Origin of the sequence: Myxococcus sp. AB056 (assembly GCF_006547365.1) — a bacterium.
GTDB lineage: Bacteria > Myxococcota > Myxococcia > Myxococcales > Myxococcaceae > Myxococcus > Myxococcus virescens.
Genome location: NZ_VHLB01000078.1, coordinates 1 through 41,366, shown reverse-complemented (window position 1 = coordinate 41,366; position 41,366 = coordinate 1). Strand labels below are relative to the sequence as shown.

Genomic DNA, 41,366 nt, shown 5'->3' with positions numbered 1-41,366 from the left:
GGTGCCAGCGGCGCGCTCCAGGACGGACAGGAGGACGGGGTCCGCGTCCACCACGCGCAGCGCGAGCGTGGCCGCGTCCAGCGTCAGGGCGTTGCGGCCCGCGTCGAACGCCGGGGTGACGCCAAAATGCTGTTCGAGCGGGCGGAGGTCCGCGGGGGCAGGGTGGGCGAAGGAGACGTGGCGCGGATTCCACGGGTGTTCGGTGAGCTGGCGCCCGACATGGACGAAGAGGGCCAGTCCGAACTCGCTGGCGTGGCGGCCGTAGGCCAGGGGCTCGCCGGGGATGCCGTAGACGAAGGTGCCGCTGCCGTCTGGTGCGTCCTGGAAGGAGGCGCGCCAGGCGGGCTCCAGCAGCGCCATGTACCGGGCCAGCGCGCGGAAGGTGTCACGGACGGTGGGGGAGGCCCGGGCGATGTACTCCACCAGTCCGTAGTTTCCGCGCGGGACTCGCTGCGCCACGTGCAGGCCGAGGAAGGCGTCTCCGGACAGGGCCTCGGCCGCGTCGAGGAAGGCGTGCAGGGTGGCCAGCGGGAGGGTGACTTCGGGCAGCGCGCTCGCGTTGGCGGGCAGCCCGAAGCGCTCCACCAGCGAGGACGGGTCGCGCCCCGTCGCGCGCAGGTAGGCGAGCATCGGTCCCACGAGCTGGGAGCGGACGTCGGTTGGTGGCCGGGAAGGGGGCGGCATCTCCACGCGGTCGCGACGCTACCGTGTCTCGGGCGCGGGGCCCACCACCCTGGAGAGGCGCTGGACGGTGCGGGCAGGCCTAGAGTGGGGGCATGGACAATCTGGCTCACTCGCTCGTCGGTGCGTGGATGGCGGAGGCGGGGCTGAAGCGCACCACGCCGCTCGCCACCGCGACGCTCGTCATCGGCGCCAACCTGCCGGATGTCGATGGCTTCGTCACCCTGGCGGGCTCGGATGCGTCGCTCTACTGGCGCCGGGGCTGGACGCACGGCGTGCTCGCCCTGGCCCTGTGGCCCTTCGTGCTCACGGGATTGATGCTGCTGTGGGACCGGTACGTGCGCAGGCGCAGGCAGCCGGACCTGCCGCCGGCTCGCTTCGGACCGTTGCTGATGCTGTCCACGTTGTCGGTGCTGAGCCACCCCGCACTGGACTGGCTCAACACGTATGGCGTCCGGCTGCTGATGCCCTTTGACGGGACGTGGTTCTACGGAGACGCGCTCTTCATCATCGACCCGTGGGTGTGGCTGCTCGCGGGCGCCGCCGTCATCATGGCGGATGCGCGCACGCGCAGGTCCGCAGCGGGGTGGGTGGTGCTCGGTGTTGCCTCCACCGCGCTCATCATGGTTCCCGCGTTCGTCCCATGGCCCGCGAAGGTGATGTGGGCCGTGGGCGTGGCCGCCATCCTCTGGTTGCGGCTGCGTGGGACCCACGTCCTCTCCGCGCAGCGTGTGGCCCGGGTCTGCGGCGTGGGCTTGTTGGTCTACCTGAGCGCCATCTTCGTGGGCTCGCAGGTGGCGGCACCGGGTGCGCTGGAATGGCTTCGCTCGCAGAACCTCCCCGTGGAGCGCGCCATCGCGGGACCGCTGCCGGCCAACCCCTTCGTGCGGGACATCATCGCCATGGGGCCAGACCGCTACCACTTCGTCCGAGCCGACTTCCTGGCAGGCGACGCGGGCCGCTTCCGCATCAGTGACGCCAGCGTGCCGCGTGAAGCCCAGCCCGGGCCTGTCATCCAGGCCGCGTTGTCGGCGCCGCAGATTCGGGGGCTGGCCAACTGGCTGCGCCTGCCCACGTATCAGGTGGATGAGCGCGCCGATGGATGGAGCGTCACCATCCGCGACGTCCGGTACTCCCGGATGCAGAGCGGCGGCTTGGGCACGGCGGTGGTGGTGCTGGATGGTGCGCTGCGCCCCGTCCGGGTCGAACGGCCGTAGGGGCATGTCCTCCGCCGCTCGCGATGCCGGTGTTGGGCCAGGCGCCTGCGAGCGATGCCTGGCACCCCAGGGCCGCCGTCCCCGCACATGTCTCACGGGGACGGCGCCATGCACTTCAGCGCTGCAGGTCGATGCGCACCCATTCGCCCTGGGTGGCGCCGGTCAGCACGGTGAGGCCCAGGTTGCGGTAGGCGGCTTCCACGTCCGCGCGCTGGTGGGAGAGCACACCCGCCAGCACGAGCCGGTCCTTGGTCTTCGCCACAATCAGCGGGGCCAGCTCGATGAGCGTGTTGGCCAGGATGTTGGCGAGCACCAGGTCGAAGGTGCCCTCCACCTGGGTCAGCTCCTTGCCGGAGACCTCGATGTCCGGCGTGCCGTTCTCCGCCTGGTTCTCCTGCGCCAGCTCCACGGAGATGGGGTCGTTGTCGGTGGCCACGGTGCGGCCCGCGCCCAGCTTCTTCGCGGCGATGGCCAGCACGCCCGTGCCGGTGCCCACGTCCAGGACGGTGGCGCCCGGGTGCTCGGCCATGTACGCGTCCACCGCGGCCAGGCACAGGGACGTCGTCGGGTGGTCGCCGGTGCCAAAGGCCATCTTCGGCTCAATCACGAGCTGCACGGTGCCCGCGGGCGCGTTCGCCTTGTCCCACGGAGGACCGACCCACAACCTGCCCACATGCACGGACTTGATGAGCGACTTCCACTCGTTGCTCCAGTCCTGCTGGGGCTGCTCGTCCAAGGTGAGCTTCGCCTCGGGGAAGGACGACGCCACCTCGTCACGGGCGGACTCGGCCGTGTCGCGCTCGTCGAAGTAGCCGATGATGATGGCCTCGCCAGGGTTCGGTCCGCGCACGCCCGGCATGAGGGGCGCTTCGCGGTCCCGCACTTCGAGGCCCAGCGCGCCCGACTCGTGGATGAGGTCCTGTACGGCCTCGGACGCTTCCTCGGGCAACTCCACTGTGAGTGACAGATAGGTCTGGGACATGCGGGCCCTTTAATCCCAGCGTGGCTAGCGTGGAAGCGCCGTGAGACGCCTCATTCGCTGGTGGCCCCTGATCTGCCTGATTGCCTGCTCGGGTCCGGACGCGCCGGATGCCGCAGTCTGTCGGGATGTCGTCGTCCGGCTTTGCCGGTCGGCGGCATCCTGTCCCGGCGTGGCGGTGCAGCTTGACCTGGGCCTGAGCTGCGAGGCCACCCTCCTCCGGCGGACGGGCTGCGAGGACGACGCCTTTACCTTCGCATCCCTCACTCGAGAGCGCGTCCTGGAGTGCCGCGAGCCTCTGCTCAGTTGGGGCACGTCCACGGACCATCCCCCGACCTGTGCGGACGCGACGCGGTTTCTCACCGAGTGCCCGGACGTCGCGGGCTTCTTCCGGGAGGACCAACCATGAAGCGTCTGGGGGCGGCGGTGTTGGTGATGGCGGTAGGGTGCGCGCCGCTGGACGTGGAGCGGAGGACGGAGCGCGGGCCGCTCTTGCGGACCTACTCCCAGGAGAAGGCGCTGAACGAGCGCATCCCCTTCGCCACGACGCAGGTGCAGTGGCCCCAGCTCACGCTGGCGTTCTCCTCGTCGGACATCTGCCGCACCGAGCAGCATGGGGAGTACGCGGAGGACATCATCTCCACGCACAGCAACACGGGCGCGGCGGCGGCGGTGAGCACCGGAGGCATTCTCACGGTGCTGGGAGGGACGCTGCTGGTGGGGCGCACGCTGTTCTCGGACACGCCGAACCGCTCCGCCATCGATGAAAAGGGCCGTTACGGCGCCTCCAGCCGCGACGTCGCCACGGGGTGGGGCTTGGGGCTGCTCATCGCCGGTGTGCCCGCGGTGGTGGCCGGCATCGTTCAGCTCTCCCGCAGCGGCGAGACGCGGGAGACACGCAAGACGGATGAGCTGCTGTCCTTGCGCGAGGTGCCCTGCCAGCCCAAGCCCGTGGACGGCGTGGTGGAGCTGGCGGGAGGACCGGGCCCGCAGCCTCCGCCTCGGCTCACCCTCAACGGGGCGCTGGTGCTGACGGCGGATGAGATTCGGCAGTTGTCCTTCGTCGGACTGGCGCTGGATGGTACGCCCGTCACGCTGGAAGAAGAGGACCTGGACCGGCTGGAGACCTTCCGCACCTGCGCGACGCTGCTGGCCACGCCGGTGGACCCGCAGGCGCTGGCCGGAGAGGCGCGCTCACAGCCGGACCGGCTGCGAATGAAGCGCGAGCTGGCGCGGGGCTGCGCGACGCTTCCGGGCGCTCCGGCACAGCCCCTGCTCGAAGCCATCGAAGGCGCCCTCGGGAGCACCGCCCTCTAGGGGCGGCGTGTCCTCCCGAGGGACACCGCGTCGCTACGGACCGACGACCGCCAGCGCGCTGCGGTCGAAGTTGATGATTTTGCGCGCCACCTCGCGCACGTCGTCCGCCGTCACCTTGGCGACGTGGTCCGCGTAGTGGAGGAAGTTCTCCAGGCCCAGGCCGTAGCAGGTGTCCAGCGCCAGCAGCGCCGCGCGCGAGCCGTTGCGCTGCAAGCCAATCTCGTGCGTGCCAATGAGGTGCTGTTTGGCGCGCGCCAGCTCCTCGGCGGGGATGGGCTCGTCGCGCACGCGCTCCAGCTCCGCGCGGATGCCGGCCAGCGCCGCGTCCACCTTCTCCGGGCTGGTGCCCATGTACGTGGCGAAGTAGCCCGGATCCACGCCTTCGATGGCGAACGAGCTGACGCTGTACGCCATGGAGCGCTTGTCCCGCAGCTCCACGAAGAGCCGTCCGCCCTGGCCGGACAGCACCGTGGAGAGCACCTCCAGCGCGTGCTGCTGCGGGTCGCCCACCCGGATGCCCGGGAAGCCGAGCACCAGGTGCGCCTGGGCCCGAGCCAACACCTTCTTCGCCTCGCGAGGCCCCTCCAGGGGCGCCTCCAGCGCCACCTTCGGCGGCGGGGCCGCCTTGCCGCGCGACGCGCCGAAGTACTCGCGCGCCAGGGCCATCACCTCGTCCACCTTCACGTCGCCCACCACGCTGAGCGTCAGCTGTGACGGGTCCATGTGCGCCGCGTGCCACGCGCGCAGCAGCTCCGGCGTCAGCTTCTCCACGGACGCCTGCTCACCCGTGGTGGGCATCCGGTAGGGGTGCGTGCGGTAGATGGTCTTGCTGAACAGGTCGAAGGCCACGCTGGACGGCTTGTCCTCGCGCGTGAGGATGTCCTGGAGCAGCAGCGTGCGCTCGCGGGCGACCTCGGCCTCCGGGAACGAGGGATTCAGCAGGCAATCCGCGAAGAGGCGGAAGGCCGGCTCGAAGTGGCGCGACAGGAACTCCCCGCGCAGGCCCACCGAGTTGCGCCCACCCTGGCCACCCAGGCTGCCCGCGTACGCGTCGATGAGGTCGGAGACCTCCTCCGCGTCGTGCGTCGGCGTCCCCCGCGTGATGCTGCGGGTGAGCAGCGTGGTGATGCCGTTGTCCTCCGGCGTCTCGTAGCGCAGACCGCCCGCGAAGGCGGCGCGGATGGCGAACAGCGGCACCGCGGGCTCCACGCGCACGACAATCGTCGCGCCCGACGGCAGCTTCTCCGTGATGATGTCGCTGGGGCCAGCGCTCGTGCCCTTCAGGATGCGCACCGGCGAGTCACTCACGGCCACCTTGCGCGGCTTGCGCTCGGGCGGCGCCGCGGCGGGCGCGCGGTCCACGGCATCCAGCACCTCGTGGACCTGCGCCTCCGTCAGCGGCGTGCCCTCCGGCAGCAGGCCGGTGACGACGGCGCGGTCGAAGCGCAGGTAGCGCTCGGCGGCGGCGCGCAGGTGCTCGGGCGTGAGGTTGCGCACGGCCTCGTAGTAGCGGGCCTCCGCCTCCAGGCTGCCCATGCCGGACTGGTAGAAGCCCATCTTCCGGGCCACGCCCTGCACCGTCTCGCGCTGGTACACGGCCTCCGCTTCCACCAGCGCCTTGGCCGTGGCCAGCTCCTCCGCTGTCACCGGCGTGGCGCGCAGCGTGGCCAGCCCCCGCGCCGTCTCCTCCAGCGCCCGGACGGCGTTGGCGGGCTGGAGCGTCAGCGACGCGGAGAAGAGGCCCGGGTCCGTGGGCGTATACGCGAAGGTGTGGATGTCGTTGACCAGGTTGTGGCGGCGCTTCACCTCGCGCACCAGCCGGGACGCGTCTCCCTGGCCGGCAATCATCGCCAGCACGTCCAGCGCGGGCACGTCCTCGTGGTCCGCCTGGGGAATCCCGAAGGCCAGGTGGAGGTAGGCCTCCTTCACCTCGTCCGGGCGCAGCAGGATGCGCCGGCCCGCGGCCACGGGCTCCGGGGCGCGCGCTACCCGGCCCTCATACGGCCGGCCCCAGTCGCCGCCGAAGATGTCGTCCACCCACTCGCGCAGCTCCGCCTCGCGCAAGTCTCCCGCCACCGACAGCACCAGGTTCTTGGGCGTGTAGTGGCGGTGGTAGAACTCCAGCACCTTCTCCCGCGTGAAGCTGCGCACGCTCTCCTCGGTGCCGATGACGGGCAGCCGGTAGGGGTGCACCTGGTAGGCGGTGGAGAAGAGGTCACGCGAGGCGCGGCGGGACGGCGTGTCCTGGCTGCGCTTGATTTCCTCGCACACCACCTCGATTTCGCGCGACAGCTCGCCCGCGTCGAAGGCCGACCGGCGCACCGCATCGCCCAGGATGTCCAGGCCCATCCGGGCGAACTGGCTGGCGATGACGATGTGGTAGACGGTCTGGTCGTAGGAGGTCCAGGCGTTGATTTCGCCGCCATGGGACTCCACGTCCCGGGCGACCTCACCGGGGCCGCGGCGCTCGGTGCCCTTGAAGAGCATGTGCTCGTGCAGGTGGGCCAGCCCTGCCTGGTCCGGCCGCTCGTCGGCACTCCCGGCCTTGACCCAGACCTGGAAGGCCGCGACCTTGGCGGCGTGCTGCTCCTCGAAGACGACGGTAAGCCCGTTGGGTAGCGCGTAGCGGATGGCCATAGAAACTTCCGAAGCTGTCACCGGCCCACTGGGAGGGCAAGGCGAGGTGTGATGTTTTCCCTCACTGGCTAACGCCTGGGAGCCTCGGCGTCGAGGAGACTGTACGGCTGCCGTCCGACCGGATGGATGGACTTCGGACGCGCACATGCCCACGCGTCTCTGGTCGTGAGCCCGTTCGGGGGGTAACCTGCGCCCGCCCATGCCGTCACCTCCGGAAGAGGTGGATCCGCTCGCGGACCTGCGCGAAAGCCTGGACCTGGAAGACACCGGTGCCTCGGTGGCCCCCGCCGCCCCCGCCCCCGTGGCCTCCAGGCCCTTGCCAAAGCCACCGCCCTCGGCTCCACCGCCCGCCGCTCCGCCTCCGTTGCCGCCGCGCCGTCCGGCCGCCCCCCTGGCCGCCGTGCCCAAGGGCACGGGAGCGCCCGCGTCCCCGAAGGCGCCCGCGTCCCCGGCTGCCGCTGCTGCTGCCCCCGCCGTCCGCGCCGCGCGGGCCCCGGGGAATGATCCATTCGGTGAGCCGCCCGAAATCCGGATGCCCATGGGCGGCTCGCCCGAGGACAAGCTGGAGTACTTCCGGGCCGTGGTCCGCCAGAAGACGGAGACCCTGGCGCGGGCCCGGACGCTGTACGCGGAGCGCGACGGCGAGCTCAACGGCGTGAAGCAGTCGCTGACGCTGGCGCGCAAGGAGCTGGCGGAGTCGAAGGCCAGTGTCTCCGCCTTCCAGGAGGAGCTGGCCCGGGCGGAGGCGGAGACCCAGTCGCGGCTCGCCAGCCTCCAGGAAGAGCTCTCCGCGGTGGAGGCGGACCGCAAGGACCTGTCTCGCGCGCTGGCGGAGGTCGAATCCGACGTGCCGCGCCTGACGGCGGAGCTCCAGGAGGAGCGCGAGGCCCGTGGCGCCGTGGCCGAGGAGCTGATTGGCGCGAAGGAAGCGCTGTCGCTGGCCCAGGACCGCGTGGCGGAGCTGGCCGCGGAGAAGTCCGAGGCCCAGGGCGCCCTGGAGGCCGTCCAGGAGCAGTACCAGCAGGCCATCGCCGACGTGGAGCGGCTGACCACCGACCTGGAGGCAGCGTCGGCGGAGAAGGACGCGCTGAGCCTGCGCACCGCGCAGCTGGAGGCCGCGCTGGCGGAGGCCCAGTCCGGGCTGAGCGCGCTGGAGAGCGAGAGCGACTGGTCGAAGAACTCGCTGGAGGAGGCCCAGGGCCGCGCGGGCACGCTGGAGGCCGAGCGCGACGAGGCGCGCAAGCAGCTGGCGGTGGTGGAGGACGGGCTGCGCACCCTGCAGGAGCAGGTGGCGGAGCTGGAGCGTTCGCTGGCGCTGAAGGACGCCGAAATCGTGGGCCTGCGCGCGGCGCTCACCGCGCGCACCACCGAGGCCGCGGAGCTGCCCGCGCTGCGTCAGGCGCTGGAAGCGCGCACGGCGGAGCTGACCCAGCTCAAGGCGAAGCTGGAGGCGGAGGCGGCGAAGGCCGAGGAGCGCTCACTGGCCCTGGAAGAGGGATTGGCACAGGCCAGTGAGCGGGCGCAGCTGGCGGAAGGCGAGGCCGCGGCGCTGAAGGAGGCGCTGGAAGCCGCCGAGGTGGAGCAGGTGTCGTTGCGCGACCGCATGGAAGCGGACGCGGCGGCGCTGGGCGAGGCGGTGCAGCAGGCCGAGACGAAGGTGTCCGAGCTGACGGCGGCGGTGGAGGCCGCGCACGCGGACCATGCGTCGTGGAAGGAGCAGCTCGCCGCGGTGGAGCTGAAGGCGGCCACCAAGGACGCCGAGCGCGTCGGCCTGGCCGCCCGGGTGTCCATGCTGGAGACTGCGTCCGGCCAGCGCGAGGCGGAGCTGGTGCGGCTGCAAGCAGAGGTGGCGAAGGCCCAGGAGGCGCTGGCGCTGGAGCGTGCACGCCGCGAGGCGGCCGAGGCCGAGCGCACCGATGCGGAGGTGAAGGCGGCCCAGGCCGAGGCCCAGGTGGAGTCGCTGACGGTGGGGCAGGGCGGCGCCGAGGCGCAGGTGGCCTCGCTCACCGAGGAATTGGAGGCCGCGCGCGCCGAGGCGGACAAGGTGGAGCGCCTCCAGGGCCGGCTGAAGATGATGGAGGGGGCCTTGGAAGGCGCGAAGGCCCAGGCCGCGTCAGCCGGCAAGTCGGACGCGGCGCGCGCTGCGACCGAGGCGAAGCTGGCGCGCATCGAGGCGTCGCTGAAGGCCGAGGAGCAGAAGCGGGCCGACGTGGAAGCCTCGCTGCGGGCGGAGCAGGACGCCCGGCGGGCGCTCGAGGCGAAGCTGGCCGAGCAGCCGGGGACTCCCTCCCAGAGCGCGGGTGCGCCAGCGGACTGGGAGGCGGAGCGCGAGCAGCTCAAGGCGGACGCGGCCAACCTCAAGCGCAAGCTGGTGGCGGCCGAGACAGCGCTCGAGAACGCGGCGGGCTACAAGGCGAAGATTGCCCGGCTGGAGGCGCAATTGAAGGGCAAGAGGTAGAGGTTTTTCCTTCATGCCTTTCGACGCGCCAGTGGATGCCCTCACGGGAATGCCGGCGGCCCGCTTCGGGCTGTACCTGCATTTCCCGTACTGCCTCGCGAAGTGCCCCTACTGCGACTTCGCGGTGGCGGTGGCGCGGCAGGTGCCGGAGGAGCGCTACGCCCGCGCGGTGCTGGCGGAGCTGGATACCCGGCTGGCCGCCGAGCCCTCGCTCGCGGGGAAGGTGCTCGACTCCATCTTCCTGGGCGGTGGGACGCCGTCCCTGTGGCACCCGCGCTACGTGGCCCAGGTGCTGGACGGCATCGCCGCGAGGCTGCGGGTGGCGCCTGGCGTGGAGGTGTCGCTGGAGGGCAATCCGGAGCGCGCGGACGCGGAGCGCTTCGCGGGCTACCGCGCGGCGGGGGTGAACCGGCTGTCGCTGGGCGTGCAGTCCTTCCAGCCGGAGACGCTCAAGGCGTTGGGGCGCGCGCATGACGCGGCCATGGTGGAAGGGGCCGTGGACGCGGCCCGGAGCGCGGCCTTCCCGGTGGTGGCCATGGACTTCATCTATGGCGTGCACGGGCAGACGGTGGCGCAGGTGGAGGCGGATGCGCGCCGGGCGGTGGCGCTGGCCCCCGAGCATCTGTCCACCTACGCGCTGACGGTGGAGCGCGACGTGCTGGCGGAGGACACGCCCCTGTCGAAGCGGCTCAAGCGCGGCGAGCTGGAGCTGCCGCCCGACGACACCGTGGTCGACATGGCGCGGGTGGTGCGCGAGGTGTACGGGGCGGCGGGGCTGCACCGCTACGAGGTGTCCAACCACGCGCGGCCGGGGTTCAGCTCACGGCACAACGCGCTGTACTGGACGGGCGGGGAGTACCTGGCGCTGGGCGTGGGGGCCACGGGCATGTTGCTGTCGCCCCAGCCGCACCGGTACGTGAACCTGCGCAGCGCGGAGCGCTACCTCGTGGAGGCGGAGGCGGGGCGGCTGCCAGAGGAAGGCCGCGAGCCGCTGGGCCCGGAGGAACTCTTCGCGGAGCGCCTGTCCATGGGACTGCGGCTGGTGTCGGGCGTGGACTGGGAGGCCGTCTGCGAGCGATATGGGCAGCCGGTGGAGCCCCGTCGGGCGGAAGTCGCGCGGCTGGTGGCGCACGGCTTCGCGACGCTGCGGGGCGGGCGGCTGGCATTGACGGAGAAGGGCGCGGACGTCCACAGCGCCGTGTGCGCGCGGCTGCTCTAGGCGGCGTCCACTGGAACGGATTTCGAGAGGCGTATGAGCAAGTGGATACTGTGGCTGTTCCTCACCCTGCTGACGGGCAGCCCGCTGCTGTCGCTGGGCCTCATCATCGTCATCATCTTCGTGGCGGACCGCTTCACGTGGCAGGTGCTGCCCAGCCCGGTGCGGCTGCTCAAGCGCTTCCAGCGCGCGGGGCAACTGGCGGGCACCATCCTCACCAACCCGCATGAGCGGCGCGCGCGGCACGAGCTGGCGGACATCCGCGTGGAGCAGCGCCGCTACGCCGAGGCGGTGGACATCCTCAAGCCCAACCTGGAGGCGGGCGACGAGGACGTGGACACGCTGTACCTGCTGGGCGTGGCCTACCTGGGCGCCGGGGACGCGCAGCGCGGCGAGCTGCTGCTGGACGAGGCGGCGAAGCTGGACCCGGACCACAAGCTGGGCGCCATCGACCTGGAGCGCGGCCGTTTCCGGCTGAAGCGCGGCGACGTGCCGGGCGCGGTGGAGGCGCTGGAGCGCTACTGCAAGGTGCGACACGGCACGGTGGAGGGCCGCTACCTGCTGGCCAAGGCCCTGAGCCGGGCGGGCCGCGGCGACGACGCGAAGCGGATGCGCGACCTGGCCTGGTCCGAATACGTGGTGGCGCCCCGGTTCCAGCGACGCCGGGAGCGCAAGTGGGCCTGGCGCGCGCGGCCCAGCCGGCCGTTGATGTACGCGGCGGCCGTGGCCCTGGTGCTGGGCCTGCTGGCGTCCATGTTGCCCCGGTTCGGAGTGACCCCGGAGCGAGGCTACGGCGGCCGCTACGGCTACGACGTGTATGACGCGCCACCCACTGCGTCGGGGATGGAGGAGTACCAGGGCGAGTAGCGCTAGGCTCTCGCCCATGTTCCCCACGCCGTCGCAGGTCCTCCGCCAGCGGGAGGGAGTGCTGGCCGATACGCCGTTCCCCCTGCTGCTTCACGCGCTGATGGCGGAGGAGCGCACCTGCACGTTGGAATTGAAGGTGCGCCAGCGGGAGAAGCGCATCGTCTTCGAGGACGGCGCGCCGGTGGCGTGCCAGTCCAACCTCCTCCACGAGACGCTGGGCAAGTACCTGGTGGAGAAGGGCAAGCTGTCGGAGACGGACTACCAGAAGGCGCTGGCGGAGAGCATCTCCGCGGAGGTGCCGCTCAGCGGCCTGCTGGTGCAGAAGGGCCTCATCAGTCCCTTCGATTTGTACAAGCAATTGCAGGCGAACCTGGCGCACAAGCTGCTGGACTGCTTCCGCTGGGTGGACGCGAAGTACCGGCTCATCGCCGACGTGGAGCCTCCGGACGCCAGCGTGCGGACGAACACGGGCCAGCTCATCCTCACGGGGGTGGCCAACGTGATGCCTTTCGACGCGGTGGCCACGCACTTCACCTTCACGGACGAGCGCCGCTTCGGGCAGATGCCGGGCGCGGAGGCGGGGCTGAAGCTGTCGTCGAAGGACGCGCGGCTGTTCCAGGCGCTCCGGCTGCGCCCCACCTTCGGGGAGCTGATGGAGCGCACCGGGTTCGACACGGAGGTGGTGCTCCGGCGGTTGTACGCGTTGTGCCTGCTGGAGGTCGCGGGCTTCGTGGAGGACGTGGACGCGAAGGCGGCCCGGCTGAGCGCGGGGAAGGGGACGGCGCCCGCCGCGCCCGAACCGGTGGCGCCTCCGGTGGCGGCGCCCGCTCCGCAGGGGACGCCGTTCTCCGACGAGGACGAGGCGGCGCGCAATGCCCTGGTGGGCGCCTTCATGTCGCACCGGAGCAAGGACCCCTTCGCGCTGTTGGACGTGCCCGAGGACGTGCAGCCGGTGCCGCTGCGCAAGGCCTTCCTGGCCCTGGCGGACCGCTACGCACCCCTGCGCTTCCACACGCCGGAGCTCCGTGAGAAGGCGGAGGTGCTGCTGGCGGCCCATGCGAAGGCGTTTGGCGCGCTGTCGGACGCGGAGCAGAACCTGCTGTGGCGCAAGCGGCGCGCGGCGCATCGGGAGAAGGACCGGGGCACGCGGCCCACCACGGCCGAGCAGTTCCGCATCCGCACGGACTTGCTGGATGCGACGACGCAGTTCGACGAGGCGAAGCGCCGGCTGGCCGCGCGGAACCACGCGGGGGCCTTCGAGTACTTCGAGTACGCCTGCGACATCGACCCGAAGCCGCTGTACCAGGCCTACCGGGCCTACGCGCGCTATCTGATGAAGCCGGAGGCGCACGGACGGCTGGCGCAGCAGGAGTTGCAGGAGGTGCTGCGCCAGGAGCCCACGCTGGAGGAGGGCTGGGCCTTCCTGGGTGAAGTGGCCCAGGGCGAAGGCCAGTGGGGGCAGGCCGAAGACGCGTTCCGCAAGGCGTTCAAGCTGAACCCGAAGAACCGCCGCTACGTCGAACTCATCCAGGAGATTGTCCGGCGGCGCTAGGCAAGCCCCTGTCTGGCTGCCTGCCTGACAGGGTTTGTCTGGTGTTGGGTTTGGAGCCATTTCCAGTCCCTGTGGGTGGCGTCTGTTTGGCGCCCGACAGTGGATGTCATTATTTGCGGGCCGGGAGGGGCCTGGGTTTTCCTTTTTGCGGGGGGCGCTGGGTAGTCTTTGGCGCCATGGGCAGCATTCGTGAGAGGAATCAGTCGGGCCAGGCGGCCGTCGAAGCTGCCATTGTCCTTCCCCTGTTCGTCTTCCTCATCCTGGGCATCCTCCAGCTGGGGCTGATGCACCAGGCGCGGCTGCTGACCAAGTACGCCGCCTACAAGGCTGTGCGGGCTGGGTCGCTGAACAGCGCCAAGGTCGAGGAGATGGAGAAGGCCGCGCTCGCGGTGCTGATGCCGATGCTGAGCGTTCCCGGGCAGAAGGGGGCTTACATCCCCCCGGTGGGAAGCGCGGCGGAGTTCCAGGCCAAGTGGCGTGACGTGTCGGGCAACCAGATTCCCGGTACGTCACTGAAACACGCGCAGGTCACCGTCTGCGGCCCCACGCGGAGCGACGTCGGTGGAGGGGGTCCGGAGCTGGACTTCGATGACCCCCGGAACACCGCGCCCACGGGCTGGAAGGAGAGCCACCGCACCAAGCTGCGCGTCCAGGTGACGTTCAACTACCGGATGATCATCCCCTTCGCGGACTGGGTCATCTACCAATCCACCCGTGGCCGCGAGCTGCGGAAGGAATTGCGAATGTATCGCAAGCCTACCGACCCAAAGAAGCAGGGCGACAAACCGGACCGCACGGAGTCCCTCCTGGAGCAGGCGGCTGCGCAGAAAGTCTACATCACCCCCATTCGCGCCACCTACACCATGCGGATGCAGTCCAACTTCTTCCTCAACCGGGCAGCCCTCCCAGGGAGCAACGAATGCGTCTTCCCATTCTCCTACAAAGGCAAGGCGCCGTGAGCGCCTCGGCCAGGAGACGCGCGCAGCGAGGGCAATCCATTGTCCTGGGAGCGCTGTCCTTCCTGGTGCTCGCGTTGATGGTGACGCTGAGCTTCAACCTCGCACATGCGCTGCGGCAGAAGATGGGTTTGCAGCAGCACAGCGACGCGTTGGCGTACTCCATGGCGGTCCTGGAGGCGCGGTCGCTCAATTACTATGCAGTCAGCAACCGGGCCATCGCGGCTTCCTACGTCGCGATGAACAGCCTCCACGCATACATGGCGGCGGCGAGCGTGACGGGTTCGATGATGCGGGCCTCGGAGGCGAACTTCAAGGAGTTCGCAAGGCGCGAGAAAATCATGTGCAGTTGCAAGGGGTGCTACGAGCACTGCGTGCACTCCATGGAAGCGACGAAGATCGCGACCGAGTTCGCCAACGCGGGCCGTGAGTACGACCAGAAGGTCCGTGCCCTGGAGTCCAGCTTCAACGCCGCGATTCGGGGGCTCGACGTCATGGTGGACAACCTGCATGCCTCTCAGCGTGAGGCGCATTCCCAGACGCTCCAGGCCATCCAGGATGGCCGCAGCCATGGCTTGTCGCTCCTGGCGGACTACACCGCGCCGGAAGTGGGTGCGCTGCCGCAGGCCGTGGGGGGGCTCAACGCGAATGAATTCAACTGCGCGGTGGATGGGATGAACTGCCGGGGGAGCGTGGAGAACGCTTCGCCCGAAGCGCTCGCCAGGGTCATGACGGAAATCTCCAACGCCACCCGTTCTGGCTGGCCGGCGGCACGAAAGACCGGAGCGCGCGGGGTTGCAAAGCCCCCGTACCTGCATGAGGACGTCATCCGGGACCTTCGGGACATCGCACAGAAGAAGCTGTACACGGTGACCTCCCACGAGGGAACGGCGAAGTCGGTTCAGGACAAGGGCCAGGTCAACGACGGCGGGAAGCAAGGCGGTAACCAGGGGACGACGATTGCCGCGCGAGAGGAAGGGGCGATTCGGAACACCTGGGAGCACCAGCTCACGTCGACCACCGACTACGAGGCGGAAGTCTGGAGCGATGCCAACGGGGGTGACCATACCCCGGGTGGCGCGCACTCGGGCTCGCACAACTTCGAGGGTGTCAACGCCAACGCATTGTCGGGCTGCGCCCGGTCGGGCAACTGCTTCATGAAGTTCCGAGCCAACCCCTCCTCTGGCAGGGATTGGGGGCAGCCGCGCGTGTACAGCTACCTGACGCGGCGACTCCGGGTCGGCGACCCGAGCCGGGCGCCCTGGGAGTTGAACGCGTCGGCCCAGATTCAACTGGACCATGGCGCGCAGGGGACCGCGACGCTGACGCTCGCGGCGCAGGAGGGCGTGGCGCTCTCCAAGGCGCTCGTCTACTACCACCGCTTCGGCGCGAATGGCTGGCGTGAGGCGCCCAACCTTTTCAGTCCCTACTGGCGCGCGAAGCTGCACCCCATCTCATCCGACGAGGCCGCGGAGGTCCTGGAAGCGGCAGGTAACACGGACGCGTCCAGGCTGGCGCGGGTCCCGGGGGTGTCCCTGTGAAGCGCGCATCCAGGCGAGGTGCCGCGGCCGTGGAGATGGCGGTGTGCATGCTCGTCATCGTCCCCGTGTTCCTCTACTCGTTGTTCCTCTTCGACCTGCTGCGCCACATGTTGGACTCGCAGGAGACCTCCCTGTCCACGGCCTGGGACTACACCGTCCTGGACTATGAGAAGGAGCCCGAGAGCGTCGCGACGGAGGACGGGGGGACGACGACGGAGGCCTTCTCCGGCTTCGAGATGGCGCAGGCCTATTCGCGGTACATGTACTGCGACCACGAGTCGGGTATCGACAGCTACGGCCCAGGAAAGGGGCCGGAGTGCAGCGCTGATCCCGATTCAGAAGACCACCACACGGACGTAGTCGCCCATGCGTGCTGGCTCAATCCTGGCGCACGGCAGGTGTACTGCACCCTGGATGCACAGGCCGTGGGCGCGTACGGCGTCTCACTCCACCAGTCCTTCATGGACACCTTCGGGCGGGGCGGCCTCATCCGCTGTTCCGCGCGCCTGGGCGTCCAGAACTACCTCCTGCCGGAGTCGTTCCTGCCGGAGTTCTCCGAGGTGAAGCTGGCCAAGGAGAAGCAGGAGCGGGCCAACGGCATCCACAGAAACGCAACGGGCGAAACGCTCCCGGAGGGCCATGCCCGAGGCGACAACGTCTACCTGCTCCCCTGGGAGCAGATTGCCATCCTCACCGACACCTGGGCGCTCACGGAGCACGCGGACGTGCGGCCGGGCACCGCGGGTGGGCGAGGGATGCACGAGCGCGTCACCCAGCTCTACCAGAACGAGGACAACAGCGGCTTCACCGACATGTCGAGCGCGTCCGAGCGGTTGGTGAACCAGGCCATCAGCTCGGGGCTCCTCCATGACAGCCTGAGGCTGGAGTCCCAGAGCTACCGGACGCCTGGGGATGACCCTCGCAATCCCAGCCTCGCCATCAAGCCCGACCAGAGTGGTGACGGCGCCGTGGAGGAAGTCGAGCAGCAGGGAGGCCGCCAGGGCTACTTCAGCAACGAGTGGCAGGACTGGGGGAGCAACAACAACCAGCGCACCTACGAGGCGCGTGGCAACTGGTACCTGGGTTGCGCGAGGTCGGAGTCGTGCTGATGCCTGTTGCCGCCTCGCGCCCCGTCGTCCGGATTCCCGCGCTGCTCTTCTCCGTGGCGGTGGTGGGCGGTCTCATCGGCTTCTCATGGGAGCACGCCGTCTACCGGGGCAGCGACAGTCATCAGGAATGGAGCCCGCCGGAGCTGGGCACCGAGGTGGAGACATCCTCCCGCGGGTGGGTGCGCACGCCCGCGGAGGAGGCCATCCTCCAGCGAGCACTGGTCCACTTCCCGCCGTACCCCAACGCCACCCGTCCCGAACCGCTCGCCGCCGACTACCTGGGGCCCGGGGCGCCCATGGCGGTGGCGTGGTTCTCCACGCAAGACGCGCCCGCGAAGGTCCTGGAGCACTACACACAGGCGCTGCTCGCCAAGGGGCTGCCGGTGCTGCACCAACGCCACGGGGAGAAGGGCGGCTACGTGGGCTACTGGAGCCCCGCCACGGAAGAGGTGCGGCTGGTGTCCACGCTGGCGCAAGGGGGGGAGACGCTGGTGCTCGTCTCCGCCGGCCAGGTGGGCGCCATGCTGGCGCGGGCGGCGGCCGTGCCCGACTGGCTTCCCGTGCCCGGCGAGCTCGCGGAGACGCGCACCGTGAACTTCAACCTGGAGGGCGCCTCGCACCACGTGGTGACGGGCCAGCTCCAGGCGGACTCGCCGGACGCGGCGGCGCAGCGCTACGGTGCCCTCTTCCGTGAGCGCGGCTGGCAGGTGGGAACGCTCGCGCCGGTGGCGCCGAACGGCATCGCCTTCGAAGTGCTCAAGGAGTCCGTGAGCGGCCGCGCGGTGCTGCGTGGCCTCTCGCCGGGCTCGGGAGTCGAGGTCCAGCTCACGCTGCTACGCCGGAGCGTTGCCCCATGAGGAAGTCCCTGCGTCCGTCGCGGTCCGCCCGCGGCCAGTCCATGGTGGAGTACGCCATCGTCACCGCGGCCCTGCTGGGCTTCAGCACGATGGGGTGGCCCTTCCTGGTGCAACTGCTCAACGCGCTGCACCGCTACTTCAACTCCATCTACTACGTCATCCAGGCCCCCATCTGAGGCACGGGGGCCTGGGCGCCGCGGTTACGGCGTCACCGTGGTGACGAACTCCGCCTTGCCGCCGGAGACCTTGAGCACCACAGCCTCCTTCACCGCGTCGCGGTTGGCGTCCAGGGTGATTTTGCCTGTCACGCCCGGGAACTCCTTCGTCGCGGCAATCGCGTCGCGCAGCGAAGGGCCGCTCAGGTCCGGCGCGCGCTTCATGGCGTCGATGGTCACCCGCGCCGCGTCGTACGCCAGCGCGGCCACGCTGTCCGGCACGCTGCCGTAGGTGGCCTTGTAGCGGGCCAGGAACTTCTGGAGCAGCGGGTCCGGGTTGTCCGGAGAGTAGTGGTTGGCGAAGTAGCTGCCCTCCAGTGCGGAGCCGCCCAGCTCGTACAGCTTGTCGGAGTCCCAGCCGTCGCCGCCGAGCAGCGGCACCTTGAGCCCGATTTCACGCGCCTGCCGCGCGATGATGCCGACGTCCGTGTAGTAGCCAGGGACGAAGACGGCGTCCGGCTTCAGCCGCTTGAGGGACGTCAGTTGCGCGCGGAAGTCCGTGTCGCCCTTGGAGTAGCTCTCGTCGCCCGGCACCTCGCCGCCGAACTCCTTGAACCTGGCGGTGAACACGTCCGCCAGGCCCATGGAGAACGCGCTCTTGTTGTCGCGCAGCACCGCCACGCGGGACAGCTTCAGGTTCTCCCGCGCGAACTTCGCCATGGCGAGCCCCTGGAAGGGGTCGATGAAGCAGACGCGGAAGATGTAGTCGCCCTTCTGCGTCACTTCCGGCGCGGTGGACGTGGGCGTCACCATGGGCACCTTGCCCGCCTGCGCCTTCTCCGCCATGGCCATGGACACCGACGAGGCCGCCTCGCCGAGAATCGCCACCACCTTGTCCTGGGTGATGAGCCGCGTCACGGCCTGGGCGCCTTCCTCCGGCCGGCCCTGGCTGTCGTAGACGCGCACCTGGAGCTTCTTGCCCTTCACGCCGCCCGCCTCGTTGGCCTCGTTCAGCGCCAGCTCGATGCCGTTGCGCGCGGACACCCCGAAGGTCGCCTCGCTCCCCGTGAGGCTGCCGACTTCTCCCAGCAGAATCGTGTTCGAGTCCACCGGAGCAGCCGGTGCCCCGGTCGCCTGCCCCTCCGGCGAGGGCGCGGCGGGCGCGTTCTTCTTCTCGCAGGCCACCACGGCCAGGGCCAGGGTCGCGAGCAGTATCAGGGGACGGCGCATCGGCAAGGTTCCTCCGGGGGACGGTGGCGTCACCCTATCCCTCTCCCCCCCGCCCTCCAACCAGCGGCGCTTCAGGGTGGGATTCAAATTGCAATGTGGACTGAAACGGTCCTGATTACATATGAGGTCCCCCGTGGCCCGAGGTTTTTCGGCGCCTGGACCCAGAGAGGAGACACCCGCACCCATGCTCCGGATGAGCAAGATGACCGACTACGGCATCGTGCTGATGACCGAGCTGGCTCGCGCGGAGGGTGACACGCGCACCACCCGTGAGCTGGCGGCGCGCACGCGCGTGCCACTTCCCTCGGCCAGCAAGGTGCTCAAGAGCCTGCTCCAGGCGGCGCTCGTGGTGTCGCACCGTGGCGCCAACGGCGGCTACGGACTGGCACGCCCGGCCCATGAGCTTCCGCTGGCCGAACTGGTCACCGCGCTCGAGGGGCCGGTCGCCCTCACGGAGTGTGGCGTCCACACCTCCGGGGGTGCGCCCTGTGAGCTGGAGTCCGTCTGTCAGGTGCGGGGCCACTGGCGCCTCATCAACGACGCCATCCAGGAGGCCCTGGGGCGGCTGACGCTGGCGGACCTCATCGCCCCCGCGCCCCGCGTGCCAGAGCGCCTCGTGGGCCTGGGGACACCCTCTCGCCCGGCGCCTTCCCCGGCCGCTGGCCACCCCCCTCCCGCTTCCGCGACAGGAGTCCGCTCATGAGCACCGAAACCCTCCAGGAACTGACGCGCCGCCCGTATGCGGCGGGCTTCGTCACCCAGGTGGAATCGGACACGTTTCCCCCCGGGCTGGACGAGGACGTCATCCGCCAGATTTCCGCGAAGAAGGGGGAGCCGGAGTTCCTCCTCGATTGGCGCCTCAAGGCCTTCCGCCACTGGAAGACGATGAAGGAGCCCACGTGGCAGGCCGTCACCTACGCGCCCATCGACTACCAGGCCATCAGCTACTACTCGGCGCCGAAGCAGAAGCCGGTGAAGGCCAGCCTGGACGAGGTGGACCCGGAGATTCTGCGCACCTACGAGAAGCTCGGCATCCCGCTGCATGAGCAGAAGCTGCTCCAGAACGTGGCGGTGGACGCCGTCTTCGACTCGGTGTCGGTGGCCACCACGTTCAAGGACAAGCTGGCCAAGGCGGGCGTCATCTTCTGCTCGTTCTCCGAGGCCGTGCGCGAGCACCCGGAGCTGGTGAAGAAGTACCTGGGCTCGGTGGTGCCGTACTCGGACAACTACTTCGCCGCGCTCAACTCCGCTGTCTTCAGCGACGGTTCGTTCGTCTACATCCCCAAGGGCGTGCGCTGCCCCATGGAGCTGTCCACGTACTTCCGCATCAACGCGGCGGACACGGGCCAGTTCGAGCGCACGCTCATCGTCGCGGAGGAGGGCTCCCACGTGAGCTACCTGGAGGGCTGCACGGCCCCCATGCGCGACACCAACCAGCTCCACGCCGCGGTGGTGGAGCTGGTGGCCTTGGACAACGCCACCATCAAGTACTCCACGGTGCAGAACTGGTACCCGGGCGACGCGGAGGGGCGCGGCGGCATCTACAACTTCGTCACCAAGCGCGGCATCGCGCACCGGGCGGCGAAGATTTCGTGGACGCAGGTGGAGACGGGCTCGGCGATTACGTGGAAGTACCCGAGCGTCATCCTCAAGGGGGATGACTCGGTGGGCGAGTTCTACTCGGTGGCGCTCACCAACCACATGCAGCAGGCGGACACGGGCACGAAGATGGTGCACATCGGGAAGAACACCCGCAGCACCATCGTGTCCAAGGGCATCTCCGCCGGCCGCGGGCAGAACACGTACCGGGGGCTGGTGAAGGTGCTCAAGAGCGCGGAGAACGCGCGCAACTACACGCAGTGCGATTCGCTGCTGCTCGGTGACAAGTGCGGCGCCCACACGGTGCCGTACATCGAGGTGAAGAACGCGTCGGCGCAGGTGGAGCACGAAGCGTCCACGTCGAAGATTGGCGAGGACCAGCTCTTCTACTGCCGGCAGCGGGGCATCTCGCAGGAGGACGCGGTGTCGATGATCGTCAACGGCTTCTGCCGCCAGGTGTTCAAGGAGCTCCCCATGGAGTTCGCGGTGGAAGCACAGAAGCTGCTCGGAGTGAGCCTGGAAGGGAGCGTGGGGTAGGCATGGCGCTTTTGACTGTTCGCAACCTGCACGCCCGCGTGGCGGGCAAGGACATCCTCAAGGGCATCGACCTGGAGGTCGCGCCCGGCGAGGTCCACGCCATCATGGGCCCCAACGGCTCCGGGAAGAGCACGCTGGCCAGCGTGCTGGCGGGCCGTGACGGCTACGAGGTGACGCAGGGCGAGGTGCTGTTCGACGGCAAGCCGCTGCTGGAGCTGTCGCCCGAGGACCGCGCCGCCGCGGGCGTGTTCCTCGCGTTCCAGTACCCAGTGGAGATTCCGGGCGTGGGCAACATCCACTTCCTGCGCACCGCGCTCAACGCGCAGCGCCGCGCGAAGGGGCTGGAGGAGCTGGACGCCATGGACTTCCTCCAACTGGCCAAGGAGAAGTCGAAGCTGGTGCAGCTCGACGCGGCCTTCATGAACCGCTCGGTGAACGAGGGCTTCTCCGGCGGCGAGAAGAAGCGCAACGAGATTTTCCAGATGGCGGTGCTGGAGCCGCGGCTGGCCATCCTCGACGAGACGGACTCCGGCCTGGACATCGACGCGCTGCGCACGGTGGCGGGCGGCGTCAACGCGCTGCGCTCGCCCGAGCGCGGCATGGTGCTGATTACGCACTACCAGCGGCTGCTCGACTACATCGTCCCGGACAAGGTGCACGTCATCGCGGCGGGCCGCATCGTCCGCTCCGGCGGGCGCGAGCTGGCGCTGGAGCTGGAGGAGAAGGGCTACGGCTGGCTGGGGCTGGACGGTGGAAAGAAGACGACGGCGGAGGCACGGCGATGACGGCCGCCCTGGCGCACTACCTGGACGTGGCCACGCGCTTCCAGGCGGCGCCCGAACAGGCGTCCGCGCCACAGTGGCTCAAGCGTCTGCGTGCCGATGCCCTGGTCCACCTCGAGCGGCAGGGCCTGCCCACGACGCGTGACGAGGCGTGGAAGTACTCCCGGCTGGGGGCCATCGCGGAAGGAGCGTTCATTCCGCGGACGGATGGGCCCCGGGACACCGCGCACCTGTCGGCGGTGGTGGAGCGGCTGGGCCTGCCGGGGCCCCGGTTGGTGTTCGTGGACGGGCGGCTGGCGCCGGAGCTGTCGTCCGTGGCGGGCCTGCCGCGCGGACTGACGCTGAAGCCACTGCGGGACGCGGTGCGTGAGGACGGCGAGCTGCTGGAGTCCGTGCTGGGGCAGCGGGCCCTGGCGAACGAGCACGCCTTCACCGCGCTCAACGCGGCGCTGCTGGAAGAGGGCGTGCTGTTGCGGCTGGCACCGGGCGCGCTGAGCGAGGTGCCCGTGCAGGTGGTGTTCCTCACGCGCGGTGACGCGCCGGTGTTGTCCAGCCCGCGCATCCTCGTGGTGGCGGGGGAGAGCAGCGAAGCGACGCTGGTGGAGACGTATGCCAGCGCGGGCCCTGCGGGCTCGGCGGTGACGTTCACCAACGCGGTGACGGAGGTGACGCTGGGCGACAACGCCAGCCTCCACCACTACAAGCTCCAGGTGGAGGCGGACGCGGCGCTGCACGTGGGCGCGCTCCATGCGCGGCAGGGGCGGGACAGCCGCTTCGCCTCGCATGCCTTCGCCTTTGGTGGGGCCATGGCGCGCAACGAAGTCCACGCGGCCTTCGCGGGCGAGGGTGGCGACGCGACGTTGAATGGCCTGTACGTGGGGCAGGGCGCGCAGCACCTGGACAACCGCACGGCGCTGGACCACGCGGTGCCCCGGTGCACCAGCCGCGAGCTGTACAAGGGCGTGCTGGATGGTCACTCACGCGGCACCTTCCACGGGCTCATCCGCGTGCGGCAGGACGCGCAGCGCACGGACTCGCGGCAGCAGAACCGCAACCTGCTGCTGTCGGAGTCGGCGCAGGCGGACGCACGGCCTCAGTTGGAAATCTTCGCGGACGACGTGAAGTGCGCGCACGGCGCGGCGGTGGGGCGGCTGGACGCGCAGGCGCTGTTCTACCTGCGCTCGCGCGGCGTACCTCAGGCAGAGGCGGAGCGGCTGCTCACCTACGCCTTCGCTCGTGAGGTGGTGGAGGCGGTGCCCGCCGGCCCTGTGCGCGCGAACATCGAAGCGCTCCTGGCCTTGAAGCTGCCGGGCGCGGCGCAGCGCGAGGTGACGGCATGAGCGGCTTCGACGTGAATCTGGTCCGCAAGGACTTCCCCATCCTCCACCAGGAGGTGCGGGGCCGGCCGCTGGTGTACCTGGACAGCGCCGCCACGGCGCAGAAGCCGCAGGCCGTCATCGACGCGCTGGTGCGCTTCTACCAGCACGACAACGCCAACGTGCACCGCGGCGTCCACGTGTTGTCCGAGCGCGCCACGGAGGCCTACGAGGGCGCGCGTGAGACGGTGCGCCGCTTCATCAACGCCCGGGACGTGAAGGAAGTCGTCTTCGTGCGTGGCACCACCGAGGCCATCAACCTGGTGGCGCAGACGTACGGGCGCAAGCACATTGGCGCCGGGGACGAGGTGCTCATCACCCAGATGGAGCACCACGCCAACATCGTCCCCTGGCGGATGTTGTGCGAGCAGACGGGCGCCGTGCTCAAGGTCATCCCCGTGGACGACCGGGGCGAGCTGGTGCTGGACGCCGTGGACGCGCTGCTGACGGAGCGCACGCGCATCCTCGCGGTGACGCACGTGTCCAACGCGCTGGGCACCGTGGCGCCGGTGAAGGAGCTCACGCGGCGGGCCCACGCGAAGGGCATCCCCGTGCTGGTGGACGGCGCACAGTCGGTGACGCACTTCCCCGTGGACGTGCAGGACCTGGGCTGCGACTTCTACGCCTTCAGCGGGCACAAGATGTTCGGCCCCACCGGCATCGGCGTGCTGTACGGGCGCAAGGAGCTTCTGGAGGCGATGCCGCCCTACCAGGGCGGCGGCGACATGATCCTCTCCGTGACGATGGAGAAGGTGACGTACAACCGGGTGCCGTACCGCTTCGAGGCGGGCACGCCCAACCTGGAGGGCGCGGTGGGGTTGGCGGCGGCCATCCGCTACCTGGAGGCGCTGGGGATGGAGAACGTCGCCGCGCACGACCGGGGGCTGCTGGCCTACGCCACGCAGGCGCTGGAGTCGGTGCCGGGGCTGCGCATGGTGGGCACGGCGCGCGAGAAGTCCGGCGTGTTGTCCTTCATGCTGGCGGATGTCCACCCGCACGACGTGGGCACCATCCTGGACCGCGAGGGCATCTGCATCCGCACGGGCCACCACTGCGCGCAGCCGGTGATGCAGCACTTCAAGGTGCCGGCCACGTCCCGGGCGTCGCTGGCGCTCTACAACACGCGCGAGGACGTGGACGCGCTCGTCCGTGGCCTGCACAAGGTCCTGGAGGTGTTCCAGTGAGTGCGTCGGATGACTTGAAGGACCTCTATCAAGAGGTCGTGCTGGAGCACTCCAAGCGGCCGCGCAACTACCGCGTGGTGGAGGGCGCCACCGCGGAGGCGGCGGGCCACAACCCGCTGTGCGGCGACCAGTTGGTGGTGACGCTGAAGGTGGAGGGCGGCGTCATCAAGGACGTGGCCTTCCAGGGTCAGGGCTGCGCCATCTCCAAGGCGTCCGCGTCGTTGATGACGGGGGCGGTGAAGGACCGGACGCGCGCGGAGGCGGAGGACCTCTTCGAGCGCGTCCACAAGCTGGTGACGGAAGGTCCGGAGTCGGTGGACGTGGACGCGCTGGGCAAGCTGGCGGTGCTGTCCGGCGTCAGTGAGTTTCCCGCGCGGGTGAAGTGCGCCAGCCTGGCCTGGCACACGCTGCGCGCGGCATTGGAGGGACGCGGCGAGGCCGTGTCCACGGAGTAGGGGTGGAGGGCCACATGCGAGGAATGATGGCGGTGCTGGAGCGCGACGTGTCCGCGACAATCATCCCCAGCGGGGACCGGGTGGTGCTGCCCGAAGGCGCCGAGCTGCAGGTGACGCAGACGCTCGGCGGCAACATCACGGTGCAGGACCCCTACGGTCAGCTCTTCCGCATCGACGAAAAGGACGGCGGCGCGCTGGGCGAGGAGTACGCGCCCAAGGAGCGGCCCGCGGGTGACCCCAGTGAGTTCAACGAGGAGCAGGTCTGGGAGCAGCTGCGCACGGTGTACGACCCGGAGATTCCGGTGAACATCGTCGAGCTGGGCCTGGTGTACGCGTGCAAGGCGGAGCCGCTGCCGGAAGGCGGGCAGCGGGTGGACATCCAGATGACGCTCACCGCGCCCGGCTGTGGCATGGGGCCGGTGCTGGTGGAGGACGTGCGCACCAAGGTGGGCTCGGTGCCTGGGGTGGCGGAGACGCGCGTGGAGCTCGTCTGGGACCCACCCTGGGGGCAGGAGCGGATGTCGGACGTGGCGCGGCTCCAGCTCGGTTGGATGTAGCAGCCGGACGAAGGCCCTCGGCGAGCTGCTTCGCCAAGGGCCGGCAAACGTCTCAGCGCAGGGCGAGCCGCCGCGCGCCCACTCCGAGCGCCGCGGTGGCCAGCGTTCCCGCGAGCAGCTTCGGCCACAGGGACGGCGCTGCCTGGTGCACGGGGACCATCGGCGCGCGAGCGGTGACCTCCGGCATCTTCTCCGCGAAGAGCTCCACCATGCCCTTGATGAACGCGAACATCTGTCGCGGTCCCGGGCTGGAGACCCAGTTGCCATCGCGCATCACCGGCTCGTCCACCCAGCGGCCACCCGCGTTGCGCACGTCGTCGCGGATGCCCGGCCACGCGGCCAGCGCCCGTCCCTCCACGAGTCCCGCCGAAATCAGCACCCAGGGGCCATGGCAGATGACGGCGATGGGCATGTCCAGCGCGTCGGCGTCGCGGACGAAGTCGAGCGCGAGCGCGCTTTGCCGGAGGAGGTCCGGGTTCACGAAACCTCCTGGGAGGAGGACCGCGTCGAAGTCCGCCGCCTTCACCTCACGCAGGGACGCGTCCACGCTCACCTTCTTCCCTGGAATGAGAAGGTTCATCCCGCGGATGCGGCCCTTGTGGGGGGACACAATCGTCACCTCGGCGCCCTGACGCTCCAGCTTCTTCACCGGTGCTGTCAGCTCCACCTGTTCGAAGCCATCCGCCGCGAGCACGGCCACTCGCAACCCTTTCAGCTTCTTCATCGCGCACACCTCGCTGTGTCAGAACGGTTGGTCGTCTCGACACTGTGCATTCCCGCCGGGCCCCGCGTTGTGCCTCCCCGGAGGGCGTGCTACCGACGGAGCGCTCTGGAGGTCCTTCGAATGTCCGCCGCTTCCGTTCTCCTTCGCCGTTCTTTCGTCGTGGGTGCCGTGATGCTGCTTTCTCCCATGGGCTGTGCCACCCAGACTGGGGCTGCTCGCACCGACAGCGAGCAGCCGACCTCGCGCGAGGTGCCCGCGCCCAAGCCGAAGTGGGGGCTGGTCATCCACGGCGGCGCGGGTGTCATCTCCCGGGAGAATCTCTCCCCGGAGCGCGAGGCGGAGGTCCGCGCCGCGCTGACCCAGTCCCTCCAGGCAGGACACACGGTGCTGGCCGGCGGCGGCTCCGCGCTGGACGCCGTGAGCGCCGCGGTCCGCATCCTGGAGGACTCTCCGTATTTCAATGCGGGCAAGGGCGCCGTCTTCACGCACGACGGCGTCAACGAGCTCGATGCCGCCATCATGGATGGCACGACGCGCAAGGCGGGGGCCGTGGCGGGCCTGCGGCACGTGAAGAACCCCATCTCGCTGGCGCGGCTCGTCATGGAGCAGTCGCCGCACGTGATGATGGTGGGGGAGGGCGCGGAGGCCTTCGCGAAGTCGCAGGGCGTGGAGTTGGTGGACCCGAAGTACTTCTACACGGAGGACCGCTGGCAGGGACTCCAGCGCGCGCTGGAGAAGGAGCGCTCGCGGCAGCCGTCCTCCTCGCTCCCGTCGGGGTATGACCCGGTGAGCGGGGACCACAAGTTCGGCACCGTGGGCGCCGTGGCCCTGGACCAGACAGGCGCGCTCGCCGCGGCCACGTCCACCGGGGGCATGACGAACAAGCGCTACGGCCGCGTGGGGGACTCGCCCATCATCGGCGCGGGAACGTACGCGGACGCGCGCTGCGCCGTGTCCGCCACCGGCCATGGCGAGTTCTTCATTCGCTACACCGTGGCGCACGACATCTGCGCCCGCGTGGAGTACCAGAACGTGCCGTTGCCGGAGGCCGCCGACGTCGTCATCAACGACGTGCTGGTGAAGGCCGGCGGCGAGGGCGGCGTCATCGCGATGGACCGCGAGGGCAACGTGGCCATGCCCTTCAACTCCGCCGGCATGTACCGCGGCTACGTGGGCGAGGACGGCAAGCCCTCCGTGGCCATCTTCCGGGATGCGGCGGAGGCCGCTGGCGCGAAGTAGCAGCGCACGGCGGCCCCCATCCGGGACGCGCTCGGGGTGGGGTTGCCTCCCTGAGCGCGCCGTGAGGCGTCAGTCCCGGCCGCCGCGATGTCCCCCATCGCGGCGGTGATGTCCTCCATCTCGGCGGTGATGGCCCCCGCCCCCGCCGGGCGACGCCCGGTGGTAGTTGCCATTGCCCCAGCGATTGCCGTTGTTGCCACGGTAGTGCTGACGCACTGGGCCGGGGCCACGCCGGTAGTGGTTCCCGGGGTGGTAGACGTGGTGGCGCACCGCCGGGTAGCGGCGCCAGGAGTGCGTGAAGTAGTGCGGGTGCCGGCGCGCCACGGTGATGTGCGCGTGGCGGTAGACGGGCACCGTGACACGCACCGAGCCTCGGGTGGCCCAGCCGCCAGCGGAGAAGTACCAGGAGGGCCCGCGGCGCATCCACCGGGACGACACGTAGACGAGCCCAGGACGGGGCGGGGCGGCCCACATGCCGTCCACCCACACGTAGTTGGCGCCGGCCCAGTACCAGTAGCCGGGCGTCCAGACGTAGGAGGGGGCTGGCGGCGGCGGCGCGTGCTCCACGCGGAGCGGCGGAGGCGCCTGCTGCGTGGACAGCTCCTCGCTCGCCACGGCGATGGGAATCTCCACCACCGGGGAGTCATGCCGGGCCCAGCCGCCGGACACCCACCTCCACATCCGGCCGTCCGGCTCCCAGTAGCCGTTGATGAACCGGTAGCCGTCCATGGGCGCCAGCCAGGTGCCGGCGTTGAAGCGCCACTCGTTGCCGTCCCAGTACCAGTGGCCGGAGGCCCAGACGGCGCCCGCGAAGGGCCGGCCGGAGGGATTCTCGGCGGGGAGCTGGGGCGGGGCGTAGGGCGCCATGGGCGCCGTGTCCTCGTCCTCGAACTCCGTGTCGTCGTACGCGTATTCGGAATATCCAGGCTCTGACGCGGGGACCGGCGCGGTCTGCGCGTGAACCATGGGCGCCGCCAGCAAGGTCACCAGACAAGCCCACCATCGAGGAGTCATCGCGTCATCTCCGTGGGTTACCAGACAGATTCTGCCACCGGCCCCCCTGAGAGTTCCTCAGTGCGGGGCCGGTGTAGAAAAAGACGCGGTGCCGTCCGGCTTTATTCATCCCCCGGCTAGGGCTTCACCAGGACCAGCTCCCGCGTCTGGATGAGGTCCACGTCGCCAGTGAACCCGGAGAACAGCTCGTACTGGCCGGGCATGACGCGGTTGCGCGGCACGCGCAGCGACTCGGTGACGCTGAGCGTCGCGCCGTCCTGCTTCTCGGACCGGGTGAAGCGGCCGAAGGCATTGTTCGCCTCCAGCGAGGCCTGGGGGTCGGCGAGCTTCCAGCCCTTGGGCATGGACAGCGTCACCTGCGTGCGGCTGGCCTCGGTGGTGTCGATGTAGAGCGGGGTGCGGCGCGTGCTCAGCTGCACGAACCGCCGGCCCAGCTGCGCGGGGAAGGTGAGGGGCCCCAGCGCCATCCGCTGGCCACCCTCCATCCGCCCGAAGCGCGGCACGGTGAACTCGTAGCGCAGCACGAAGGGCGCGCCCACCTGCTCCTGGTTCTCCAGCTTCACGCTCGACAGCGACGCACCGCCGAAGTACCGCGCCACCGCGCCCTGCAGCGCCTGGTTGCGGCTCTCCGCCGACAGCTGGTTGAAGGCCTCGGCAATCTGCGCCGCCTCGAAGCCGGAGTACGTCTCCTCGCCCTGCCCGCTGAGCGTTCCATCCTCGGCGAGCTTCAGCGCCAGCTTCACTTCCTTGCCGGGGGTCTCCTTCAGGGGCGGCGTCTGCACCTTCTGCAACGGGAGGCCGGGCTCGGGCAGCAGCCACGCCTCCCGCCCGCCCATGGCCAGCTCCGGCAGCTCGCCGAAGGGGCCGTAGCGCACGGACGTGTCCACCCACACCGGCTCGGTGCCGGGCACCTCCACGCGCAGCGCCGCGTACGGCAGCAGCGCGTCCTGGGGGAAGGTGTAGGCCGACGGGTCGGTGTTGAAGGTCCGCACCGCCACCACCCGCGAGGGGATGCCCAGCGCGTTCAGGCCGGCCTTCATCACCGTCAGCCGGCTGCCCCGGTCCTGGGCCACCGTGGACGCCGCCGTCTGGCTCAGGCTCGCGTCCCGGCCGGAGAAGCGCTGCATCACCGCCGCGTGCAACGCCTTCACCGCGTCCAGGCCGGACTTGCCCTCCGCTGCCTTGCGCGCGAAGGCGTCCACTTCCGCCGTGCGCAGCCAGCGCTCCTGGAAGGCATCGCCGTAGAGCTTCACCAGGCTCTCGTTGCCCGTATCGCCCGCGCCCACGATGACGAAGGGCAGGTACTCGTTGGCGGAGGGCGGCGCGTCCGGCTCGGGGATGAACGGCGGCACGCGGCGCGTCTCGAAGTGGAACACCTCCAGGTCGCCGTCCACCTTGGGCTCCGGCACCTTCATCCCGTGCGCGTCCACCTTCATGCCCACGCCCTTGGGCGCCACCACCGTGTACGTCACCCAGGCGTTGGGCTGGTTCGCAATCTGGAAGTAGAAGGCGGACGCCGTGAAGCCCGGCTGCGCGGGGCCGCGCGGAGGCTCCGCGAGCAGGTACTCCACCTCCACGTAGTCACCCACGGCCACGCCGGGCAGGCTCACCGTGTCCTTGCCTTCGATGTTCTCCGGCTCCAGCACCCGGCCGTCCGCCTTCAGCGTGCGCAGCGCCAGCACCTGCGCGCCGCGCGGCACGTTCACCTCGGCGATCTCCTGCACGCCCGACTGCTCCAGCGCCTTCTGCACCGTGTGGATGCGGTTGACGATGCTGCCGTCGGGGTACACGCGCACCGCCGCAGCATCCAGCACGAAGGCCGCCGCGCTGCCGCCGCTGACGGGCTCCGCCTCGTAGGCGCGGATGGCCTCGCGTCCGTCCACGGCGTACGCCTGCAGCAGCTCGCGGCCCGTCTTCGCGCGCTCCTCCGTGCGGCGCAGCGTCAGGTCGTCGCCCGCCATCGCCAGCGCCTTCTCGCGCAGCTTGAGCGCCTCGGCCGGCTGGCCCGCGTACTCGCGCACGTCCGCCATGCGCTTCACCAGCTCTGCGTTGCGAGGCCACACGGCCGCCAGCTTCTGGAGCACCGCGGTGGCGTCGTCGAAGCGGCGCTTGGACACGTAGAGGTTGGCCAGCGTGTTGGCCAGGCTGATGCTGCTGGGGTCGCGGGACTGGAGCTCGCTGTACAGCTTCGTCGCCGTCTCCATGTCGCCGCGCGTGCGCGCGTGTTCGGCCTGGCGCACCGCCGTCCCCGGGCAGCCATTCAGGGACGCCGCCAGGGTGTCGCTCCGCTCCGCCGCGTCACGGCGGCGGGCCAGGCTGTACTGGAGCGTCAGCGCCTCGCACAGGCCGGGCTGGGCCTCCAGCGCCGCGGTGAGTGACTCCTCCGCCAGGGCTTCCACTTCCAGCGCCAGCGCGGCGCGGGCGCGCAGCATGAACACCGGGTGGCCGGCGGGCTGGGCCACCTCGGACGCCGTCTTCAGCATGTCCATGGCGGAGGTGGGCTGGCCCTCATCGAGGAAGAGCTCCGCGCGCAGCAGCAGCGCCGCCACGTTGCCCGGGTCCTTGGCCAGCACGGACTCCAGGTCACGCGTGGCCCGGCCGCGCGCCACCTTGGACGGCACGGTGCGGTCCGCGGAGGCGACTTCCGCGCGCAGCCACAGCAGGGCCGGGGTGTTGGCGTCCACCGAGGCCATCAGCCGCCGCGCGCCGTCCGCGTCCCGCTGCAGGCCGTCCCGCACCGCCAGCACGACGGCCAGCAGCTCACCGGCCTCCTCGTGCAGGGCCGTCTTCAAGCCCTCCGTGGTGGGGAACACGCCGGGCGTCTCGTCGGAGAACTCGACCTTGCTGCCCCAGGTCTGCGGCGCCGCGCCGGTGGCCGCGCTGAAGCGCACGCCGGACGGGCGCCCGTCCACGCGCAGCAGGGCGAAGGTGAGCAGGCCGGAGGTTCCGCCCTTGATTTGACGCACGACGAAGCGGTGCTTGCCCGCGGGCAACTGCACGGTGCGCGCGGTGACGGTGGAGGTGGCGCGCTCCCAGGCCCGGCGCTCCATCAGCGGAGCCCCGTCCATCAGCACCTGATGCGAGGTGCCGCTCACGGTGCGAGCCACATAGAGGCCCGGCTCCGTCACGTCCGCGTCGAAGGCCTGGACGTAGAGGTCGCCCTGGCCGGGCTCGCCCGTCAGGTCCATCCGCCCGTCGGGGGCGCGCACCGTGCGCACCGGCAGCGGACCGAAGGCGCCGGTGAGGGGGCCCGCCAGCGAGCCATTCTGACTCACGGGCGTGCGCTCGTCCCAGGCCAGCACGTGGAAGGGCGAGAAGGGCCCCACCAGCGAGACTTCGCTCACCCCGCCCAGTTGCTGCATCGCCGCGTCGCGGGCCTCCGCGTCGCCGCGCACCACGGCCACCGACATCCGGGCACCGCGCATCAGATAGGCGGCCTCGCCCGTCGCGCCCGCCGCCAGCGCTCGCTCCACGCCGAGGAGGATGTCGTCATCCAGCGCCCGCGACGTGCCCACCGAGTCCAACACGTGGCGCGCCGCGACGGCCGCCAGCGGGTGCGTGGGCGCGCGCGCCACCAGCTCCAGTGACGCCGTCAGGGCGCGGTCGGGACGGCCCGCGCGGCGTGCCATCAGCGACTGACCGGCCAGCGCGTAGACATCGCCCGCGTCGCGGGCAATGGCGTCATCGAAGCGCTGTTGCGCCAGCGAGGCGTCACCCGCGACGAGCAGGGCATGGAAGCCCGCGAACGCGAGCGTGCGGGCCTGTTGGGTGCCCTTCTGCACCTGCTCCGCGGCGGTTTCGAGGACGCGCGGTGTCGCCGTGGAAGTGGAACGGTGGCAGCCCGTGAGGGCCGTGACGAGTGCGAGCGCGGCGAAGCCGAGTCGAATGGTGCGCATAGGAGGAGCCAGGGATAGTGCAATCCCTCGGCCGTGGCCATATTCCCCTGCGCTGCTGTGTCCGGGGCGCGTGCTGCCGGACGCTCTACCGTCGCTTGGGAGGGCTCTTCACGGGGGCCTTGGCGGGCTGCTTCTTCGGCGGAGGCGGCGGAGCAGGCCGCTTGGCGGGCACCGCGGCGACCACGGCCTTCGCCACCGGCACGTCGGGCACGGGCGCCGTCGTCCCCGGAGGCGGCGCGCGCCGCACGGTGTAGAGGAAGCCCTCCGCGCGGCAGGTGCCTTCGATGCAGCCGAAGGCGGGCACGGGCGCGTCTCCGAAGTGCTCCATCCAGCCCGGACCCAGGTTGAGCGGCTCGCCAATGGCCCGCTGGTCCTTGCCCTTGCCGACGTAGCCCTGCATGACGCCGTCCGCGTCCACCCGCAGCTCCAGCGCGGCCTCGCCCTCCGGCGACGCCAGGCCCAGCATGGTGCCGCGGCGCTCGCCCAGGGCCCATTCGAGCCGCAGCGGCGCGCCCGCGCCGTCATGGATGAGCGCCACGTAGCGGCCCGTGCTGCCCTGTAGCAGCAGCGCGGCCGCGGGGGCCTGCAGCGACGGCCCGTAGAGCATGACGTAGGCGCGGCGCTTCCAGGTGTCCGGCGGCGCGTCCGCACGCACGCGGGCGCTGAGCACGGCGATGTCGCCGTCCAGCCCCACCACGTCCACGCGGGCACGGCCCACGCGCGACTGCGAGCGCTCCTCCACGGGGGGGAAGATGATGGCCTTCTCCTCCGCCTCCACCGGCCGTCCGGCGACCAGGAGCGACGGCGCGTCCGGGCCGTGACCCACCGACACCGTGCGCTTCTCGGAGCCTGTCTCCAGCCGGCCGGGCATGGTCCGGGGCGATGGCGGGCCCAGGTCCGCGTTCAGCGCGGCGCCGGGCTGCGGCTGCACGGGCTTCTCCCCGCTGCGCAGCCACTCCCGGCCCAGCACGGCCAGCGCCGCCACCACCACCAGCACGGCCGCGGCCTGCAGGGCCATGCGCACCACCTTGCGCACGCCCTGGCGGACGCGCTGGAGGTGCGTCAGCTTCACCGGCGCCAGGGACGGCAGGCTGCCCGGGACGAGCAGCTCCAGGTCCGCGATGAGCGTGGTGACGGAGGGGTAGCGGTCCTCCGGGTCCGGCTTGAGGCACCGCGTGACGATGGCGTCCAGCCGCGAGTCCAGCCCCGGCTTGCGCCGCGACGGCGGGTCGAACGTGCCCAGCGGCACCTCTCCCGTGAGCCACTCGTAGAGGATGACGCCCAGCGAGAAGATGTCCGCGCGCGCGTCCGCGCTCTTCGCGTCCACGCGCTGCTCGGGCGCCATGTACGACAGCGTGCCCATGGACACATGCGTGGACGTGAGCGCGTAGCGGGAGGAGGGGCTGGCATCCTCCAGGAAGGACGCGAGCCCGAAGTCCGACACCTTGGCGATGCCGCCGGCCTGCTGGTCCAGCAGGATGTTCTCCGGCTTCAGGTCGCGGTGGATGACGCCGCGGCCGTGCGCGTACTCGATGGCGCGGCAAATCTGCAGCATGCGCCGCAGGGCGCCCATGACGTCCAACTGCGGCTCGCGAATCAGCTCCCGCAGCGACGGGCCGTCCACGAACTCCATCACCAGGTAGTAGGTGGTGTCCGTCTTCCCTTTGTCGACGATGGAGACGATGTGGGGATGGCTCAGGGCCGCGAGCGCGGCGGCTTCCTTCTGGAAGCGCGCGATGAAGGACGGGTCCTTCGCCAGCTCGGGATTGAGGAGCTTCACCGCCACCGTGCGGCCTAGCGAGAGTTGGGTGGCCTTGTGGACCTCCCCCATGCCTCCGCTGCCGACAAGCTTGTCGAGGTGGTAGCCGCTGATGATGTCCGGCGAGCGCGGACGGCTGATCGCGGTGGGGTCGATTGAGGACATGGCGGTGAGCGAAGGGGGCGGCCAGGGTAGCAGAAACCCGGCGTTGGAAATGTCCGCTCATGCACGGGTCAGCATTGCCCCCCGGCAAGCCGCCAGGCGCCCCGCCCGCCTGCCGTTCAGGGGCTGGACACTGGGGTGCGGCTGACCGCCTGGCGCAGGCTGTTCCGGACCTGGTCCAGGGAGGAGCGCATCTGCCCATGTCGGACGGACGCCGCCACCGCGCGCGCCAGGGACTTGAGCAGCGTCACTTCCTCCGGCTTCCAGGCGCGGGGACGGCGGCAGTCCTCGAAGGCCACCATGCCCCACCACTGCTGCCGGGAGGGGTTGATGGGGCACAGGAGGATGGACTGCGTTCCCTGGCGCTCCAACAAGTCCTTCATCGTCGGGGGCGCGTCACGGGTGGGGCACGCCACCACCATGCCGGCCTCCAGCATGTCCACCCAGCCCGGCGCGAACTCGCGGAAGGAGAAGGCCCGCATCACCGGGTTGGCCAGCGGCGACGGCGTGGGCGGCTCCGCCCAGGCGTGGCGCATGTCCGTGATGAACCGGCCGTACGTGCCCTGCACGCGGTTCTCCAGGATGTACGCGCGGTCCACGCCCAGCGCGTGGCCCACCATGCTCAGCGCCTCCATGCCGGTGCTCGGGCCCAGGCCCTTCTCCAGCAGCAGCTTCGAGGCTTCCGACACCTTCGAGAAGGCTTCGATCATTGGTGCGCTCGTTTGAGTTCCGCCCCTGTCCGGGACAGTCAGTGATTCTCTGAAGTCATATTAAGCAGGTTTCTTCTGTTTCTGTCAAATCTCACGTTCACTGGACGGATTGACGGGTGCGCGAAAGTCCTGACCCGGATGGGTTTTCTTGGACCTCGATAGGCGTTTCGAGAGGGTATCTCAGAAATCGATGTAAGACGGGTTTTTATGGACCCGCAAAGGCAACGGGGGTACCTCCCTTGGAAGAGGTACCCCCGCCGCACTGGCCATAAAGCCGTAAATCTTGATTAGTTTGCTTCGGAGGCGGAGGTGGCCTTGGCGGCCTTCTTCGCCGGCTTCGTGGCCTTCTTGGTGGGCTTGGCCTCGGGGGCCGCCTCGGCCTTCGCCTCTTCGGCCTGGGGCGCCTCGGCGGCCTCGGGCTTGGCTTCGGCGGCGGCGGCGGGCTTGGCTCCGGCAGCGGGCTCGGCGGGAGCCGGGGTGTTGGCGAACGCGGTGGCGGCGGCGAGGAGGGCGGCGGCGAACACGGTCTTCATGAAAAGCTCCGTTGACGAACGACGACGCGAGATTGCGCCGTCCCAGCGAGCGAGGGCTTGAGCAGGCGGCGTGCCAGGAGCCTTGTCAGAGGGAGAGCAGGTGTCTTGCGGGGATGTCCGTGGGGAGAAACTCCGCAGTTGGAGCTCCGACAATGGGGGCAGGCTCCCCAGGCGGGCAGTTGCTGCTTTGACGATGACGGAGCACTTGAGCAAGCTGCACGCGTCATCTGGTTGCAGGGTGTCGGCCCAGCACCTTCGCCGCGCATGTCGCGTGGTCATGGTGTGGGAGAGATGGTCCATGCGGTTCCTCTGTTTCGCGACAGCGTTGGCCGTCCTGGGTACGGGTTGCGCGACGGGTATTCCGCTCGAGCGGCTGGAGGCCCAGGTACTCGAGGCGGACCGGTGGCGTCGCGAGTACGAGGCGGAGCGGGAGCGGGCCGAGGCGTTCGCGTTGCGCATGGCCCAGCTGGAGTCCGCGCTGGAGCAGGTGCGGCTGGAGCGCGCGGAAGCGGAGCAGGCGCGCGCGGCGCTGCTGGAAGAGTTGGTGCGCACCGAGGCGGACCGGCACGCGCTGGAGGAGCACAACACCCAGCTGCTGGCGCTGGAGCGCGAGGTCAACGAGCTGAAGGAGCTGAAGGAGATGCACGAGGAGCTGTCGGACGTCTGGTACGAGTCCGCGCTGGAGCGTGCACGGCGGCGGTTGAACAATCCGCCCCAGCCGGCTGCCCCCCCGGCGGCCGGAAACGTCGCCCCGACGGTGCCCTGACGTCCCGCCGGACGCGCGGCGCCGGCCCCGTGATAGAGGAACGGCGTGGCGAGCTCCCGCATCCCCATCCGCGGCTACCGGGCCGGCTTCTTCTTCGTGGTCGTCCTGCTGTCCGCCGTCACCGCTTTCACGTTGTGGACGGAGGTCCGCACGGGCAGCCAGGTGGACGGGTTGGTGCAGGAGGCGCTGGAGCGGGCCGGCTCCATTGGCCGCATCCGCGTGGACGCGCTGTCGCTGGAGGCCGCCATCGAGGCGCATGTCCGCGCCACGGGTGACGCCGAGCGCCGCGCCGCGGACGCGGTGATGGAGCAGATTCTCGCGGACATCCGCGCCTCGTCGGAGGCGTACACCCGCAACCTCCCGCAGGGCGAGAAGGCGCTGTGGTACCGCTTCAACGCCGCGTGCCAGGGGCTGGCGGACCAGGTGCGCGCGGCGGCCATCTTCTCGCAGCGCCGCGAGGCGGAGCGGGCCCGGCGCCACCTGGCCGAGCGCATCCGCCCGCTGGCGGCGGAGCTGGACGCGCTGGGCGGCGCGTTGGAGGAGGAGAACGCGGCCGAGGCACGCAGGCTGGTGAACCGGTTGGAGGACCTGCGCGTGCGCAACACCGCCCTGGGCGCGGGTGCCACGCTGCTGGCCATCCTCCTGTCGTCGCTGGTGGGCTGGCGCGTCACCTCGCTGCTCAAGCGCCAGGAGGCCATCATCCAGGGCCAGTTGGAGGAGCTGGGCCGGCACAACCAGGAGCTGGATGCCTTCACGCGGCGCGTGGCGCACGACCTCATCTCTCCGCTGGCGCCGCTCAAGGGCTACCTGACGCTCATCCGCCGCACCGGCGCGGTGAACGACGCGGGCGCGCTGGAGATGCTGGCGCAGTGTGAGTCCAGCGCTGTTCGCATGGGCGAGCTCATCGAGGCGCTGCTGCGCTTCTGCCGCGCCGGTACGCGCGGCGAGAGTACGGTGGGTGAGCTGGACACGGCCGTCACCACCGTGTTGCTGGAGGTGGCGCAGACGGCGGCGGCGCAGGGCGTGGCGCTGGAGCGGGAGCTGGAGCCCGGCGTGGCGGTGGACTGCCCCGGACAGTTGTTGCAGGTGAGCGCGCGCAACCTGCTCACCAACGCGGTGAAGTACTCGGCGGGCCGGCCCGACCCCCGGGTGAAGGTGCGCGTGGCCACCGAGGACGGCATGGCCGTGCTGGAGGTCGTGGACAACGGCATCGGCATGGCGCCGGGCACCCAGGCCTCGCTGTTCCAGCCCTTCTTCCGCGCGCCGGAGGTGCGCGGACTGCCGGGCCACGGACTGGGGCTGGTCACCACCAAGCGCGTGGTGGAGGCGCACGGCGGCACGCTGGTGGTGCGCTCGGAAGAAGGAAAGGGAACGCACGTGGAGGTGCGCTTCCCCCGCGTGGTGCGCCCGGCGGCGGGCACCAGCGGTTCTCAGACAACGACTGCTTCCGCCGGAATGCGCAAGGTCGGTACATGAGCTCAGCCCGCATCCTCGTCGTGGATGATGACCCGCAGGCCCGCGATTTGCTCCAGCGCTTGCTGGGGCCGCTGGGGGCGGTGACGCAGGCTCCGGACCCGCGCCGCGCCACCGAGCGCATCGCGGAGGGCCCCTTTGACCTGGTCCTCACGGACATGGCCATGCCCGAGCCGGGCGACGGGCTGAAGGTGCTCCATGAGGTGAAGGCGCACCTGCCGGACACGCCCGTGGTGGTGGTGACGGCCTTCGGCAACATCGAGGGCGCGCTGGACAGCATCCAGCAGGGCGCCTTCGACTACCTGGCGAAGCCCTTCGACGTGGACGCGATTCTGCGCGTGGCGCGCCGGGCGCTGGAGCAGAAGCGGCTGGTGGAGGAGAACCGCTCGCTGCGCCAGCAGGTGGAGCGCGGTTCGCTGATGCTGGTGGGCCGCAGCCCGGCGCTGCTGGAGGTGTACAAGCACGTGGCGCGCGCGGCGGCCAGCAACGTGCCAGTGCTGATTACGGGCGAGACGGGCACGGGGAAGGAGATGGTGGCGCGCGCGCTGCACAAGCGCTCGCCGCGCATGAATGGGCCCTTCATCCCCGTGGACTGCGGCGCGATTACCGAATCGCTGATGGAGAGCGAGCTGTTCGGCCACGCGAAGGGCAGCTTCACCGGCGCGTCCGGCGCGCGGCGAGGCGTCTTCGAGGAGGCCAGCGGCGGCACGCTCTTCCTGGATGAGATTGGCGACGTCGGCATGAAGGTGCAGTCGCAGCTCCTGCGCGTGTTGCAGGAGGGCGAAATCCGCCGGGTGGGTGAGAGCGTCCCCGTCAAGGTGGACGTGCGCGTGGTGGCGGCGACGAACAAGGACCTCAAGGCGCGGGTGGCGGAAGGCCTCTTCCGTGAGGACCTGCTGTACCGCCTGGACGTGGTGCACCTGCACCTGCCGCCGCTGCGGGAGCGGAGCGAGGACATCCCCGCGCTGGTGGAGCACTTCGCCGGGCGACATGCGCGCGGCGGCGTGCGGCCGGTGGTGACGCAGGAGGCGAACGCGCGCCTGGCGGCCTACGACTGGCCGGGCAACGTGCGGCAGTTGGAGAACGTGGTGGCGCGGGCGCTGGCGCTCAACGTGACGGGCGTCCTGGGGCCCCAGGACTTCCCGGAGCCCATCGGGGATGCGTCCACCCCGAAGATGGCGGGCCTGGCGGGTGACATGCCGAGTCTGGCCGAGCTGTCCCGCCGCTACGCCGCGCAGGTGCTCCAGCACGTGGGCGGCAACAAGAGCGAGGCGGCGCGCCTGCTCGATGTGGACCGCAAGACGCTCTACAAGCTGCTGGAGGCCCCGGAGGCCGAGTCGTAGCGCGCGCGGCGGACGTCAGTTGCTGACGCCGAGCAGCTCCCGAATCTGCCGCAGCAGCTCGATTTCGGCCGCGTGCACGCTGCCGTCGCTGGCGATGAGCGCCTTCGCCTCCTGGATGACGGCGGAGGGGTTGGTGCGCAGGATGCCCATGTTCGGCGGAGGCAGGGGCTCGTTGTTCTGCAGACAGCGCGTCAGCGCGGCCAGCTCCTGCAGGGGCACGCTCATGCCTCGCGCGGTGTCCAGGATGTGCCGAATCTCGGAGTGAGCGACGCGGCCATCGACGGTGGCGACCTGGAGCAGCAGCTTGAGGACTTCGACGTGGAACTGTTCGGGGCTCATGTCCCGCTAGGCTGGCTTTTCCTGGGACGCCCGTCCACCTATTGACGGTGTCAGCGCGCGGCGGAGCACCGAATGGCGGTGCTCGAAGAGGCGCCGGATGAAGGCCTCCGCCAGTCGGCCGCCGAAGCGGGGCTCGAAGTCGAGCTGGTCGATGATGTCGACGCCGGCGTGCGCCTCGATGATGCTGCGCTCGTGCCGCCACTGACGCATCGTGCTCATGGGGGACTCCTCGACGAAGCGGCGTCCCGGCTCCAGCACGCGCAGCGTCACGTCGGACCAGCCCACCGGCAGCACGCCGCCCAGCAGCAGCTTGCTGCGGAACAGCGGTTGGCCAGGCTCGAAGGGCACGTCCTCGAGCCTCGCCACGCCCGGAGGCGCCGTCATCCGCAGGTATGGGTGCATCTCCGTGGAGATGCCCTTCATCGACGTCACCCACGCCCAGGCTTCAGCGGGAGTGACCTCCACGTACGATTCGAAGCGGAGACTGCGGGTTGCCATGACGCCCCCGGTCCGCGTGTCACCACGCGGTGTGACGGTAGTCCTTGAAGAAGTTGCCCCAGACGTACTCGCCGCTGTTCTCCGAGGCGATGATGGGGTCCACCACCCGCGCCGCCCCGTCGACGATGTCCAGCGGTGGCTGGAAGTCCAGCTCCTGCACCTTGCGCTCCGCGTGCTGCGCGGGGTCCTCGTCGGTGACCCAGCCGGTGTCCACGGCGTTCATGTAGATGTTGTCGCGGGCGTAGTCCGGCGCGGAGGTCAGCGTCATCATGTTGAGCGCCGCCTTCGCCATGTTGGTGTGCGGGTGTTTGTCCGTCTTCGTCCCGCGCGAGAAGCTGCCCTCCATCGCGGAGACGTTCACCACGTGGCCGGGGGACGAGCGGTCCCTGAGCATCAGCGGCTTCAGCTTCCCGACGAGGATGAAGGGTGCCACCGCGTTGATGAGGTGGACCTCCAGCATCTCCGCCGTCTGGACCTCGGCGAGCCGCAGCCGCCACGAGTTCACGTCCCGCAGGTCCACCTGCTGCAGGTCCGCGTCCAACCGGCCCTGCGGGAAGAGGGCGCGCTCGTCACCCTCCTGCTCCAGGTTGTAGGGCAGCATGGACAGCGCGGCGGAGGAGTGGATGCCCAGCGCCGGGTCGCTGCTGCGCCAGGTGGTGGCCAGCTCCGAGCCGCCCGCGTTGCCCGCGCCCAGGGCGGCCGGCTGCACCGTGGCGACACAGGCGTCATGGCCCGCGAGCAGCGCGCGCGCCGCCGCCGGCAGGTCGTCCGCGCGGCGCATCTCTCCCGGCAGCAGGTGGCCGTAGAAGCCCGGCGGCCGGCGCACCGTCTGCGCGGCGTTGTTGATGAGGATGTCCAGGCGCTCGTGCGTCTGCTCGATGTACTTCGCGAAGAGCTCCACGCTGGGCGCGTGCCGCAGGTCGAGCCCGTGGATGTGCAGCCGGTGCGCCCAGGCCGCGAAGTCCGGCTCCTGGACGTAGCGCTTCGCGGCGTCGTTGGGGAAGCGCGTGGTGGCGATGACGCGCGCGCCGGAGCGCAGCAGCATCAGCGAGGCCTGGAAGCCAATCTTCACCCGGGCGCCGGTGATGAGCGCGACCTTCCCATTCAGGTCGGCGCGCTGGGTGCGCTTGGCGTAGTTGTAGTCCGCGCACTCGATGCACATCGCGTCGTAGAAGAAGTGCAGCTTGCGGTACTCGGCCTTGCAGACGTAGCAGCGGCGGGGCTGCTCGAGGATGCGCTCGGGCCCGGGTTCCGAGGGAGGCGGCGGGGGCAGCGCCGGCACCGTGAAGATGGCGGAGCGGCGCAGGGTGCGAATCTCCGTCGTGGCGCGGATGGCGCGGTCGTGCTCGCGCTTCGTCTTCTTCCTGTCTCGGCGCAGCGCCTTCGCCATCCGGGACTTGGTGTCGCGGTCCGGGTGCAGCACGCGGCCCGCGGCGCTCAGGAAGGCGATGCGGTCCTCCTCGGGGAGGCCGGCCAACAGGAAGCGGTCCTCGCTGATGGCCTCCAGGATCTGGGTGATGCGGCGTACCTCGTCCAGGGACAGGGGGGCAGCGGGCAGCGCTTCGGGAGCAGGGATCGGAGCAGTCTCGGCGAGCTTCATCTCCCCCGCTGCATATCTTCCGAAGGGGGCGGGTGGAAAGAGGGGCCT

Annotated in this window: 36 protein-coding genes; 23 read left to right on the top strand and 13 right to left on the bottom strand. The window is 70.3% G+C overall.

All coding sequences use genetic code 11. From position 1 onward, the window contains the following. On the bottom strand, positions 1 to 684 hold a 684-nt coding region (locus FMP39_RS27885; RefSeq protein WP_228558389.1), incomplete at its 3' end, for an AraC family transcriptional regulator. A 92-nt stretch (positions 685 to 776) separates the two neighbouring features. On the opposite strand from FMP39_RS27885, the gene FMP39_RS27880 reads away from it, so the two are divergent. Beyond that, positions 777 to 1,898, top strand: coding sequence for a metal-dependent hydrolase (locus FMP39_RS27880; RefSeq protein WP_141593182.1), 1,122 nt, complete (start codon positions 777 to 779; stop codon positions 1,896 to 1,898). Positions 1,899 to 2,013: 115 nt separating this feature from the next. Here FMP39_RS27880 and FMP39_RS27875 read toward each other — a convergent pair whose 3' ends face one another. Continuing rightward, positions 2,014 to 2,880, bottom strand: coding sequence for a 50S ribosomal protein L11 methyltransferase (locus FMP39_RS27875; RefSeq protein ID WP_141593181.1), 867 nt, complete (start codon positions 2,878 to 2,880; stop codon positions 2,014 to 2,016). A gap of 169 nt (positions 2,881 to 3,049) precedes the next feature. Between FMP39_RS27875 and FMP39_RS38200 the strand changes: the two genes are divergently transcribed. After that, positions 3,050 to 3,286 (top strand): hypothetical protein, encoded by a 237-nt coding sequence (locus FMP39_RS38200; protein ID WP_228558388.1) that lies wholly within the window; start codon positions 3,050 to 3,052, stop codon positions 3,284 to 3,286. Continuing rightward, the gene (locus FMP39_RS27870) at positions 3,283 to 4,194 is read left to right on the top strand and encodes a hypothetical protein (protein WP_228558387.1); all 912 of its coding nucleotides are present in this window, start codon (positions 3,283 to 3,285) and stop codon (positions 4,192 to 4,194) included. The genes FMP39_RS38200 and FMP39_RS27870 overlap by 4 nt, the downstream gene beginning before the upstream one ends. A 33-nt stretch (positions 4,195 to 4,227) precedes the next feature. Here the strand turns inward: FMP39_RS27870 and FMP39_RS27865 are convergent, their stop codons facing one another. Next, positions 4,228 to 6,831, bottom strand: coding sequence for a pitrilysin family protein (locus FMP39_RS27865; protein WP_194858593.1), 2,604 nt, complete (start codon positions 6,829 to 6,831; stop codon positions 4,228 to 4,230). Between the two features lie 199 nt (positions 6,832 to 7,030). On the opposite strand from FMP39_RS27865, the gene FMP39_RS27860 reads away from it, so the two are divergent. From FMP39_RS27860 to FMP39_RS27820, 9 genes are all read left to right on the top strand, one after another. Continuing rightward, entirely contained in the window at positions 7,031 to 9,289 is a 2,259-nt protein-coding gene (locus FMP39_RS27860) for a plectin 1 isoform 8 (protein WP_141593178.1), read from the top strand. 13 nt (positions 9,290 to 9,302) lie between these two features. Further along, positions 9,303 to 10,508, top strand: a complete 1,206-nt coding sequence (hemW, locus tag FMP39_RS27855) for a radical SAM family heme chaperone HemW (RefSeq protein WP_141593177.1) — start codon at positions 9,303 to 9,305, stop codon at positions 10,506 to 10,508. Positions 10,509 to 10,541: 33 nt separating this feature from the next. Further along, a complete protein-coding gene (locus FMP39_RS27850; RefSeq protein WP_141593176.1) occupies positions 10,542 to 11,372 on the top strand; it encodes a tetratricopeptide repeat protein in 831 nt (276 codons plus the stop codon). 16 nt (positions 11,373 to 11,388) lie between these two features. Continuing rightward, complete coding sequence (locus tag FMP39_RS27845; RefSeq protein WP_141593175.1) at positions 11,389 to 12,924, top strand: DUF4388 domain-containing protein; 1,536 nt, start codon at positions 11,389 to 11,391, stop codon at positions 12,922 to 12,924. A gap of 176 nt (positions 12,925 to 13,100) precedes the next feature. Beyond that, on the top strand, positions 13,101 to 13,883 hold the full coding sequence (locus FMP39_RS27840; protein ID WP_141593174.1) for a TadE/TadG family type IV pilus assembly protein: 783 nt from the start codon (positions 13,101 to 13,103) through the stop codon (positions 13,881 to 13,883). Further along, positions 13,844 to 15,421, top strand: coding sequence for a TadE/TadG family type IV pilus assembly protein (locus tag FMP39_RS27835; RefSeq protein WP_141593173.1), 1,578 nt, complete (start codon positions 13,844 to 13,846; stop codon positions 15,419 to 15,421). Before FMP39_RS27840 ends, FMP39_RS27835 begins: the two co-directional genes overlap by 40 nt. Continuing rightward, positions 15,418 to 16,530, top strand: coding sequence for a hypothetical protein (locus FMP39_RS27830; RefSeq protein ID WP_141593172.1), 1,113 nt, complete (start codon positions 15,418 to 15,420; stop codon positions 16,528 to 16,530). The genes FMP39_RS27835 and FMP39_RS27830 overlap by 4 nt, the downstream gene beginning before the upstream one ends. Continuing rightward, on the top strand, positions 16,530 to 17,387 hold the full coding sequence (locus FMP39_RS27825; RefSeq protein WP_141593171.1) for a hypothetical protein: 858 nt from the start codon (positions 16,530 to 16,532) through the stop codon (positions 17,385 to 17,387). The genes FMP39_RS27830 and FMP39_RS27825 overlap by 1 nt, the downstream gene beginning before the upstream one ends. Then, a complete protein-coding gene (locus tag FMP39_RS27820) occupies positions 17,384 to 17,563 on the top strand; it encodes a hypothetical protein (RefSeq protein WP_011551270.1) in 180 nt (59 codons plus the stop codon). The genes FMP39_RS27825 and FMP39_RS27820 overlap by 4 nt, the downstream gene beginning before the upstream one ends. Before the next feature lie 24 nt (positions 17,564 to 17,587). Here the strand turns inward: FMP39_RS27820 and FMP39_RS27815 are convergent, their stop codons facing one another. Continuing rightward, positions 17,588 to 18,772 (bottom strand): ABC transporter substrate-binding protein, encoded by a 1,185-nt coding sequence (locus FMP39_RS27815; RefSeq protein WP_141593170.1) that lies wholly within the window; start codon positions 18,770 to 18,772, stop codon positions 17,588 to 17,590. A gap of 184 nt (positions 18,773 to 18,956) precedes the next feature. Between FMP39_RS27815 and FMP39_RS27810 the strand changes: the two genes are divergently transcribed. From FMP39_RS27810 to sufT, 7 genes are read left to right on the top strand one after another with little or no spacing between them, the layout of a single operon-like run. After that, complete coding sequence (locus tag FMP39_RS27810; RefSeq protein WP_011551272.1) at positions 18,957 to 19,475, top strand: SUF system Fe-S cluster assembly regulator; 519 nt, start codon at positions 18,957 to 18,959, stop codon at positions 19,473 to 19,475. Beyond that, complete coding sequence (sufB, locus tag FMP39_RS27805; RefSeq protein WP_141593169.1) at positions 19,472 to 20,908, top strand: Fe-S cluster assembly protein SufB; 1,437 nt, start codon at positions 19,472 to 19,474, stop codon at positions 20,906 to 20,908. Before FMP39_RS27810 ends, sufB begins: the two co-directional genes overlap by 4 nt. A 2-nt stretch (positions 20,909 to 20,910) precedes the next feature. Then, a complete protein-coding gene (gene sufC, locus FMP39_RS27800) occupies positions 20,911 to 21,693 on the top strand; it encodes a Fe-S cluster assembly ATPase SufC (RefSeq protein WP_141593168.1) in 783 nt (260 codons plus the stop codon). Next, on the top strand, positions 21,690 to 23,030 hold the full coding sequence (gene sufD, locus FMP39_RS27795; protein WP_141593167.1) for a Fe-S cluster assembly protein SufD: 1,341 nt from the start codon (positions 21,690 to 21,692) through the stop codon (positions 23,028 to 23,030). The genes sufC and sufD overlap by 4 nt, the downstream gene beginning before the upstream one ends. Continuing rightward, the gene (locus tag FMP39_RS27790; RefSeq protein WP_141593166.1) at positions 23,027 to 24,250 is read left to right on the top strand and encodes a cysteine desulfurase; all 1,224 of its coding nucleotides are present in this window, start codon (positions 23,027 to 23,029) and stop codon (positions 24,248 to 24,250) included. Before sufD ends, FMP39_RS27790 begins: the two co-directional genes overlap by 4 nt. Then, positions 24,247 to 24,705, top strand: a complete 459-nt coding sequence (gene sufU / locus FMP39_RS27785; protein WP_011551277.1) for a Fe-S cluster assembly sulfur transfer protein SufU — start codon at positions 24,247 to 24,249, stop codon at positions 24,703 to 24,705. Before FMP39_RS27790 ends, sufU begins: the two co-directional genes overlap by 4 nt. A gap of 14 nt (positions 24,706 to 24,719) precedes the next feature. Then, the gene (gene sufT / locus FMP39_RS27780) at positions 24,720 to 25,262 is read left to right on the top strand and encodes a putative Fe-S cluster assembly protein SufT (RefSeq protein WP_141593165.1); all 543 of its coding nucleotides are present in this window, start codon (positions 24,720 to 24,722) and stop codon (positions 25,260 to 25,262) included. Positions 25,263 to 25,314: 52 nt separating this feature from the next. Here sufT and FMP39_RS27775 read toward each other — a convergent pair whose 3' ends face one another. Beyond that, positions 25,315 to 25,986, bottom strand: coding sequence for a type 1 glutamine amidotransferase domain-containing protein (locus FMP39_RS27775; protein ID WP_141593164.1), 672 nt, complete (start codon positions 25,984 to 25,986; stop codon positions 25,315 to 25,317). A gap of 120 nt (positions 25,987 to 26,106) precedes the next feature. Between FMP39_RS27775 and FMP39_RS27770 the strand changes: the two genes are divergently transcribed. Beyond that, positions 26,107 to 27,225, top strand: a complete 1,119-nt coding sequence (locus FMP39_RS27770; protein WP_141593163.1) for an isoaspartyl peptidase/L-asparaginase family protein — start codon at positions 26,107 to 26,109, stop codon at positions 27,223 to 27,225. 69 nt (positions 27,226 to 27,294) lie between these two features. Here the strand turns inward: FMP39_RS27770 and FMP39_RS27765 are convergent, their stop codons facing one another. The 5 genes from FMP39_RS27765 to FMP39_RS27745 all read right to left on the bottom strand — a co-directional run bounded on the left by FMP39_RS27765 (position 27,295) and on the right by FMP39_RS27745 (position 35,299). Then, entirely contained in the window at positions 27,295 to 28,239 is a 945-nt protein-coding gene (locus tag FMP39_RS27765) for a YXWGXW repeat-containing protein (protein ID WP_141593162.1), read from the bottom strand. A 116-nt stretch (positions 28,240 to 28,355) separates the two neighbouring features. Beyond that, positions 28,356 to 32,135 carry a tetratricopeptide repeat protein gene (locus FMP39_RS27760; protein WP_141593161.1) on the bottom strand — a complete coding sequence of 1,260 codons (3,780 nt, stop codon included), beginning with the start codon at positions 32,133 to 32,135 and terminating at the stop codon, positions 28,356 to 28,358. A gap of 85 nt (positions 32,136 to 32,220) precedes the next feature. Then, positions 32,221 to 34,059, bottom strand: coding sequence for a serine/threonine-protein kinase (locus FMP39_RS27755; protein ID WP_141593160.1), 1,839 nt, complete (start codon positions 34,057 to 34,059; stop codon positions 32,221 to 32,223). Positions 34,060 to 34,175: 116 nt separating this feature from the next. Then, positions 34,176 to 34,766, bottom strand: coding sequence for a GAF domain-containing protein (locus FMP39_RS27750; protein WP_141593159.1), 591 nt, complete (start codon positions 34,764 to 34,766; stop codon positions 34,176 to 34,178). Positions 34,767 to 35,053: 287 nt separating this feature from the next. Then, on the bottom strand, positions 35,054 to 35,299 hold the full coding sequence (locus FMP39_RS27745; RefSeq protein ID WP_141593158.1) for a hypothetical protein: 246 nt from the start codon (positions 35,297 to 35,299) through the stop codon (positions 35,054 to 35,056). A 298-nt stretch (positions 35,300 to 35,597) separates the two neighbouring features. Between FMP39_RS27745 and FMP39_RS27740 the strand changes: the two genes are divergently transcribed. From FMP39_RS27740 to FMP39_RS27730, 3 genes are read left to right on the top strand one after another with little or no spacing between them, the layout of a single operon-like run. After that, complete coding sequence (locus FMP39_RS27740; protein WP_090484867.1) at positions 35,598 to 36,065, top strand: hypothetical protein; 468 nt, start codon at positions 35,598 to 35,600, stop codon at positions 36,063 to 36,065. A 45-nt stretch (positions 36,066 to 36,110) separates the two neighbouring features. Continuing rightward, positions 36,111 to 37,541 carry a sensor histidine kinase KdpD gene (locus FMP39_RS27735; protein WP_141593157.1) on the top strand — a complete coding sequence of 477 codons (1,431 nt, stop codon included), beginning with the start codon at positions 36,111 to 36,113 and terminating at the stop codon, positions 37,539 to 37,541. Beyond that, complete coding sequence (locus tag FMP39_RS27730; RefSeq protein WP_141593156.1) at positions 37,538 to 38,881, top strand: sigma-54 dependent transcriptional regulator; 1,344 nt, start codon at positions 37,538 to 37,540, stop codon at positions 38,879 to 38,881. Before FMP39_RS27735 ends, FMP39_RS27730 begins: the two co-directional genes overlap by 4 nt. A 15-nt stretch (positions 38,882 to 38,896) precedes the next feature. On the opposite strand, the gene FMP39_RS27725 is transcribed toward FMP39_RS27730, so the two are convergent. From FMP39_RS27725 to FMP39_RS27715, 3 genes are read right to left on the bottom strand one after another with little or no spacing between them, the layout of a single operon-like run. Then, positions 38,897 to 39,220 carry a TerB family tellurite resistance protein gene (locus tag FMP39_RS27725; RefSeq protein WP_090484862.1) on the bottom strand — a complete coding sequence of 108 codons (324 nt, stop codon included), beginning with the start codon at positions 39,218 to 39,220 and terminating at the stop codon, positions 38,897 to 38,899. 6 nt (positions 39,221 to 39,226) lie between these two features. Then, on the bottom strand, positions 39,227 to 39,718 hold the full coding sequence (locus FMP39_RS27720) for a hypothetical protein (protein WP_194858592.1): 492 nt from the start codon (positions 39,716 to 39,718) through the stop codon (positions 39,227 to 39,229). A 19-nt stretch (positions 39,719 to 39,737) separates the two neighbouring features. Beyond that, positions 39,738 to 41,318 (bottom strand): SDR family NAD(P)-dependent oxidoreductase, encoded by a 1,581-nt coding sequence (locus FMP39_RS27715; protein WP_141593155.1) that lies wholly within the window; start codon positions 41,316 to 41,318, stop codon positions 39,738 to 39,740. Positions 41,319 to 41,366: the final 48 nt, after the last annotated feature.

What these genes read in the sequence shown, in the direction of transcription:
- FMP39_RS27745 (WP_141593158.1), bottom strand. Translation starts at nt 35,299, where the DNA reads ATGAAGACCGTGTTCGCCGCCGCCCTCCTCGCCGCCGCCACCGCGTTC.
- FMP39_RS27845 (WP_141593175.1), top strand. Translation starts at nt 11,389, where the DNA reads ATGTTCCCCACGCCGTCGCAGGTCCTCCGCCAGCGGGAGGGAGTGCTG.
- sufT (WP_141593165.1), top strand. Translation starts at nt 24,720, where the DNA reads ATGCGAGGAATGATGGCGGTGCTGGAGCGCGACGTGTCCGCGACAATC.
- sufD (WP_141593167.1), top strand. Translation starts at nt 21,690, where the DNA reads ATGACGGCCGCCCTGGCGCACTACCTGGACGTGGCCACGCGCTTCCAG.
- sufC (WP_141593168.1), top strand. Translation starts at nt 20,911, where the DNA reads ATGGCGCTTTTGACTGTTCGCAACCTGCACGCCCGCGTGGCGGGCAAG.
- FMP39_RS27835 (WP_141593173.1), top strand. Translation starts at nt 13,844, where the DNA reads ATGCGTCTTCCCATTCTCCTACAAAGGCAAGGCGCCGTGAGCGCCTCG.
- FMP39_RS27750 (WP_141593159.1), bottom strand. Translation starts at nt 34,766, where the DNA reads ATGATCGAAGCCTTCTCGAAGGTGTCGGAAGCCTCGAAGCTGCTGCTG.
- FMP39_RS27870 (WP_228558387.1), top strand. Translation starts at nt 3,283, where the DNA reads ATGAAGCGTCTGGGGGCGGCGGTGTTGGTGATGGCGGTAGGGTGCGCG.
- FMP39_RS27740 (WP_090484867.1), top strand. Translation starts at nt 35,598, where the DNA reads ATGCGGTTCCTCTGTTTCGCGACAGCGTTGGCCGTCCTGGGTACGGGT.
- FMP39_RS27755 (WP_141593160.1), bottom strand. Translation starts at nt 34,059, where the DNA reads ATGTCCTCAATCGACCCCACCGCGATCAGCCGTCCGCGCTCGCCGGAC.
- FMP39_RS27760 (WP_141593161.1), bottom strand. Translation starts at nt 32,135, where the DNA reads ATGCGCACCATTCGACTCGGCTTCGCCGCGCTCGCACTCGTCACGGCC.
- FMP39_RS27810 (WP_011551272.1), top strand. Translation starts at nt 18,957, where the DNA reads ATGCTCCGGATGAGCAAGATGACCGACTACGGCATCGTGCTGATGACC.
- FMP39_RS27770 (WP_141593163.1), top strand. Translation starts at nt 26,107, where the DNA reads ATGTCCGCCGCTTCCGTTCTCCTTCGCCGTTCTTTCGTCGTGGGTGCC.
- FMP39_RS27850 (WP_141593176.1), top strand. Translation starts at nt 10,542, where the DNA reads ATGAGCAAGTGGATACTGTGGCTGTTCCTCACCCTGCTGACGGGCAGC.
- FMP39_RS27875 (WP_141593181.1), bottom strand. Translation starts at nt 2,880, where the DNA reads ATGTCCCAGACCTATCTGTCACTCACAGTGGAGTTGCCCGAGGAAGCG.
- FMP39_RS27820 (WP_011551270.1), top strand. Translation starts at nt 17,384, where the DNA reads ATGAGGAAGTCCCTGCGTCCGTCGCGGTCCGCCCGCGGCCAGTCCATG.
- FMP39_RS27825 (WP_141593171.1), top strand. Translation starts at nt 16,530, where the DNA reads ATGCCTGTTGCCGCCTCGCGCCCCGTCGTCCGGATTCCCGCGCTGCTC.
- sufB (WP_141593169.1), top strand. Translation starts at nt 19,472, where the DNA reads ATGAGCACCGAAACCCTCCAGGAACTGACGCGCCGCCCGTATGCGGCG.
- FMP39_RS27840 (WP_141593174.1), top strand. Translation starts at nt 13,101, where the DNA reads ATGGGCAGCATTCGTGAGAGGAATCAGTCGGGCCAGGCGGCCGTCGAA.
- FMP39_RS27725 (WP_090484862.1), bottom strand. Translation starts at nt 39,220, where the DNA reads ATGAGCCCCGAACAGTTCCACGTCGAAGTCCTCAAGCTGCTGCTCCAG.
- hemW (WP_141593177.1), top strand. Translation starts at nt 9,303, where the DNA reads ATGCCTTTCGACGCGCCAGTGGATGCCCTCACGGGAATGCCGGCGGCC.
- FMP39_RS27790 (WP_141593166.1), top strand. Translation starts at nt 23,027, where the DNA reads ATGAGCGGCTTCGACGTGAATCTGGTCCGCAAGGACTTCCCCATCCTC.
- FMP39_RS27815 (WP_141593170.1), bottom strand. Translation starts at nt 18,772, where the DNA reads ATGCGCCGTCCCCTGATACTGCTCGCGACCCTGGCCCTGGCCGTGGTG.
- FMP39_RS27730 (WP_141593156.1), top strand. Translation starts at nt 37,538, where the DNA reads ATGAGCTCAGCCCGCATCCTCGTCGTGGATGATGACCCGCAGGCCCGC.
- FMP39_RS27775 (WP_141593164.1), bottom strand. Translation starts at nt 25,986, where the DNA reads ATGAAGAAGCTGAAAGGGTTGCGAGTGGCCGTGCTCGCGGCGGATGGC.
- FMP39_RS27720 (WP_194858592.1), bottom strand. Translation starts at nt 39,718, where the DNA reads ATGGCAACCCGCAGTCTCCGCTTCGAATCGTACGTGGAGGTCACTCCC.
- FMP39_RS27880 (WP_141593182.1), top strand. Translation starts at nt 777, where the DNA reads ATGGACAATCTGGCTCACTCGCTCGTCGGTGCGTGGATGGCGGAGGCG.
- FMP39_RS27860 (WP_141593178.1), top strand. Translation starts at nt 7,031, where the DNA reads ATGCCGTCACCTCCGGAAGAGGTGGATCCGCTCGCGGACCTGCGCGAA.
- FMP39_RS27765 (WP_141593162.1), bottom strand. Translation starts at nt 28,239, where the DNA reads ATGACTCCTCGATGGTGGGCTTGTCTGGTGACCTTGCTGGCGGCGCCC.
- FMP39_RS27865 (WP_194858593.1), bottom strand. Translation starts at nt 6,831, where the DNA reads ATGGCCATCCGCTACGCGCTACCCAACGGGCTTACCGTCGTCTTCGAG.
- FMP39_RS27715 (WP_141593155.1), bottom strand. Translation starts at nt 41,318, where the DNA reads ATGAAGCTCGCCGAGACTGCTCCGATCCCTGCTCCCGAAGCGCTGCCC.